General features: G+C 62.4%; 53 protein-coding genes, 2 pseudogenes and 1 other annotated feature (2 of these 56 cut by a window edge). Of the genes and pseudogenes, 23 read left to right on the forward strand and 32 right to left on the reverse strand.

Features of this window, described 5'->3' with window-relative positions; all coding sequences use genetic code 11:
- Positions 1-476: the 3' portion of a non-hydrolyzing UDP-N-acetylglucosamine 2-epimerase gene (wecB, locus tag ACX80T_RS14135; RefSeq protein WP_459304726.1), read on the forward strand. The gene continues 592 nt to the left of window position 1, outside the view; only the last 476 of its 1,068 coding nucleotides appear in the window; its start codon lies off the left edge, out of view; its stop codon occupies positions 474-476.
- A 13-nt stretch (positions 477-489) separates the two neighbouring features.
- Here the strand turns inward: wecB and ACX80T_RS14140 are convergent.
- Positions 490-732, reverse strand: a pseudogene (locus tag ACX80T_RS14140) (integrase core domain-containing protein); the annotation flags it as partial.
- Positions 733-757: 25 nt separating this feature from the next.
- The gene (locus ACX80T_RS14145; RefSeq protein WP_459304727.1) at positions 758-1,828 is read right to left on the reverse strand and encodes an IS110 family RNA-guided transposase; all 1,071 of its coding nucleotides are present in this window, start codon (positions 1,826-1,828) and stop codon (positions 758-760) included.
- A 336-nt stretch (positions 1,829-2,164) separates the two neighbouring features.
- On the opposite strand from ACX80T_RS14145, the gene ACX80T_RS14150 reads away from it, so the two are divergent.
- A complete protein-coding gene (locus ACX80T_RS14150) occupies positions 2,165-3,199 on the forward strand; it encodes an IS110 family RNA-guided transposase (protein WP_459304728.1) in 1,035 nt (344 codons plus the stop codon).
- A gap of 133 nt (positions 3,200-3,332) precedes the next feature.
- On the opposite strand, the gene ACX80T_RS14155 is transcribed toward ACX80T_RS14150, so the two are convergent.
- Complete coding sequence (locus tag ACX80T_RS14155; protein WP_459304729.1) at positions 3,333-3,785, reverse strand: DDE-type integrase/transposase/recombinase; 453 nt, start codon at positions 3,783-3,785, stop codon at positions 3,333-3,335.
- Between the two features lie 149 nt (positions 3,786-3,934).
- Positions 3,935-4,069: a sequence feature (AL1L pseudoknot), on the reverse strand.
- Complete coding sequence (locus ACX80T_RS14160) at positions 4,024-4,338, reverse strand: transposase (protein ID WP_459304730.1); 315 nt, start codon at positions 4,336-4,338, stop codon at positions 4,024-4,026. It overlaps the preceding feature by 46 nt.
- A gap of 607 nt (positions 4,339-4,945) precedes the next feature.
- Between ACX80T_RS14160 and ACX80T_RS14165 the strand changes: the two genes are divergently transcribed.
- Complete coding sequence (locus ACX80T_RS14165; RefSeq protein WP_459304731.1) at positions 4,946-6,859, forward strand: heparinase II/III family protein; 1,914 nt, start codon at positions 4,946-4,948, stop codon at positions 6,857-6,859.
- A gap of 29 nt (positions 6,860-6,888) precedes the next feature.
- Here ACX80T_RS14165 and ACX80T_RS14170 read toward each other — a convergent pair whose 3' ends face one another.
- The 12 genes from ACX80T_RS14170 to ACX80T_RS14225 all read right to left on the reverse strand — a co-directional run bounded on the left by ACX80T_RS14170 (position 6,889) and on the right by ACX80T_RS14225 (position 24,020).
- The gene (locus tag ACX80T_RS14170) at positions 6,889-8,466 is read right to left on the reverse strand and encodes a hypothetical protein (protein WP_459304732.1); all 1,578 of its coding nucleotides are present in this window, start codon (positions 8,464-8,466) and stop codon (positions 6,889-6,891) included.
- Between the two features lie 65 nt (positions 8,467-8,531).
- The gene (locus tag ACX80T_RS14175) at positions 8,532-12,923 is read right to left on the reverse strand and encodes a glycosyltransferase (protein WP_459304733.1); all 4,392 of its coding nucleotides are present in this window, start codon (positions 12,921-12,923) and stop codon (positions 8,532-8,534) included.
- Between the two features lie 33 nt (positions 12,924-12,956).
- Entirely contained in the window at positions 12,957-14,207 is a 1,251-nt protein-coding gene (gene wecC, locus ACX80T_RS14180; protein WP_459304734.1) for a UDP-N-acetyl-D-mannosamine dehydrogenase, read from the reverse strand.
- 9 nt (positions 14,208-14,216) lie between these two features.
- On the reverse strand, positions 14,217-15,956 hold the full coding sequence (locus tag ACX80T_RS14185; protein WP_459304735.1) for a glycosyltransferase family protein: 1,740 nt from the start codon (positions 15,954-15,956) through the stop codon (positions 14,217-14,219).
- A 170-nt stretch (positions 15,957-16,126) separates the two neighbouring features.
- Positions 16,127-17,020 carry an ABC transporter ATP-binding protein gene (locus ACX80T_RS14190; protein WP_459304736.1) on the reverse strand — a complete coding sequence of 298 codons (894 nt, stop codon included), beginning with the start codon at positions 17,018-17,020 and terminating at the stop codon, positions 16,127-16,129.
- Entirely contained in the window at positions 17,004-17,885 is an 882-nt protein-coding gene (locus ACX80T_RS14195) for an ABC transporter permease (protein WP_459304737.1), read from the reverse strand. Before ACX80T_RS14195 ends, ACX80T_RS14190 begins: the two co-directional genes overlap by 17 nt.
- Positions 17,886-17,890: 5 nt before the next feature.
- On the reverse strand, positions 17,891-19,597 hold the full coding sequence (locus tag ACX80T_RS14200) for a glycosyltransferase family 4 protein (RefSeq protein ID WP_459304738.1): 1,707 nt from the start codon (positions 19,595-19,597) through the stop codon (positions 17,891-17,893).
- A gap of 32 nt (positions 19,598-19,629) precedes the next feature.
- Entirely contained in the window at positions 19,630-20,829 is a 1,200-nt protein-coding gene (locus tag ACX80T_RS14205; protein ID WP_459304739.1) for a glycosyltransferase family 4 protein, read from the reverse strand.
- Positions 20,811-20,978, reverse strand: a complete 168-nt coding sequence (locus ACX80T_RS14210; RefSeq protein WP_459304740.1) for a hypothetical protein — start codon at positions 20,976-20,978, stop codon at positions 20,811-20,813. Before ACX80T_RS14210 ends, ACX80T_RS14205 begins: the two co-directional genes overlap by 19 nt.
- A gap of 56 nt (positions 20,979-21,034) precedes the next feature.
- The gene (locus tag ACX80T_RS14215; protein WP_459304741.1) at positions 21,035-22,159 is read right to left on the reverse strand and encodes an S-layer homology domain-containing protein; all 1,125 of its coding nucleotides are present in this window, start codon (positions 22,157-22,159) and stop codon (positions 21,035-21,037) included.
- 116 nt (positions 22,160-22,275) lie between these two features.
- Entirely contained in the window at positions 22,276-22,974 is a 699-nt protein-coding gene (locus tag ACX80T_RS14220; protein WP_459304742.1) for a hypothetical protein, read from the reverse strand.
- Between the two features lie 11 nt (positions 22,975-22,985).
- Positions 22,986-24,020 carry an LCP family protein gene (locus ACX80T_RS14225; RefSeq protein WP_459304743.1) on the reverse strand — a complete coding sequence of 345 codons (1,035 nt, stop codon included), beginning with the start codon at positions 24,018-24,020 and terminating at the stop codon, positions 22,986-22,988.
- 116 nt (positions 24,021-24,136) lie between these two features.
- Between ACX80T_RS14225 and ACX80T_RS14230 the strand changes: the two genes are divergently transcribed.
- Both ACX80T_RS14230 and ACX80T_RS14235 read left to right on the forward strand, forming a co-directional pair.
- Positions 24,137-24,613 (forward strand): DUF3515 family protein, encoded by a 477-nt coding sequence (locus tag ACX80T_RS14230; protein ID WP_459304744.1) that lies wholly within the window; start codon positions 24,137-24,139, stop codon positions 24,611-24,613.
- The gene (locus ACX80T_RS14235) at positions 24,613-25,536 is read left to right on the forward strand and encodes an aldose 1-epimerase family protein (RefSeq protein WP_459304791.1); all 924 of its coding nucleotides are present in this window, start codon (positions 24,613-24,615) and stop codon (positions 25,534-25,536) included. Before ACX80T_RS14230 ends, ACX80T_RS14235 begins: the two co-directional genes overlap by 1 nt.
- Positions 25,537-25,585: 49 nt before the next feature.
- Here the strand turns inward: ACX80T_RS14235 and ACX80T_RS14240 are convergent, their stop codons facing one another.
- The gene (locus tag ACX80T_RS14240; protein ID WP_459304745.1) at positions 25,586-26,311 is read right to left on the reverse strand and encodes a CDP-alcohol phosphatidyltransferase family protein; all 726 of its coding nucleotides are present in this window, start codon (positions 26,309-26,311) and stop codon (positions 25,586-25,588) included.
- A 17-nt stretch (positions 26,312-26,328) separates the two neighbouring features.
- Positions 26,329-26,763 (reverse strand): SRPBCC family protein, encoded by a 435-nt coding sequence (locus ACX80T_RS14245; RefSeq protein WP_116779066.1) that lies wholly within the window; start codon positions 26,761-26,763, stop codon positions 26,329-26,331.
- A gap of 72 nt (positions 26,764-26,835) precedes the next feature.
- On the opposite strand from ACX80T_RS14245, the gene ACX80T_RS14250 reads away from it, so the two are divergent.
- The 5 genes and pseudogenes from ACX80T_RS14250 to ACX80T_RS14270 form a co-directional block, all read left to right on the forward strand.
- Complete coding sequence (locus ACX80T_RS14250; protein ID WP_459304746.1) at positions 26,836-27,843, forward strand: zinc-dependent alcohol dehydrogenase; 1,008 nt, start codon at positions 26,836-26,838, stop codon at positions 27,841-27,843.
- A gap of 50 nt (positions 27,844-27,893) precedes the next feature.
- A complete protein-coding gene (locus ACX80T_RS14255; RefSeq protein ID WP_116779068.1) occupies positions 27,894-28,292 on the forward strand; it encodes a 6-pyruvoyl trahydropterin synthase family protein in 399 nt (132 codons plus the stop codon).
- A gap of 7 nt (positions 28,293-28,299) precedes the next feature.
- Positions 28,300-29,352, forward strand: a complete 1,053-nt coding sequence (locus ACX80T_RS14260; protein ID WP_459304747.1) for a glycosyltransferase family 4 protein — start codon at positions 28,300-28,302, stop codon at positions 29,350-29,352.
- The gene (locus tag ACX80T_RS14265; RefSeq protein WP_459304749.1) at positions 29,349-30,221 is read left to right on the forward strand and encodes a hypothetical protein; all 873 of its coding nucleotides are present in this window, start codon (positions 29,349-29,351) and stop codon (positions 30,219-30,221) included. Before ACX80T_RS14260 ends, ACX80T_RS14265 begins: the two co-directional genes overlap by 4 nt.
- Positions 30,222-30,274: 53 nt before the next feature.
- Positions 30,275-30,769 (forward strand): annotated as a pseudogene (locus tag ACX80T_RS14270) (lysylphosphatidylglycerol synthase domain-containing protein); the annotation flags it as partial.
- Between the two features lie 312 nt (positions 30,770-31,081).
- Here ACX80T_RS14270 and ribA read toward each other — a convergent pair.
- The gene (gene ribA / locus ACX80T_RS14275; protein ID WP_459304750.1) at positions 31,082-32,494 is read right to left on the reverse strand and encodes a GTP cyclohydrolase II; all 1,413 of its coding nucleotides are present in this window, start codon (positions 32,492-32,494) and stop codon (positions 31,082-31,084) included.
- Positions 32,495-32,782: 288 nt separating this feature from the next.
- On the opposite strand from ribA, the gene ACX80T_RS14280 reads away from it, so the two are divergent.
- Positions 32,783-33,163, forward strand: a complete 381-nt coding sequence (locus ACX80T_RS14280; RefSeq protein ID WP_459304751.1) for a hypothetical protein — start codon at positions 32,783-32,785, stop codon at positions 33,161-33,163.
- On the opposite strand, the gene ACX80T_RS14285 is transcribed toward ACX80T_RS14280, so the two are convergent.
- On the reverse strand, positions 33,108-34,226 hold the full coding sequence (locus tag ACX80T_RS14285; RefSeq protein ID WP_459304752.1) for a winged helix DNA-binding domain-containing protein: 1,119 nt from the start codon (positions 34,224-34,226) through the stop codon (positions 33,108-33,110). The two genes, ACX80T_RS14280 and ACX80T_RS14285, sit on opposite strands and share 56 nt — an antisense overlap.
- Before the next feature lie 23 nt (positions 34,227-34,249).
- The gene (gene heR, locus ACX80T_RS14290; RefSeq protein WP_459304753.1) at positions 34,250-35,053 is read right to left on the reverse strand and encodes a heliorhodopsin HeR; all 804 of its coding nucleotides are present in this window, start codon (positions 35,051-35,053) and stop codon (positions 34,250-34,252) included.
- Positions 35,054-35,142: 89 nt separating this feature from the next.
- On the opposite strand from heR, the gene ACX80T_RS14295 reads away from it, so the two are divergent.
- The gene (locus ACX80T_RS14295; RefSeq protein ID WP_459304754.1) at positions 35,143-36,048 is read left to right on the forward strand and encodes a DMT family transporter; all 906 of its coding nucleotides are present in this window, start codon (positions 35,143-35,145) and stop codon (positions 36,046-36,048) included.
- 58 nt (positions 36,049-36,106) lie between these two features.
- On the opposite strand, the gene ACX80T_RS14300 is transcribed toward ACX80T_RS14295, so the two are convergent.
- Positions 36,107-36,676 carry a HutD/Ves family protein gene (locus tag ACX80T_RS14300; RefSeq protein ID WP_459304755.1) on the reverse strand — a complete coding sequence of 190 codons (570 nt, stop codon included), beginning with the start codon at positions 36,674-36,676 and terminating at the stop codon, positions 36,107-36,109.
- Positions 36,673-37,524 (reverse strand): MurR/RpiR family transcriptional regulator, encoded by an 852-nt coding sequence (locus ACX80T_RS14305; RefSeq protein ID WP_459304756.1) that lies wholly within the window; start codon positions 37,522-37,524, stop codon positions 36,673-36,675. Before ACX80T_RS14305 ends, ACX80T_RS14300 begins: the two co-directional genes overlap by 4 nt.
- Positions 37,525-37,635: 111 nt before the next feature.
- Here ACX80T_RS14305 and ACX80T_RS14310 point away from each other — a divergent pair, with 111 nt between their 5' ends.
- Together ACX80T_RS14310 and ACX80T_RS14315 are read left to right on the forward strand one after the other, a co-directional pair.
- On the forward strand, positions 37,636-37,920 hold the full coding sequence (locus ACX80T_RS14310) for a hypothetical protein (RefSeq protein ID WP_459304757.1): 285 nt from the start codon (positions 37,636-37,638) through the stop codon (positions 37,918-37,920).
- A gap of 5 nt (positions 37,921-37,925) precedes the next feature.
- Positions 37,926-39,461 (forward strand): aromatic amino acid lyase, encoded by a 1,536-nt coding sequence (locus ACX80T_RS14315; protein ID WP_019483006.1) that lies wholly within the window; start codon positions 37,926-37,928, stop codon positions 39,459-39,461.
- Here ACX80T_RS14315 and ACX80T_RS14320 read toward each other — a convergent pair.
- Complete coding sequence (locus tag ACX80T_RS14320; protein ID WP_019483007.1) at positions 39,406-40,425, reverse strand: LacI family DNA-binding transcriptional regulator; 1,020 nt, start codon at positions 40,423-40,425, stop codon at positions 39,406-39,408. The genes ACX80T_RS14315 and ACX80T_RS14320 overlap by 56 nt on opposite strands.
- A gap of 166 nt (positions 40,426-40,591) precedes the next feature.
- Between ACX80T_RS14320 and ACX80T_RS14325 the strand changes: the two genes are divergently transcribed.
- Positions 40,592-41,485 carry an amidohydrolase family protein gene (locus ACX80T_RS14325; RefSeq protein WP_019483008.1) on the forward strand — a complete coding sequence of 298 codons (894 nt, stop codon included), beginning with the start codon at positions 40,592-40,594 and terminating at the stop codon, positions 41,483-41,485.
- A complete protein-coding gene (locus ACX80T_RS14330; RefSeq protein ID WP_459304758.1) occupies positions 41,482-42,069 on the forward strand; it encodes a cysteine dioxygenase in 588 nt (195 codons plus the stop codon). Before ACX80T_RS14325 ends, ACX80T_RS14330 begins: the two co-directional genes overlap by 4 nt.
- A 19-nt stretch (positions 42,070-42,088) precedes the next feature.
- On the opposite strand, the gene ACX80T_RS14335 is transcribed toward ACX80T_RS14330, so the two are convergent.
- Complete coding sequence (locus ACX80T_RS14335; RefSeq protein ID WP_459304759.1) at positions 42,089-43,555, reverse strand: aromatic amino acid lyase; 1,467 nt, start codon at positions 43,553-43,555, stop codon at positions 42,089-42,091.
- A gap of 141 nt (positions 43,556-43,696) precedes the next feature.
- On the opposite strand from ACX80T_RS14335, the gene ACX80T_RS14340 reads away from it, so the two are divergent.
- The 5 genes from ACX80T_RS14340 to ACX80T_RS14360 all read left to right on the forward strand — a co-directional run bounded on the left by ACX80T_RS14340 (position 43,697) and on the right by ACX80T_RS14360 (position 48,197).
- Positions 43,697-44,758 carry an ABC transporter ATP-binding protein gene (locus ACX80T_RS14340; RefSeq protein WP_459304760.1) on the forward strand — a complete coding sequence of 354 codons (1,062 nt, stop codon included), beginning with the start codon at positions 43,697-43,699 and terminating at the stop codon, positions 44,756-44,758.
- Entirely contained in the window at positions 44,755-45,402 is a 648-nt protein-coding gene (locus ACX80T_RS14345) for an ABC transporter permease (protein WP_019483012.1), read from the forward strand. Before ACX80T_RS14340 ends, ACX80T_RS14345 begins: the two co-directional genes overlap by 4 nt.
- Positions 45,402-46,127 (forward strand): ABC transporter permease, encoded by a 726-nt coding sequence (locus tag ACX80T_RS14350; protein ID WP_459304762.1) that lies wholly within the window; start codon positions 45,402-45,404, stop codon positions 46,125-46,127. Before ACX80T_RS14345 ends, ACX80T_RS14350 begins: the two co-directional genes overlap by 1 nt.
- A 31-nt stretch (positions 46,128-46,158) precedes the next feature.
- The gene (locus ACX80T_RS14355; RefSeq protein WP_019483014.1) at positions 46,159-47,094 is read left to right on the forward strand and encodes an ABC transporter substrate-binding protein; all 936 of its coding nucleotides are present in this window, start codon (positions 46,159-46,161) and stop codon (positions 47,092-47,094) included.
- 86 nt (positions 47,095-47,180) lie between these two features.
- A complete protein-coding gene (locus ACX80T_RS14360; RefSeq protein ID WP_024476105.1) occupies positions 47,181-48,197 on the forward strand; it encodes a YeiH family protein in 1,017 nt (338 codons plus the stop codon).
- A gap of 146 nt (positions 48,198-48,343) precedes the next feature.
- Here ACX80T_RS14360 and ACX80T_RS14365 read toward each other — a convergent pair whose 3' ends face one another.
- The 6 genes from ACX80T_RS14365 to leuC all read right to left on the reverse strand — a co-directional run bounded on the left by ACX80T_RS14365 (position 48,344) and on the right by leuC (position 55,028).
- The gene (locus ACX80T_RS14365) at positions 48,344-49,507 is read right to left on the reverse strand and encodes a D-alanine--D-alanine ligase family protein (RefSeq protein WP_459304763.1); all 1,164 of its coding nucleotides are present in this window, start codon (positions 49,505-49,507) and stop codon (positions 48,344-48,346) included.
- Between the two features lie 2 nt (positions 49,508-49,509).
- Positions 49,510-50,535, reverse strand: coding sequence for an NAD(P)H-dependent glycerol-3-phosphate dehydrogenase (locus ACX80T_RS14370; RefSeq protein WP_459304764.1), 1,026 nt, complete (start codon positions 50,533-50,535; stop codon positions 49,510-49,512).
- Entirely contained in the window at positions 50,532-51,290 is a 759-nt protein-coding gene (locus tag ACX80T_RS14375) for a lysophospholipid acyltransferase family protein (RefSeq protein WP_019483018.1), read from the reverse strand. The genes ACX80T_RS14370 and ACX80T_RS14375 overlap by 4 nt, the downstream gene beginning before the upstream one ends.
- A gap of 17 nt (positions 51,291-51,307) precedes the next feature.
- Positions 51,308-52,735, reverse strand: coding sequence for a UDP-N-acetylglucosamine 1-carboxyvinyltransferase (gene murA, locus ACX80T_RS14380; protein ID WP_024476102.1), 1,428 nt, complete (start codon positions 52,733-52,735; stop codon positions 51,308-51,310).
- A 205-nt stretch (positions 52,736-52,940) separates the two neighbouring features.
- Positions 52,941-53,540, reverse strand: coding sequence for a 3-isopropylmalate dehydratase small subunit (gene leuD / locus ACX80T_RS14385; protein WP_024476101.1), 600 nt, complete (start codon positions 53,538-53,540; stop codon positions 52,941-52,943).
- Between the two features lie 9 nt (positions 53,541-53,549).
- Positions 53,550-55,028 (reverse strand): 3-isopropylmalate dehydratase large subunit, encoded by a 1,479-nt coding sequence (leuC, locus tag ACX80T_RS14390; RefSeq protein WP_459304765.1) that lies wholly within the window; start codon positions 55,026-55,028, stop codon positions 53,550-53,552.
- Between the two features lie 121 nt (positions 55,029-55,149).
- Here leuC and ACX80T_RS14395 point away from each other — a divergent pair, with 121 nt between their 5' ends.
- Positions 55,150-55,869 carry an IclR family transcriptional regulator gene (locus tag ACX80T_RS14395; protein WP_024476100.1) on the forward strand — a complete coding sequence of 240 codons (720 nt, stop codon included), beginning with the start codon at positions 55,150-55,152 and terminating at the stop codon, positions 55,867-55,869.
- A 70-nt stretch (positions 55,870-55,939) separates the two neighbouring features.
- The gene (locus ACX80T_RS14400) at positions 55,940-56,470 is read left to right on the forward strand and encodes a DUF1697 domain-containing protein (RefSeq protein WP_024476099.1); all 531 of its coding nucleotides are present in this window, start codon (positions 55,940-55,942) and stop codon (positions 56,468-56,470) included.
- A 27-nt stretch (positions 56,471-56,497) separates the two neighbouring features.
- Here the strand turns inward: ACX80T_RS14400 and ACX80T_RS14405 are convergent, their stop codons facing one another.
- On the reverse strand, positions 56,498-56,729 hold the 3' end of the coding sequence (locus ACX80T_RS14405; RefSeq protein ID WP_459304766.1) for a GTPase family protein. It continues 1,412 nt past the right edge of the window; the window shows 232 of its 1,644 coding nt (coding positions 1,413-1,644); its start codon lies off the right edge, out of view; the stop codon is at positions 56,498-56,500.

The following is a 56,729-nucleotide window of genomic DNA, read 5'->3' on the forward strand; positions in this document are numbered from 1 at the left end:
TAAGTGGTAACTGGGTCCTGCTAGTCACGACGCACCGCCGCGAAAACCAGGGTGAGGATATGCGTGGTGTTGGACGGGCGATTGCCAGGATCGCTGCGGCGGAACCGGACCTAACGATTGTCCTACCCGTGCGTAAGAACCCTGTAGTCAGGGAGGCAGTTTTACCTTCACTGGAGAACTTGCCCAATGTCCTTGTTACTGAGCCCCTTGCCTACGACGAGTTCACCCGGTTGCTTTCCCTTTGGCAAATGGTGCTCACCGATTCCGAAGGGGTTCAGGAGGAGGCTCCCGGCCTTGGCAAACCCGTTCTGGCGATGCGCGAGAACACCGAGCGACCCGAGGCAGTGGATGCGGGAACGGTGACCCTCATTGGAACCGATAAGGAGCGCATCGTCGCGGAGGTGTGTCGCCTGCTAAACGACAGCGACCACTTTGACTCGATGGCAAATTCCATAGACCCATACAGTGATGGTTGAACCGTGCCGGGTTTTAGGCCGTCTTCTTGCTGGTGGCCTCGTCGTCTGATGAGGCGTCTAAATTAGCGTAGTAGGTTTGCTCGAATTCGCCGGGCGGGACCTTGGCCAGGGTGCTGTGGAGCCTGCGGGTGTTGTACCAGTGGACCCAGTTCATGGTCGCCTTCTCCATATCCGCGAGCTGCTTGAGCGGGCCTGTCATGAAGGGGCTTCCTTTGCGGATGCATTCGTTCTTGCACAGCCCGATCGTGGATTCCGCTAGGGCGTTGAAGCTCCTATAGTTGTCAACTCCTGATTTCGCCGGTTGTCGGGTTCGGTTTGATGAGGTGGTAAACCTCGCGGATGACGTAGCGCTTGAGGCAGCGGATGATGTCGCGTTTACTCCGACCCTCTGCGATCCGGCGGGCGACATAGGCGATGGTCGGCTCGTGGAATCTCATTCTGACGATAACTGGTCGATAGATTGCGGCGTTGAGCTGGCGATGCCCCCCGTGGTTGATGCGATGCTTTCCGCTAGTCATTCCTGAACCCGTGGGGACGGGGTCAATTCCGGCGAGTTTAGCGGAGGCGGCTTCGGAGCGGATCCGTTCAGGGTTGTCTCCGGCGACGATGAGAATCTCGGCAGCGGTGTCGGCTCCAATGCCAAACTGCTCAAGGAGCTGCGGGGCGGTGCGACGGACGAGGGCGTCGATCAGGGCCTCGAGTTCTTTGGCTTCGGCGTCGAGGGCGAGCCAACGTCGCGCCAGGGTGCGGACCGAGTGGCGCAACGCGTCGTCGGGAGTATCCAGGTTTCGCGGGCGTGATGCTGCGAGGTGTCGGGCGAGCTTGGGACGCGACATTTTGTTCGTCTCGCGGCGCAGCTCGTCCGAGCCGTGGACCAGCATCGCTTTGATCATGATGATTGTTGAGGAACGGTTCACGACCGCGGAATCATGCACGACTTTCAGCTGTCGGATCATCTCGACGGCGCCGTCTGCCGTCTTCGGGATTGCTGTCGCGAATCCGGCAAGCACGCCCCTGGCGGCGTTTTCCGCATCGAGGGTGTCGGACTTGCCATTCTCGCGCCGCAACCGCCGGTCAGGGCGGCCGGCTTCGACGACCTTGATGTCGTGTCGGCGCAGGAACGAGGTCAGCGTGGCTCCGTAGGAGCCGGTGCCCTCGATCCCGAACGCGAGGACCCGGCCGAACCCTTCCGCCCACGCCAGTAGCTGCCGGAACCCGCCGGTGTCGGTCGGGATCGTTAGCGTCGCGAGGATGCCACCGATCGTGTCCATCACGGCGGCTACGTGGATGTGTTTGTGCGTGTCGACGCCGACCACAATGTGGCCCGATCGCGTCGAGATGAGATTTGTCATCGTGTCCTGTCCTTCTGCCCGTTAGCGTGGAATCACGCTGTCGCCGGCGGGTGGACAGGACTGTCACGGGGACGCTCGCAAAGTCTGCTCCAGGCGCTGATTTGTTCCATTGATGGTGGGATGCCGCAGGATCTGCAGTCTTGTAGCGTCCAGGGTGTTAGCCGGCACAGGTCCGCAAGCTCCTTGCCGCCCGCATAGGTTGGGTTGGCTCACTGATAGCGTGCCGCGCCGCTGATACCCGCCCGGGGCGTGGCTCGACAGAGGCATGCGAACACTTCAAGTCAGGGTGCCCGCCACGGGTGATCCATCACTTACATCGGCGTAAGGGGCCCGGACATGATCATCATCGGCATCGACCCGCACAAATCCTCCATCACCGCAGCAGCCATCGATCCTTCGGGGTGTGAGCTCGCGGTACGGCGTTTCGTCGTCAACGCAGGAACCGCCCGACAACTGCTGGCCTGGGCCGCGCAATGGCCCGAACGGACCTTCGCCATTGAAGGCGCCAATGGTTTAGGCCGTGGTACGGCTCAAGTCCTCGTAGCCCATGGCGAGGTCGTCGTGGATGTTCCCTCCACGCTGGCCATGAAAGTCAGGGTCGTCTCCACCGGCGGCGGACGTAAAAGCGACCCCGCGGACGCGTTCGCGGTCGCCCTCACGGGCCTGCGGCAGAACAATTTACGCGTCGTCGCAGCCGAGGACCAGACCACGATCCTGCGTCTGCTGGCCGAACGCCGCGAGGACCTGGGCCACGAACGCGCCCGACTGCTCAACCGGTTGCACCGGCTCCTGCGCGAACTCCTACCCGGCGGTGTCGAACCCGGCCTGAGCGCCGACAAGACCGGCGCGGCGCTGCGGACGATCCGGCCGGCAACAGCCACCGACGCAGTCCGACGCGAGCTCACCAAAGAGCTGCTCGCTGATCTTCGACGCATCGATTCCTCCATCAAAGGCAACGAAACGCAGACCCGTACCGCGTTGGACGCCTCCAAGACCTCCCTGCAGGAAATCCCCGGTATCGGCGTCATCCTGGCAGCGAAGCTCCTGGGCCATGTCGGTGACATCACCCGCTTCCCCAGCGCCTCACATTTCGCCAGCTACACGGGCACCGCGCCCCTGGAGGCCTCCAGCGGCAACCACAACCGGCACAGGCTCAATACCGGAGGCAACCGGCAACTCAACTCCGTGCTGCACACCATGGCCGTCTGCCAAAGCCGTGACCCCGGACCAGGCCGGGACTACTACCTGAAGAAAATCACTGAAGGTAAAACACCCCGAGAAGCCCGAAGAGCACTCAAACGGCGCCTCTCCAACGTCCTCTACCGGCAGATTCTGCACGACCACCGCCAAGCCGAAAAGAACGCCGCTTGACACACAGAGGCGCTATCAGGTCACGCCCGACAGGCGACAGCCCTTTCTGCAAGCGCAGCCGGACGGTCGACAGATCAACGCAAAGGCACCTCTCGGGCCGATCGTAAGCAAGGGTCAGACCGCGCCGGCCGGGTTACCGGATCAGTCTCGACCCGACAGAAATAAACTGACAGTCGTACGCGTCGCCGAGGCTGTCGACGGAAGCTGCCAGGCCTTCAAGTAGCAGTGCCTCCCCGAATCGGATCGAGGTGTATTGGGAGCCGGCGTCGCTGTGATGGACCATCCCCTCAGGGACCGGTGTCCCGGCTTGGTCCCGGCGCCAGAGGGCCATTTTCAAGGTAGTAAGCACCATGTCCGTGTCCTTGATCGTGGAGCCGTGCCACCCCACGATCGCCCGGGAGAAGACATCGATCGCGAAGGCCACATACGCAAAGCCGGACCATGTTCTGACGTAGGTGAAGTCGGTGACCCACACAGCGTTCGGCCGGGCCGCGGTGAAATCCCGGTTCAGCAGGCCCGGCGCCCGCTGGGAGTCCTTCGGAGCTGTCACGGCTTTGGGTTTCCGGCCCCGGACGAGGCCGTTCATGGCTTCATCCCGCATCAACCGGTCAACCGTGCACCTGGCCACGGCGTGGCCTCCGGTTTCTCGGCGGTGTCCTTCAAAGCGTTGACAATGGCACCGTCCGTGACGGTCCTGGCAGCCGGTGCCTTGGACTTCCAGGACCGGTAGGTCCGCGGGGCGACCTGCACTCCCTGCTCACGCAGGACCTTGCAGGCCGGCTCGACCCCGTAGCCATCAGCACGCAGCTCGTCGATGAATCCGGCTATTTGCGGCGGCGAGGGTCGAGCTCCCTCGCGAAGAAAATCGAGGCCCGCTTCAGGATCTCGTTGGCCTCCCGCAGCTCCCCGTTCTCCCGCTCCAGCTCCCTGATCCGGGCCTGCTCGGCACTCGTGACACCGGGGCGTACGTCAGCGTCGATCTGGGCCTGAAGCACGCACCGCCGCAGGGACTCCCTGCCGATGTTCAGTTTCTGGCCGATGGCCGAAAAGGCGGCAAAAACGGAGTCATACTCACCGAGATGGTCAAGGACCATCCGCACGGCACGCTCACGCTGATCCTGAGGGTATCGCTTGGGCATAATCGCTATCCTTCACAAAAAAGGAAGCGGCATCAAACCCGGTACGGTTCACCCCGACCTCTTCCTATCTGGACGGCTTTCCGGATTGTCTTCCAAACTAGGCAATTTGGAAGCTGCTAAAAGAGATTCCGGTAACTCAAACGACATCTGGATAGGTCAGAATGTCACTCTGAGCAAAGGGGCATTGCCCTCCACAATGACACTGGGATAACAGCCAGTAGCAATGTCAGTATTGCCTACTCGATTGTCAGGGAACTCTGTCCGTGTTCCGCAACAGCAATTTTAACGGCCAGTCGCTGCGTCTTTGGAAGCATCCGGGTGGGTGGCGATATCCTTCAGGAGATTCCTTTGACCTGGAAAAAACGAGTACCCAGAAGAATTTTCCTGAGTAGTTCAGCAAAGCTAAACCGACCCTAGTCCCTTCAAAGCGAAACCCCTCCGGGGTTTCAAGCTTTGGCAGCTATCTAGCCAACGTAAAGGGGTAAACCAACAACGACGGCTCGTGTGGAGCCCAGTACCTTCAGGTTGGTACAGTTGAGGGTCCAGCATCGGGACTTACTCGACCGAAAGACGCTCCTTCGATTTGGCACATGACACCGAGGAATAAATGCTTACCCACGACAACTTGCAATCCGTCCGTGCAGTCGTTGCTGGGCAACTGCCGGCCGCCAGCAATAGTGCAGCGAGAGATAGAGCCAATAGATTCCTCGATTCTAGGGTGATTGCTTCGGCGTCATTCAAGGAAATTCCCTTCAAAGACGGTGCAGTGTGGTCCACTTCCACCTCCCGAAGCCAGCAGCGCTACATACACGGACTGTTGTTCCTCGTGGACTGGTACAAAACGGTGCTGACAGACGAATCAACTCGATCGTCAGGGGTGGTCGCCGCGTGGGAAATAGTCGAGTCATGGTCGGTGAGCAACAAAGATAAAAGCGCATCGCCGTCTATGGCATACCACGATGAAACAACTGCCCAACGACTGATCAATCTTGTGTCGCTCAGCCCCTATATTGATGAACTTCTCCCAGTTCGTACTTCTGCGCTATCCGCTCTGATGGGCTCCACGGCGGATCTCCTGTCGACCGATGACTTCCATGCCACCGGTAATAACCATGGAATGTTCCAGGATCTCGCGCTACTCTACTGGGCCACGCTCCGCGCGGCGGATGACGACCCACGGGGTGCGGCGTACTTCGCCAAGGCCATGGCGCGGCTTAGGGCATATTTCGGGGATTGCTTCACAACGGAGGGGGTCCACGTGGAAAACACGCCGACCTACCACCTTATGGTCGCCCGGCAGGTTGACAACGTCCGCAAAATCGCAGAGGCCGCGGGGCACCCTGATGCCCTATATTACGGAGCCCTCCTCAAACACGCCGAAAAGTACGCTACGCACGCATTGATGCCGAACGCTACCTACCCACCCATCAGCGATACCCAACAGATCAACGTTGGGCAATCAGGGATGGACCGGGTCTTCACCGGATCGGAGTTCGCCTATGCGATCTCGCAGGGTGCCGATGGGGTCAAGCCTACTGATCGAACTCTGATCCTGCCTTCATCCGGTTACGCAATCTATAGGAGCCAATGGGGTGATCCAAAGGCGACTTTCGCTTTCTTTTCGGCCGCATATAACGCCGACTACCACAAACACTCCGATGATCTCAGTCTTTTCTTGAGTAGCGGCGGTATCGAGTTGCTTAGCGAATCCGGTCCATACAGTTACGATTATGCTAATCCTTTTTCTCGATACGCCTACTCCCAGTTCGCGCACAATAGCCTTGTGGTCGATGGACAAAGCCTTCCGCGTACAGATGGACATCGAGGCAAGGTGAGCCTTGACGTTCTGGAGCGGCGGATTGACGGCTTCAAGGTAATCGGGAAAAATGCCCGCCACAACGATGTCGTCCACGAGCGAGAGTTGGACATTAGCGAGGCGTCGGGAATCCCACGCTTCCTCCTCACCGACACGATATCCAGTAGTTCAGATCATGAATATCAGCTCCTATGGAATCTGGGCACTGAGGTGTCCGTCGTCCTTCACAGTCAGGGTTTCGAACTTTTCCATGGTGAAATTAAGGTGCTCGATCTTGTAGTGAGTGGGAATGTGGCCACCCGGCAGATCCTTCATGAGGGTCGCATGAAGCCCCGTCCCCTCGGGTGGCGTTTCCCGCGGTTCGGCGAAGCGGTTCCAGCGAAGGTGGTTGCGATCTCGTTCAAGGGCCGGAACGCGCAGATCAAGACGGATATCCGCCTTGCAGATTTTAGCTATAAGGAATACGAGATCTCGAGGGTGGAGAAGACCACAATCCAACTGTCTGTGAATGCACCGGAGAGAAGCCGCCTCGCCTACAAAGTGTTCCGAGGTGGCGAACTCGTAGCACAGGAGCACTACAGTGAAAAGACGTCGGTAAGGTTCAACCAGTTACAACCAGGACGCTACAGGGTACGAGTCTATGTTCGTCGTCCAGGCCACAAAACAGCCTCGCCCTTTACAACGCGTTGGATCACTATCGACTGATCAAGGTCTGAGATCACATGAGGCTGAGACTAGTTTTCAACGACTGAAGCCATAGAACTGTGGAGGTGGGTCACAATGGATTCGTTCTCGCGTACCGCCAGTATGCAAATGTTATTGTCCGCCGCCATTTTCGGGGTTGAACAATGAAAGAGAGCTGTCTGGTCGAGCATCCACGAGTCGCCAATAGCCAGCCGTCTCGCCAACGTTTGTCTCATTATTCCAGCCCACCGACGACCACCGGGGCTATTGCTGACGAAGGTACTGAACCCAAGCACAGCAAACCAAGGCACGAAGTAATCGAACTCGGCCCCTGTAGTGACAGTGACGTCATACGAGGTGAACCTTTCCAACGACTTGTCGGGCGCTGCAGAGAGATAGGAATCCGCGTCCTGGATCCATAGGTCTGATCCCAAAGAATCCAGGAAAAACTCTACGTGCATATAGCGCGCACATGCGAAGTAGGTTCTCTCATCGGGAACTCCGGTGGGGACCTTCTCCCGGCTCCATGACCATGAAGGCGCAGCATTCGTGCCGCCGCGGATTCGACATGCCAGGGTCAGCGCTTCCTCAAATTCTCCCAGAAATTCTTTCACCAACTCTTCGTCGTCCACCAAATGGAAGTGGTAGGCCAGGTGCTGGGCTGCCGCCATCTGGAACACTATTCTAACGACGTATTTCCTCAGGTACCTGACATCGGCCGACCAAAGAATAGTGATCGGGCGATCGCTCCTCGTGCTTAGATCCAGCTCCGGTTGTTGAGGGCTTACTGGCTGCGAATTTGATATGGCATAGGTTGCCGGACCATTCTTCATCAGTCCAATACTCCGATTAATCGATGGGGATTGAGCCCAAGCCGCCGACAAGTAGTGTATGGCGCCTTCCGTCAGCTGGAGGGCTACACAGGCAAATCCTCCTGCCAGCAACGCGGCAGGGAAGGTGGGGTACCGTTGGGCCATCTGTAGGTGGGATTGAAAAACGCGGTCCGCAGCTTCCCGATATTTCAGATTGGCCGGGGCTGGCAGGACCGATCCGGTATTGCGGGGAATGTGCTCGTTGTAAACCAGATTGAGTTCGGAATAGAACCTCAGCATGTAAAGCAGGTTCGAATAGTTGGAAGTCGAACTGAACCCGACACTAAATTCGTAAGCATCGACGAAGTGACTAATATTGCCGGCTTGTCCTGTTGACAGCTGCGCCGCGCGCGCGGCTCTCAGAATCCTGCTGTAGGCAGCGGTAAAAGACCGCAGTGATCCATCAAAATCGAGCCAATCGAGCAGCGCAACCCCTGCCACAAGGTCAGTGTTTACCTCGTCCTGGCTCTCTGCATCGACGAAAACCCGTAACCGGGAGGCTCTCAGAAGTGTGCGCACCTTAGCCTGCGCAACCCGCCTGATCCACTGCCCGTCGTGCATTACGTCGACCCGTAACCGCAAGGTATCGGTGGCGCTGGCATGCTTCGATAGATCAATCCGTAATTCGTGCTCCGGGGAACAATTCCCTGTCCAGATGACCTCGGCGGTCTTCGGATCCAACAGGAGGATACGCGCGACAGTGGCAAGTGGATATTTGGCCTGCATTATCGTCTTCGGACGAAAGGTGACAATCATGGTTCTATCGGAAAGTTCGGATGGTAGATGTGGTCGGGCAGGCCATGTCCTGGATTGATGGTCACTTAGGCTCGTCCGATAATGACTGCATGCAGGTCTCGCAGCACACTGTCTTGGGCGAAATTGGTCGAGGCAAATGAAACCGCGTCCTCTACGGCTAGCCGCCTGGATACTGGGGTGAGATTTGCTGAGCGGATCCTGTCAACCAGGGAATCGACATCGGCCCCGATCCAGGTGCTCGGGTAGATCTGGTCTGAGCCGGCCCACGCTAGGCTCACTGGCACCGCACCGGAAGCAGCCCCGTCTGCAATGGTCAGGTGGAACGACTCGAAGTCACTCACCGACAGGGCGATGCCGATCTTGCGGTACCAATCGGTCATGTCGTCGCCCTGCGAGTCGAAGGTCACCCCATCGGCGAGCAGGGGGTCTTGCGCTATTCTCTGGTATTCGCGCGTGTAGTAAGCCAGTTCTTCGGTTCGTCCTGCCATCCAGTGGAAATCTTCTGGCCGTTTCCCCTTGATGTAGAGGTGGTATCGCTGGTCCTCGGCCCTCAGCCGCCGCAACACATCAAGTGCAAGATCGAGCCGCTTCCGCTGCGGAACAATACCTACCATGCCAATATTCCATTTGGTATCGGGGTACTTATTCTGCCGAAGGCGTTCGTTGTCGACATAGTTGGGAATCACGACCGATTTCGAAACCGGCAGTTTGAAGTCCCGCTGCGCGACATCGGCAATGTGTCGGCCGACGAAGATGAACTGGTCTACCTTACCGACCTCCAGTTGGCCCAGGTACGGTGTATCCAATTCCTGAAGGTGCAGTCGGCAGACCAGCCGCTGGCCCGGGCGCTTGTTTCTCGCGTACCAGACGGCGTTTCCTAGAGTCCACTCGCAGAAGACGACGTCGGCGTTGGCGAGCTTGGCAAGGCTTTGAGCTTCATCATGCTGTGAGTGGCCCGTCCAGAGATCGGTCTCAACGTCATGGCCCTGTGACGTGAGGTAGCTGATGAGCCCTCCAGCAAATTTCAGGTCATGTCCTGCTACGAGGATTCGTTCCGACCGGAGCGGGGCGGGAATCAGCGCGGTGTGCCGCTGCTTTGCCACTGCACGATTGAGGACTAGTCTGGGGGCCCCCTGGTCGGGACTCAACGCTACGAGGTCAGGATTGCTCAAGGTTTCAGCTGTTTCGGTGTATGCGAGCCCCAACCCGACTTCGCCAGTCCTGGAGGAGTCGATCCGAGCTGACTGCCAGGACGAATAGGCCCGCGACGTCAGCAAGTCTTCGTAATAGGTCCGGTCGATGGGATGTGCGGGAAAGTCTCCCAGCAGAGTAATTCCCCGGGCGCGGAGGCTGTCGGCGTCGATCGGTTCGTCGGCCATCGGGAGCGAGCTTGTCTGGTTGGTGCGTGCACCCTGGTCTTGCCCCCGGCTCAGGATGACCAGCGCGGGACGAACGCTCTGGTCGTCCAGCAGTTTGAGAGACTCAGGAGTCGAACTGTTCAACCGAACAGCGTATTTCTCCAAGGGCGTTGCCCGCACCTGGAGACCCGCTGTACGCAGTACGTAGGTCAGGCGCTGGGATGCGGTGTGGCCACGGTAAACGTGTCGAGCTGAAAGCCACGCATCCCCGTTCCTGGCTTCTTCGTTCTCCATCCAGTAACCGATGAGTGCCTGCGCGTCCGACCTGTCGTAAACGATGGGGACGATACTGCCGAAAACGCGGTCAACGCCCTGTCCAGGTCCGCTAACCAGCGCACCTCCACAGGCGGCCACCTCGAAGACACGGCGAGAGAACATGGTGCCCGATTGTTCGACTGAGTTCACATTCACGTGCACGGGATGAGCTTTATAGGCCTCGACCATCTCCGGATACGCCAACCCGCCGCTGACATACGGGGCCAGATCGGGAGGAAACTTGTATGGACTGTCCTCGTTCAGATGCTGGCGATCATAAATGGTCAGTCCTGCCGGGAGCGCCGCAGCGAGCAGATTATGGAGCTGATCCGATCGTTTCTGATACCTCGCGCCATAGTAGGAGCCCGCGTAGGTGACTGTATGCGAGTAGTCCCTGGTACTGGGGAGCGGGTTGTGGAGCGTGGGCTGGGCGTAGAACGGCAACGACGCCACCGTCAGCAGATGCTCCCCCGCAGACTCCAGGTAGCGTCGGATGGATCCGTCGTCACTGGTGAAAACATGTTGAAAGTGCTTCGCGGTCTCCTGAAACCGGTTGAAATGAATGGGATCCTCTTTATTCCAGAATATGGTTGGAATTGAGTTGGTACGGCAATATTCAAGCAGCGCTCGAAGATCGGCGAAAGATTCGTCGTCGTAATATCCGACCTTTCCACGCCATGCGCCCTTGTTCCCGTCCCAGGCGGACTCGACGAACACAGCATCCAGACGGGTGTCGGCTAGCTGGTTTGCCCAGCTGTCGGGAAGCAGCTCGACAAGTGGGATATCGGGACGCAACCCGGCGGTGGTGAACTCGTCAGCGATGATCCCGATCGTCAACTCGGACAACGGGACACCCTTTGCAGGGGACGTCGATCCATCCGAAGCAGCGAAGGCTGTCTGCGCATCCTCGCCCACACGGCGCCAGGTTCGTTCCGCCACTGCCCATAAGCGTGCCCGGCGGCCCATGTCCCGGCGCAGATCCTTGCTGGTCACGAGATTTCCCAGTACTGCGGCAAGCTGGGTTGCATCACCTGCCGGGAACAGACTCGCTCGTTCCCCGTCTCGCCCTGCCAGATCCCGCAGCGGAGCCAGGTCGGAAAGTACCACGGCTTTCGCCGCCGCCATCGCCTCCAACGGCTTGATTGGTGACACCATTTCTGTGACTGGGAGCGGAAGCCGGGGGCACGGCATGATGTCGAACACGCTGATGAACGCCGGTACCTGGCTGGCTGGCACCCGGCCAGTAAATACCGACACCTTGGACAGGCCCAGATCCGCGGCTTTTGACTTCAAGGACGGGAGCGCTGCCCCATCACCGACCACCACCAGCCGGAAGTCAATCCCCTGCGTCATCATCTGCTGACATGCTTCGAGTAATGTCCCGAGTCCCTCATAATCGACCAGACTCCCGGCATACCCAATTACCGGGAGATCTCCATTAATGCCCAATCGCTGCCTCGTTGGAGCATGAGGCGGCATGTGGCTGAACTCGTCAGTATCCACGGCGTTCGGAAGTATTGAGATTTTCCCGAAGGGAACGCCCCGGGAGACAAGTTCATCCCGCACCTGTTCGGTGATGGCGAAGACAACGTCCGCCTCGACCGCAACCAATGTTTCCAAGCTTTTTGAGAAACGGAACCGATCCGATCCATCCCAGCCTGCCTTCGTTGAGGACTCGGTGATCTCCCAGAGTCCTCGAACCTCATAGCTGAAGGGCAATCCGAGCCGGCGTGCGGCGATCAGGGCAGGCAGGGCAGTCACGTGGTTTGAAGCAGCGTGGATGCGCTCAACGCGGTTGCGTGTGGCCACCTGGACGTAACTGTCCGCGGCCTGCTGGAGGTAATGATCGAGCGGACCCTGGGTCCAGGTTGGACCCTGGCTGAAGAAGTGGTCGATTCCATCAATGACTTGGGTATAGCTCGAGGTGGACTTGGGCGCCGTGTCAGTTTTGACGTCCCAGGGATAGCCGGGCCGAGCGGCGATGACGACATCGGCACCGGCCTGGGTCAAGCCTTTGACTAGGCCAGCAGTCCGAGTGGAGTAACCGTTGGAATTGTAGGGCGAGACGCTATGGGCGCAGTAGAGAATCCGCCCCCGTTCGGCCTGGTATCCGGGTGTGTCCTGCTTCGGGGGCAGCTGCGGACGGCGTTTGATTAGCCGGTCCAACCCCAGCACGGCGTCCACCAGTTGCTGTTCTTTGGGGGTGAGTTCAGTCAGTACGCCTGAATGGGTTTCAATCAGCGTTGCAGGCTCAGCGATGCTGCCGACCACAAAGTAAAGGTGAGCAATCAGATCATAGACACTCGCCTTAGAGGGATTCTCACGCACCCTCTTCCGAAGCTCGTCAGCACGCGCGACTGGTCCTTTGGGTTTCTGCGCTGGATCCGTTGAGGCATTTGGCTGTTTGTCCTGAGCGGCGAGAAATAGCGGGCCTTGAGATGTGCCTTTTGAAGCCTTGCGGGGCAGTAACCGAACAACAGTGTCCACCGGGCTGACGATGGCTGATCCTATTTTCAGGCGCTTCGACTGCCGAAGGGCGGTGAGCGTGGCCCTCAGTTTCATGTTTTCGTCGCGGAGGGACTTAGTTTCACGTTGCAACTTCAAATTGTCTAGCCGCGCGGACTTCAACTCCTGCTCAAGGGACTTGATAGAACTGGCATCACTACCGCGGCGCAGGATCAGTTCCTCGTGCTCGACGATGAACCAGTCGATGTCAGCCAGATATTCCGACCGTTTTGCCAAAGCACTGATGGGTTGAGAACGAAATTCATCTTCAAACTGCACGATATTCCTCCAGACAGGGTTCTGGCCGAACTGTCACCTCCAAATACCTCTTGTGTCCACTACCGCTTTGCCTTCAAGCGCGGATCGATCCAACTCTCTGAACTCGTCATGGTCGACAAGAAGGAGAACCACGTCTGCCTCGTTAATCGCGCGCTCAGTCTCCATCAGATGAACATTTGCGTGGAGGGAAAGCGCCTGGGGAAGCTGAGACACGTGTGGCTCTGCCACAAGAATGGTGTGTGCTGGAAGATCCGAGCTGAGCTGCTTGACGATGCCGACCGATGGAGACTCGCGCAGGTCATCAATGTTGGCCTTAAAAGCCAAGCCGAGCGCGACGACTTTGGCGTTGATGGAAGTATCCTTCAACGCCAGTTTGACCTGGTCAATTACCCAAGCGGGTTTCGCGTCATTCGTCTCACGGGCCTGCCGGATCAACTTGGAATCTTTGGGTGCGGCCGACACAATAAACCAAGGGTCGACCGCGATGCAGTGCCCACCTACTCCAGGACCAGGCTGAAGAATGTTTACCCGTGGGTGATGATTAGCTAACTCAATCAATTCCCACACATCGATCCCGATTTTGTCGCTGATAACCGAAAGTTCGTTAGCAAACGCTATGTTGACGTCACGGTAGGCGTTTTCGACCAGTTTGGCCATTTCGGCTGTTGCGGCGTCCGTCAGGTGGATGTCTCCCTGGCAAAACACGTTATACAACTGACGGGCCAGTTCAGTGGCTTCTTCGGTTATGCCTCCGACGATGCGGTCATTCGTCACTAGCTCAATCATGACCCTTCCGGGCAAGACACGCTCCGGGCAGTGGGCGACATGCAGGATCGGTTTCCCGTCGGAACCATCAAGGCTGAGGTCCGGCCTCAGGTCGAGAAGATAATCGGCAAGATGTTGAGTAGTACCCGGAGGAGAAGTGGATTCGAGAATTACCAGTTCACCGCCCCTCAGTTGCGGAGCAAGACTACGTGCTGCCGCCTCAATGTAGCTAAGATCGGCGGTCTTGTCGGGATTGAACGGTGTCGGAACCGCTAATATAAAGGCATCGGCGGCCGGTGTCACGGTGGTTGCCGTCAAACTCCCGACGCTGACCGCACCCGCTACATGGATATTGAGATCAGGCTCGACAAACGGTACTTCTCCGCGGTTGATGGCATCGACGTTGTCCTGTTTGATATCCACCCCCACGACCTGCAGGCCGTTAGTAGCGAGAATAGCCGCGGTAGGTAGACCGATGTAACCAAGTCCAATAACGGCAACTTTTCGAATATTATTCAATTGCTTCCCCTAAATTGATACGTGCTGGTCTGGCTTACCGAAAAACGAGAGATCTGCGGTGGCCAGTATTTCGTGATCGGATACCTGCCAAGTATGGCCGGACCCGTTGCGTTGCTGGTAAAAGTTGTATCTGTCTGATGAATAGATTGAACCTGACGCCTGCACGATTGCCTTGAGGAACGCGGTGTCCTCCCCACTACTGCGATGCTGGAAGGGGAAAGCCCGGAACTGATCAGCAGCGGCCATGAGGGTTGGGCCCATAACCATATTGGTGAAACGGTGCTCCTTATGGGCAAATCGGAGCACTGTCGCGTCATACCGTTCCAGATACATATAGTGGGCCTGCTTACCGACAACCTCGGCGCCTGAGTACTTCAATGCATGTAACTGATCCAGAAAATAGTTTGCCCCATAGAAATCATCGTCGTCCATTTTGGCCAAGACATCTCCTGAGGCAGCAGCAACACAGTCATTCAAGCACTCACCCAGGCTCTGGTTGGACGGCGCTGTCAGCAGAGTCAGTGCTCCGAGCGGGTAGAGACGTTGCAGATCGTGGAGTTGTGACACATCGAGGGTGAAGCCATGCGTCAAGAGAACGAGTTCAGCGCGCACCCCAAACTGAGAGTTCACCGTACGAAATACGTGATCGAGCTGTTGCGGACGAATAGTCGAGACGAGCACAGATAAAGACGGGAGCCGTACTGACCTCTCTTGTTCCGGCAGTGCACGAGCAATAATCTGCTCTGCCCGATGCGAATAGGTGTGCTCGTTCCAGATCCTTCGCTGCGCCCGGTGCACCTGCCGGTCACCGAATGACTGATGTTGAACCAACGAGGCCAAAGCTCCTCGCGCATCGGCTGAGGAGTCAACGATTGTGACCTCATCCGGTGGGAAAAACGTGGCAACAGCCGAGCTCCGAGTTGACACCACTGGAGTACCCGAAGCGGTAATCTCAAAGACGCGTCGCGCGCACATACTGGGAGAATCAACAACAGAGTTCACATTGAGAAACACTTTGTAGGCTTTGTAGGCTGTCAGCATCTGGTCGTACGGAAGGGATCCTACGACATGAGGCAGCAGATGCGGTGGGAACTGGTACTTCTCATCGGTTCCAGAGAGTCTCGAAAAGATCTCCAGCCCTGTAGCCATTGATCCCGACACGTCAGTGGCCGCCCCGAGCAGCAAGTCCATCTGTTCTCGTCGCTCTGGAAATTTGTGCGTGAAGTACATACCAGCAAACGCGATATCCCGCCTATGCCAGCCTCTTCGTGGACGGATGGGGTTGTGAAGGGCGGGCTGTGCCGCGAAGGTAAGCGTGGCCACACGCCCGTGACCCAAATCTTCCGCATAACGTTCGATCATATTCGCATCGCTAGTGAAGACATGGTCAAAGAGTTTCGCGGTTGGAAGGAAGTCTTCATAGTGCGGAGGATCTTCCTTATTCCAGAAAACCGTCGGAATGTGCTGGTCGCCAAACGCTCGAACCAAGTCCACAAAGGCCTTTGCTGGTCCTTTTGTGCCTGAAAGTTGATACTTCCAGGCGCCCGAGGTTCCGTGCCACGCCGATTCGACGAGAAGCAGATCGATCCGCTCCTCCGCAAGCACCTGCCGCCAGTTCTCAGGGGTGAGCGGGAATGTCGTCAATTCGAAAGAAAACGCCAAAGCCGAAAATTCGTCCAGAATGGTTGCGGTTCGGATGCTGCGTCTGGGTACGGCTCTTTTGGAAGGTTGCGCCGCGGCGAAGACCAATTGCTTCGCCTTTCGGTGTCCAACCCACGCACCTTCGGCTCCTTGCGCATTGTCAACAGTGAACACTCCGCGCGCAGCCCGTTCCCTGTTCCGCCAAGTCCTGACTGCTGAGACACCGCCATGCCGAAAGTGCCAAAGGAGGGCCCGCAAACGGTCAAGCGTAGACCTTGTCACCCGCGAACGCTCCTACGGCCAGTCTGCCGGTCAATAATTTGAGGTACAGGGAGTTGATGCATCAGGCGAAATTTTGTCTTGCGCGCGCTCGCCATATCGCCTTTCGTGAGCTGCTCAACGTGTGTTTTATACCATCGCGTTACGTAGGCCGGGTCACCATCGGTGACGACTTCACCATCATCGAGCCAAATAACGCGACTGCAGAGCTGTCGAATTGTGTCCAGGCTATGGCTTACGAGAAAGACGCACCCCGCGTTGGCCCGCAACTCCTCCATTTTGCGTTTTGTCCGACCCCTGAATTGGTCATCGCCCGTGTTAAGTGCCTCATCAATTAGGAGTATTTCTGTGTCGACAGCAGTTGAAATTGCAAACTGAAGGCGAGAGCCCATGCCGGAGGAATAGGTCTTCATGGGCAGGTGGATCGATCGTTCCAGACCAGAGATTTCTATAATCTCCTCATACTTTGACCTGATTTCTGCCCTTGACATCCCCATCGCGAGGCATCCCAACATGATGTTTTGTTCCCCTGAAAGGTCAGGGACGAGCGCTGCGCTGACCCCAAGCAAAGTCGGGCGAGATGAGGCGTAGATTGCTCCAGATGTCGGTGGGACACGCCCGTTGACAAGTTTCATCAACGTGCTCTTGCCCGATCCATTCCGCCCAATAATTCCAATAGATTCGCCTCGGTTAACTACTAGCGAAACATCTTTCAGTGCTTCGACTTTCACAGTCGGTTGTTTTCCAGTTAGGCGTCGGATGGAGCGCTGGACGAGGGGCACCCCACTTAGATCCTGTTTCTCGTCAGTCGGGACATCGTAGGTCATGCTGACGTTCGCCAACACCACCGATGGCAAATCTGGCAAGAACTCAAGTTCAGTCGTCGCGGCCATAACTCTCCTCTGCTCGCCAGAAAAATACGATTCCCACCGCAAGTATGCCGAATGCCCAAGCGGCCAGGATTGCCCAAGACTGCCAGGGAGATACCTGCGAATAGAGCACTGCGTCTCGTACGATGGTCAAAACTTGATAAAGCGGGTTCAATTCAATGATTCCCTTGACCGTTGGGTAGGGATCGAAAAGATTGATGGAAAACATCACGCAGGACGTATACAGCCAGATTCTCATTACAAATGAGATCACGTTCGAAACGTCGTAAACAGTGGCGACGATACGAGCCAAAATTAAGCCCAGACCAAAATTAAAGATTGCTTGCAAAAACACCACAGGAACAATGAGGATCCATAACAGCGTCACCTCTTCTCCTGGAGGTATAAGCAATATCAGAACCAACATTGTAATAATCACGGGTATTCCCGCAATAAGCTCCCTGACATTCACCGCCAGTAGCAAAGATGCCCTTGGGAATGCGAAGGCTTGGATCACTTTAGTATTCGCGGGTATGGCCCGAGCTCCCGTGGATATTGCCCGATTGCTCATTTGGAATAGAAACACACCGATTATGAGGTAGCCGATGAAATTTTCTATACCTCTCGAGGCGTCCAAAAGAACACCAAAAATTAGATAGAAGGTCAATCCGTTAAGCGCAGGGTTCAGAATCAACCAGACGCTGCCGAGGCGCTCCCGGCTATTGCCGGTCTGAACTCTCGCTCTTGCATCAAAGAATACAAAGTAACGGTAGTCCCACAGCGACACCAAATAGTCCAGAAAAGTTGGTTTCGCACCGACTCTAGTCAGCGTGCTTAAGTCCACCGAAACTGGGACTGTCTTGCGCCCGTGGGTTGTCTCAGAAGTCATTCTCTTCAGCTCCTCTCGGAGTAAGCATCTATTAGAGCGGATGAACTCTTCGCCCAAATCCGATCGGCCAATACCTCTCGCCGTCCTGCGACTCCCATTGCAGCTGGGTACGAGTCAGGGCGACCGCCGCCGCCGTCAAGGAGTTCCCTAATGCCGGATGCCAAAGAGGAGACATCACCAGCGGTCGTTAGAACCCCAGTGTCGGCCGAAACAATTTCGCGTAGCGCAGGCAGATCGCTGGCGACTACCGGCCTAGCGCAAGCCATCGCCTCGACAGGCTTGAGCGGAGTTACCGCCTGTGTCACTGCAAGATCCTTCCGCGGAACAACGAAGATATCGATTGCTTGGTGGTAAAGGCGTGCCTTGTCCCGCGGCACCCTGCCAGTGAAGACAACCAGATCGGAAATGCCGAGTTCCCTGGCCAGGGCCTTCAATGAGGGTAGGGCAACCCCATCCCCCACAATCAGACACCGCAGACCAGGGTAGGCCGGCACGAGAATCGCAAAGGCGCGCAACAGGTCATCAAGACCCTCATAATCGACGATGCTGCTCACTGTGCCGATACAGACGCCGGCCATAGGCAGCCCAAGAAGTTCGCGTGCATCGCCCGAGGCCATCGGCTCGTCGAGGTACTCATCACCCACGGCATTGGGGCACAGCAGAATGCTGCCGGGGTCCACTCCGTTGTCCACGATAACCTGCTTCATAACCTCGCCTAATGTCACCACCAGGCTGGCACTCTGCATAACCTGCGCTTCACTTTCAGTGAAAAGCTTATAGCGCTCGCTCTGCTTTACCGCATCCGACCGGCTCGACGCCCATGTGTCAGCGAGCTGGCCCCGCACCTCGTAGACCCAGGGAATCCCGAGAACCCGCGCGACTTCGCGGACCACCAACCCGTTTACAAAGTGAGTTGTGGTGTGTAACACCGCAGGTCGAACGTGTAATGCTAAGGCCAGCAGTTGCTCCGCCTGCTGCTGAAGCCTGGCATCAAAACCCTTCGCAAGTCGCCCAGGGAGCAACCGGTGGTACACAACTCCATCAATGAGATCGACGTCCGCGGCGAACAGTTTTCCCACCTGTACCGGATAGCCGACACGAGTGGCAGCATGAACGTGCCACCCGGCATCGTGCTGTGCCTTCAGGATTGAATGCGAACGTTGGGCGTAACCGCTACCGGTATGCGGCAGAGAGTTCGTAAGAACGTGCAGCACGGTGCGTGGAAGGGGGGCATACCCATTCACCGGGGTCAGCGTGGGCGTCCACCCCTCAAAAACCCTGCACTCAGAGGCAAGACGCTCCGCGGCGCTGAATCGGTCAGCAGCCTGAAGCGATTCAATCGCACCGCTCATGTCGCCGTCGTACCAGCGCCGTCGGGCAACTGTTCGACTAACATCCCGGGCACCGGAAACCTGCGCCAGAGTAATGAACTTGTCGGTCAACGCGGTGTATCCAGCCGCCAAAGCAACCTCAGCCAGCAACGCGGGCCGGGACGGCGGCTCACCTGCCTCAAGCGCGGCTTTCAGCACCTGCTCGGTGCGCGCCCTGTCCCCTTGGAGGTAGGACGTAATGGCCTGCACCAGAGGACCTCGCCCAACAACCGAGGCCACCCCCGCCCCGCGATCGACGACGCCGCTGGGCAGTATCCGCGAGACCTGTAGGAACAGCAGGAAGGGGTCATCACCCAGGTGCCGGAATACTGTGGCCCCCAACAATCGAGCATTGCGCAATATCGATAATGGCTTCACCGGTGAAGACCGCCGGCAACCTCAGCCAACAGGTCGATGTAGCTCTGCGCCAACGCCTCTACATCGGCGTTGTTCTCCACCCAGGCACGCCCGGCGCCGTTCACCTGAAGCAGCGATCGATCGGCCTGAAGGGATTTCCACATTTCAGCGAGTTCCACAGGCGAGGAGGTAACAACGTGGCCAGATTCCGCGTCTTCTAGAATTTTCCGCGCCTCGCCCAGCACAATGCCAGTGATGTGCCGGCCTAAAGACAGAACCTCATAGGTTTTGGAAGGAATGGTGGTCTCAAAGGACTTCCAGTCGTCCCTCAAAGACACAATGCAGCTATCGGACCGGTCATAAAACCCCATCACTTCAGGCCCATGGACCGGCTGATGAAATTCGACAGGTGCCTTCAACTCCTGTGCCAGATGCATCAGGTCGGCGCGCTGCACTCCGTTGCCCACCATGGTAAGACGCATTCGCTTACCGACAAGGGCGGCCGCCCTGATCGGTACATCCAGTCGTTGGCTTTCTCCATGGTTGCCGAGGTAAAGCACTTCAAGCCGGTCTGACTCCATCGGGCGTGGCGGAAGTTTGTCCAGAGTATGAAGATCGACCCCGTTGCTCACAGTTGCGACGTTCTTCAGGCCACGGTCACGCAGAGTGCGAGCGAATCCGTGGGTGACAGTCACCACCAGTTCAGCCCGGTCCTGGATGGCCATAATGATTCGCTCGACTACCCCTTTGGCGCTGCCCTGAACGAGCCGCGCATCCCGAGCGATGTCCGGCCAGGCATCCCGCATATCGACAACGAGCGGTCGTTTCAGGATCCGAGAGACAACATAGCCGGCCCCGAGGATAGGAAGGCTGGGCACAGTGACGACAACGACGTCGGGCCGCTTGGCCATCAATGCTGCTGGCACAGTGCAGGCCGCCGAAAACAAGTGGTTGCCTAACCGGCCCAGGCGAGTGTTGCGATGCCAAAGGAACGGAACCCTACGGATACGTTCTCCATATTCCCCCAAGGAACAGAGGAAGGGCCTTCCAGCCACGCTGCGGGGCAGCGTTCGTCGGCCGTGAGGCGCATGCGCCACGGGAGCAACTACATCGATATCCCATCCCGCGGCGCGGAAGGAACGAATGAACTGTGTCCACCTTCTCTGCGGCGGACTGTGCTCCGGGGCATAAGAATGCGTCAGCAATAAGATACGCAACGTACACCCCCAAAGTGTCTAGGTTGCTTCGTGTCAATCAGGATCAGGATCAGGATCAGGATCAGGATCAGGATCAGGATCAGGATCAGGATCAGGATCAGGATCAGGATCAGGATCAGGATCAGGATCAGGATCAGGATCAGGATCAAGTGTAGACCTCGGGCAACCATTCCCCTGTTCCGGTGTCATTTCGCATGATATGAGCCTAGGACTGCGTGTTAATCATTAGGGCATACCGCATCATAAAGGCGGCCATGGCGTCACGATTGATCGCGGCATAGGGCTTGAAGGTGCTCGTTCCGTCAGCCGAGGTCCACCCTCTGCTGATGCCAGTGGACGCCAGCCAGGAAATCTGTTTGAAGTAGACGTTGTCCGTTGGCACGTCTTCAAACGGCGCAGCCGCGGTGTCCTCAAGGGCACCCCGATCGGCAAACCGGTAGAGGAAGACAGCCATAGCGTCACGAGCCACCGGGCTCAGCGGCCGGAAGATCCGGGAACCATCATCTTGGGGCCAACCGGTGCTGATTTTTTCGGCAGCTAGCCAGGCGATCTCCTTGTAGTACACGTTGTCCGTTGGCACATCAGCGAACGGTGAAATTGCCGGTGGCGTGTACTCCGGGGATCCAGCCAGTCGATAGATGAACACTGCCATCGCGTCCCTCGCGATGGGTGTCACCGGTCGGAAGGTTGCTGTCCCGTCACGTCCAGTCCAGCCTGTGCTGATGCCAGTGGACGCTAACCACGAGATCTCCTCGGAGAACTGCAGCGTCGGCGGAACATCATTAAAAGACCGGGCAGGGAATGCGGTGGTGCTCGGCGCGACAACCGATGCGCCGGCTTCGACAGTCACTATCTGAGCCGAAGTTTTGAGGACCTTGCCGGGAACCCACTGAGACGCACCCGTAACCGACGACTCATCAGGTCGAGGATCATCAAGGTAGAGCCGGTAGGCACCAGGTTCAAGCGCTTCAAAGGTGTAAGTACCGTCAACCACCAGTTGCGACTCCACCGCAAGGGGCGTATCAGCGCAGGGGCCTTCGGTGGGAGGCGGCACGATAGGTTGCAGCTGCCCGGTGGACGGCGAGACACCAGGCTCCGAGTTCGTAACAGGAGCGGGAAGCGCATAAACACAGAGCTGATCGTCCGAACCCAAACCAAGCACCGTGCCAGTGACCTGACCGAAATCGTCAGTTGCAGAAACCGGGGAAACCCCCACACCCATCATCAGGCTTGAGACGACGAGGCCCGAGAAAACAGCGGTGGTCCGCCGATTGGCGCTTCGTTGAATCGATGACTGATTGCCTGGACGCGCCGATTCGGCACTGGTCATACTGTCTCCCCTACAGATACGAATGATCGATTCATCGTATGGGTGAGATCCCGGCTAAATGGGACGTAAGGGGCTATTAAGGCGAAGCGTAATCAAAACGTCACTCGCGAAACGGGCTATTTTCCCGGTTTTGGACCAGCGGTATTCCCGCCCCGAAGCTTCGCGTAATAGAGGACACCCAGGCCAACAAGACCAATGATTACCAGGCCCCTGGTGATCGGGCTGGAGCCAATTGAGGTCTCCTCAGACGCGGCGCTGGCATCGACAACGGCTGCCTCACTTGGGGAAGGCGAGGGCGACGGCGTTGCTGAGCGGGTCGGCGATGGTGTCGGTTCAGGGGACTCAGACTCTTCAGGCTCAGCCGACTCGGATTCCTCTGGTGACGGCGTCTCGTCCGGTTCCTCGGTCTCCTCATTCAGGTCCACCACAGCGCCGGTCTCCGCAATCCAACGGAAATCCGTATAGAAGAAGTTCGATCGATCGATGAGATTGCCGGTGCCCGGTTCGATCAGATAACCCGTGGGTGGATGGATCAGGTAACCAGTGGTTGGGTCGATCGTGAAGCCGGTGGCTGGATCAGTCGCCGGAGGCGGGGGTTCAGGCGCTGGCTCCGGTTCTGGCTCAGGCTCCGGTGCGGGGGCAGGCGCCGGTGCTGGAGGATTAGTTGTGGGCGCTGGTGCGGGCGGCGGGGCCGGCTCGGTCGTCGGCACCGGCAACGGCGGCTCTTCCGTGGCGTGGACCGCGCCCACACCCGCTCCAACAGTGAGCGAGGCCGCGGCTAGACCGGCGAGAGCACGGCGCATCAATAATCCCATGGGTCCTAATTCTACGATGCAGCGGTCTGGAGATAGTCACCCAGGGTGTCGTTGTCCAGCGCTTCGGCAATGTCCGCGATTGCGGCGTCGTCCTTCAGAATAATCGACTGGCCATCCGCGGAGGTGCCGATTCCCAGGTTCGGCAACGTGAAGAATTGCACATCGTCGCCACGAATATTCCGCAACGAGAGCGCCAATCCGCCGGCGGTCGAGGCGTCCAGACCCTCGTCAACACTCAGGTATGGGGATGCCTGAGCGACAATTTCGTTGATCTTGAGCGGATTGGTGAGTGTTTCCGCGGTCAGAAACTTGGACATGATCGCCTTAATGAACAACTGCTGGTTCTTCACCCGTTGGTAGTCGCCGTCAGTGAAGGCGTACCGCTCACGGACAAACTTCAACGCCGACTCGCCCCGCAGATTGATCTCGCCCTGGTCGAAGAATTCGCCGTCGGCACCGCGTGACTGGAACGCGATCTCATTATTGACCGTGACCCCGCCCAACGCGTTAGTTAGCCCGGTGAACCCCTCAAAATCGATGATGGCGACGTGGTCGATGGGCGCATCGAACATGCCCTCAAGCGTCTGCACCAGCAGCGGCACTCCCCCAAATGCTGTGGCCGCGTTGATCTTGTGCTCGCCATAGCCGGGAATGTCAGTCCAGGTATCGCGCATGATCGACATGACGTACACACCCTCACGGTTGGCGGGAATGTGCATCAGCATCATGGTGTCCGAGCGGCCTGCATTCGGCACGCCGGGCAGGTTTTCGGTTTCGCCGCTGCCGCCGTTCTCGTCACTGCCGAGCAGGAGGATATTGCGGGCCTCCTCTGCGACCGGAGACCGGGTGGGTCGGTCGGTGGTTTCGGGGAAGACCTCCTCGATGGTCTCGGTCTGTGTGTTGTACGTATTCGCGAGGTTGAATAAATACCCGCCGGCAACGAGGCCGGCCACCAGAACCAAGGCGAGCGCCGCGATGAGCACAATGCGTACCGGACGCTTCTTGCGAGCGCTCCGCTCGACGGGTTCTTCAAGATAGTTTGACACGACTGGTTTCCCCTGACATGAGACAGCTCCCCATCCTAACCATCAACCGTGGGAAGAAGCTGGGAGGCGCAACCAGAAGGATCGGCCGGCGGTGTCGTGACTACTAAACTGGCACCATGCGTGTCTCCCGCCTCTCAGCCCCGCTCGCCGTCGTCGCCCTTGGCCTGACGGCGTGTTCGCCGATCGTTGGTGTGGAGGCAGCCGCCGACGCCGCCAACCCCGAGTGCGCGTCGGTCATGGTGTCGCTGCCTGACCTCGTTGCCGAGAACGAGCTGCGCGAAACCAACAGCCAGGCGACCGCGGCGTGGGGCGACCCCTCGCAGGTGGTCCTCCGGTGCGGCGTCGCCGTTCCCGGCCCAACCACCGATGCCTGCGCGTCAGTGAACGGCGTCGACTGGATCATCCAGGAAGAGGAAGAGGTCTGGCGAGCCACCACCTACGGCCGCGACCCGGCGGTGGAAGTGCTGTTCGACCCGAACGAAGTGCCGTCGAGCACCATCCTGGTTGACCTGGGTACGGCCGTCTCATTGGTCGAGCAGGATTCCGAATGTCTCAGCGTCGACGACGAACTGGAACTACCCGAAGGCTCATGATGAATCACGCCGCCCCCACTCCCCTGTCCGGACGCCAGCTGCACCTGACCCACGGTGAGTACAGCGCCGTCGTCGCCAGTGTGGGAGCGTCGCTGCGTGAACTGCGGTTCGGCGGACGCGACCTGATCCGCTCCTACGACGCCGACGAGATCCGCCCCAATTACCGCGGCGCAATCCTGGCCCCGTGGCCCAACCGGGTGGTCGACGGTACCTACACGTTCGACGGCGCCACCCACCAGCTCAGCCTCACCGAACCCGAGCGTAGTCATGCCCTGCACGGGCTCCTCGCCTGGGAGGACTGGGAGACTGCCGACCAGAGCGACTCCTCCGTCCGGCTCCGCGCGACAGTGGTTCCGCAGGAGGGCTACCCATTCCGGCTTACCCTTGAGACCACGTATACGCTCGACGACGACGGGCTCACCACCACGGTAACCGCCACGAACACCGGGCCCGACGCCGCCCCCTACGGCGTGGCACCCCACCCCTATCTGGTGGCCGGCGGCGGACTGGTGGATGAATGGACCCTGACCATTCCCGCCGACACCGTCCTGGAAGTAACTGAGGACCGGCTCATCCCCACCACCCTGGCCGACGTGTCCGGCGACTTCGACTTCCGTACGCCGCGACGGGTCAACGACACGTTCCTCGACCATGCCTTCACCGGCGTCCAATACGACGACGGCGCCGCCACGGTTTCCGTGACCGGTCCGGATGGGCACGGCGCAGCGGTCTCGTTTGGTAGCGGCTGCCCGTGGGTGCAGGTCCATACCGCAGACCTGCCCAAGGATCCGGCCGGTAGCAGGCGGGGACTCGCCGTCGAACCGATGACCTGCCCGCCGGATGCGTTCAACTCGGGCACCGACCTGGTGGTGCTGCAGCCCGGTGCTGATCACACGGTGAGCTGGCGGATCCACTCGGTCTGAGGGGCTTTGCTTGCTGGTTCTGGCGTTGAGATGAGGGCTGGACCAGGGGTCAGTGGCGCGTGACGGACCGGGCAGCCGACCGCTCGAGGGCCACCACGTCCCGGCCAAAGGACACCCCCAGCAACAGCAGGGAAGCGGCCGCCACCGGGACCGCGAGCGCGATGGGAGTCACCGGGACCAAGATGATTGCCAGCACCACACCCTGGGTGGCGGCGACGACCCGCCGGAAGCTGCTGAACTCCAGTTCGCTTCTGAGCGCAGGGCGCACCCAGGACGCCGCGACATAGAGGTACCTCATCAGCCCAATCAGCAACGCCCACCAGCCGACGGTCAGTGCTACCGGTATCGACAGCACCAACAGCAGGATTGCGTCGGTTTCCATGTCCAGGCGAGCGCCAGCCTTGGTGGCTGTGCCGGTGCGCCGGGCCACGGCTCCATCTACGGCGTCCAGCAGCACAGCGGTCGCCGCCAACAGCACCAGCCACCAGGACCTGGTGGGCACAGTCCCCCACAACGACAGCACCACGATGGTTGCGCACCCGCCCGCGAGCACCGCGCGGAACAGCGTGACCCGGTCGGCCGGGCCGGAATAGGACGGCCGACGGCGCACCACGCTGAGCGCCGCTACGGTCACCAGCGTGAGCCCGGCAACAACCGCCGCGAGGTTGGTGACGTTGTGGGAATCGTTCAGGGCTAGCAGCGTGATGCCGACGCCGATGGAGCCCACGACAGCGCCTGACGCATCGAACAGGGCACGCCTGCTGACTTGAGCCACTGGCCTACCTGCCGGAACTAGACGAGCGAGTTCAATTTGTCGCGCAGCCCGTTCAGCGCCGGGTCGCGCAGCGTGTTGAAGGCCGGCTTCAGGAAAGGCTGGGCAATCCGCCGGAATCCGTTGAGCTGGAACTCGGCCGTGTATGTGACATCGCTGCCCGAACCGGAGGGGACGACGTCGATCGAGTCGAACGAGACCAGCGTCTTGTTTTCGCCGCGCAGCTTGATGTGACCCTCGCGCAGTTCGGTCACCTCATACCCGATGGACTGGCGCTTGCCGCGGAATTCAGCTTCTGCATGGTACCGGTGGCCCACGGCTACCGGGCCGATGGAGCGCTTCTCCACCACTGGCGTGCCCGGATCCCATTCGCTGGTGTTCTCGAACTCTTTCAGGAAGGCGAAAGCCCGTGCGGGTGAGAGGGGCGTGCTGATGGTTCCCTTGACAGTAATCATCTGCCCAGTCTACTGATGAGCTGTGCCAACAAGCTGGGGTGCGTCCGCCAGGCTGCAGGGCATAATCGAGTTATGTCTTGCACCTCCTCCGAGCACAGCCAGTCGTACTGGACCACCCGGCCCGGACACGGCGAACTCCGCACCGCTCCCCTGCCCAAACGGGAGACCGAGCAGGCACTGGTTCGTACCCTCTATTCCGGGATCAGCCGGGGCACCGAGACGCTGGTCCACGACGGCCGCATCCCTCCCGGGGTGGCAGCCCTCATGGAGGCCCCCTTCCAGGAGGGCACCTTCGGAGGCCCGGTGAAGTATGGCTACCTCTCGGTCGGCGTCGTCGAGGAAGGACCCGAGTCGCTGGTGGGCCAGCGGGTGTTCTGCCTCTACCCGCACCAGGACCGCTATGTGGTCCCGGTGTCCGCTCTGACGGTGATTCCCGACGACGTCCCCAGCGAGCGCGCCGTGCTGGCGGGCGCCGTCGAGACCGCGGTCAACGCCCTGTGGGATGCACGGCCCTGCATGGGCGACCGGATCGCCGTCGTCGGCGGTGGCATGATCGGCGCCGCACTCGCGACGCTGCTGCGCCGGTTCCCGCTGGGACGCCTCCAGCTGGTGGACCCGGATCCCTCCCGCGCCGCGCTCGCAGCGGAGCTGGGCGTGGACTGGGTGCATCCCGACGACGCGGCCGGCAACTGCGACATTGTGTTCCACTGCTCCTCCACAGCGGCCGGCCTGTCCCTGGGGCTGGGCCTGCTCGGCGACGAGGGTGAAGTGATCGAAATGTCCTGGTACGGCACCCGCTCCCCTGAGGTGCCGCTGGGAGCCGACTTCCACGCGCGTCGGCTGAGCATCAGAGCTAGCCAGGTGGGGACCATCGCCGCCCCGCGTCGCGCCCGCCGCACCCATCAGGATCGGCTCGCCACCGCCCTGGACGCGTTGAAGGACCCGGCGTTTGATGCGCTCCTCAGCGGCACCTCGCCGTTTGAGGACCTGCCGAACGTGATGCGGGACCTTTCCAGCGGCACTCTGGCCGCGCTGTGCCATGTGATTGCCTACCCTGGCGCCGACGAACCGGCCACCTAAGCCCTCCGCACCGCGCACTGTCCTCACCTCACCACGACCACAGGAGACCCATGTACCGTCTGACCGTCCGCGACCACGTGATGATCGCCCACAGCCTTCCCGACCCGTTCTTTGGCCCAGCCCAGGGACTGCACGGCGCCACACTGGTGGTGGAGGTGACCTGGCGGCGTCGGGAACTGACCCAACACGCCGTCGTGATCGACATCGGCGAGGCGACCGCGATGCTCGGCGAGGTGCTGGACGGGCTGCGGTACAAGAACCTTGACGAGCACCCTGACTTTGCCGGTGTCCTCTCCACCACCGAAGCCGTGGCCCGCTACATCGCCGACCAGCTGAGCACGCGCTTCGACACCGCGCCCTTCGCCGGGCTGGACGTGGTGCTCCGCGAACACCCCGATGCGTGGGCGGGCTACTCGGTGGAGTTCGACTCAGCCGACGTCCAGGGCTAACTCCGGTATGGAGTTGGGTCTGGTAATTCCAGGCGGCCTGCCCGGACCGAGTGGCGGCAGCATCTATAACGACCAGCTGGCCGCCGCGCTGGGTGAGGCCGGGCACCGCGTCACCATGACACCGATCCGTGGTGACTGGCCCAATGGTTCGCCGGCCGATCACCAGAAGCTCGCCGAGGCACTCGGGAAGACATCCGGCAAAACGGACGGCCCGGTGCTGGTCGACGGGCTGATGGCGTCGGCGGCCCCCGAGGCGATCCGGTCAGCGGTCGACGCCGGCGGTACCGTCTGGGTGCTGCTGCACCTGCCGCTCCCCGCTGAGACCGGTCTGACAGATCAGGAGATGAAGGCTTTCGCTGCCTCCGAGGAAGCGGCCCTCCGACACGCCTCCGGGGTGATCTGCACCAGCCAGTGGGCCCGGGACGACCTGATCCGGCGCTATGGGTTGGACCAGGTCCACGTGGTACCTCCCGGCACCGAACCGGCGGCGGTCGCGGCGGGCAGCGCCCCGCCGCACCTGGTGATGCTCGGATCGCTCACGCCCCGAAAAAACCATTCAATGGTGCTGTCGGCGCTCGCCGACCTTGCCGACCTGCCGTGGACCGCTTCCCTGGTGGGCGGTGCCAGCCCGCAGGGCAGCACCCACGTCGCCATGCTTCACGATCGGGCCGCCGCCTTCGAACCGGGTCGCATCACCATCCCGGGCGTACTCCAGGGGCCAGCGCTCGACGCCGAATGGGCACGGTCTGATCTGCTGCTGTTACCGTCGCTGGCGGAAACCTTTGGGATGGTGGTCACCGAGGGTCTGGCCCGCGGCATCCCCGGCGTGGTGGGACGGGGCACCGGGGCCGTCGAAGCCCTCACCGGTGGCACGGCAGGTCAGGTGCCGGGCGCCGTCGTCGACCCCCACGATCCGCAGGAACTGGCTGCGGTGCTGCGGGACTGGCTCACCGACTCGTCGCTGCGCCAGTCCTGGCGGGCCGCCGCGCTCAGCCGCCGCGATACACTGCCGACATGGGTCAACACAGCGACAACGCTCCTGGAAATCATTCACCCGTGACCGACGCCGACGCACCGCGCCCGATTGCCAGCGACTGGCTCTCCCTGCGCCGTCCCGCCGACGAAGCCGCCCGACAGGCAAGCCTTCCCCTCCTCAGGGAGTTACAGGCTTTCCTGGCCCCGGGCACGGCGCCCACCGATGCAGAGGTGAATGATGCTGACGACCAGGCGGTCCGGATCTTCGACCTCGGTGCTGGCACCGGAGCCAACCAGGCATGGCTGGCACCGCACCTCCACATGCCGCAGCACTGGACGCTCATCGACCATGACCCGGATCTGCTGGAACTCACAATGGGTGCACCCGCGATCGACGGCGTGATCGGCACCGAGGCAGTGGTAGCCGGCATCGAAGACCTGGGAGAAATCCTCGACGCCGATCCCCAAGCCTCCCGGCAGCGGTTTGTCACCTGCTCGGCCCTGCTGGATCTGCTGACGCCGGACCAGCTGGAGACCCTCTGCTCGGCACTGGTCGAATCCCAGACAGCAGCACTGTTCAGTCTGAGCGTCACCGGCACCATGACGATCGAGTCTGCGGATCCGCTGGATGCCGCCCTCAACGACGCGTTCAACCAGCACCAAAACCGTGGCGGCCGGGCCGGGGCACGGGGCGTTGACCTGACGGAGCAGTTCCTGACCAAGGCCGGCTTCACCGTCACCACCGTCGACACGCCGTGGGATCTGACCGGGGATCACTCGGAGCTGATCACACGGTTCCTGAACGACCGGGCGGACGCCGTCCTCGAGGAGGAACCAGGCCTCGCCGGGGACGTCAGCCAGTGGCTGGAACGGCGATCCGAGCAGGCCGCCGACGGCACGCTGCAGCTGACGATCGGCCACCGGGACCTGCTGGCCCTGCCACCCCGACCATGACGATTCAGCCGTGACGATTTCAACAGTGATACCCCGACCATGACTCCTGTGCCGTGAGACGCCGCAGCTGGCTCGCACTCCTCCAGGCCCTCTGCGCCGCTGCCCTGATCTACTACCTGGTAATGGTCTTCGGCACCGGACCCTTCACCGCCGGGCTGGGAGCTTTGACAGCCCCCTCGGTCGCCGCCGCGCTGGCCCTCGGCCTGATCGGGACGGCAGCCCAGGCCCAACGGTGGCGGCTGGTCTCCAGCGGATTCCAGATGCACCTCCCCCGCGGCGGCGCAATCGCCCAGTGCTACGAAGCATCATTCCTCAACGCCATCCTCCCCGGCGGCCTGGCGGGGGACGCCATCCGCACCGCCCGGCAACGGTCGGCTCACCGGTCCAGCTGGCTCAGCAGTATCGGCTCGGTGTTGGGTGAACGCCTCGCCGGCACGGTGGTTGTGCTCCTCGCTGCTGCTGCAGCGCTGCTCGCCGCTGACTGGCGGCTTGCCGGCGTCGTCGCCCTGGGTGCCGTGCTGGTAATGCTCGCCGCCCGACCATCACTGCGACGCCTGCCCAACCGGACCGTCGCCGCGGTGTGGGCGCTCTCGGTGCTCGGCTGGGCCTCGTTTGCGGCCCTGTTCGCCGTCTCGGCCGCGCTGACCGCACCCAACCTGGCAGTGGCCGACGTCGTCGGGCTGGCTGCGATCAGCCTGGCCGGAATGTCCATTCCCCTGAGCCTGGGTGGTTGGGGTCCGCGGGAGGGTGTCACAGCGCTGGCGTTCATGATGTTTGGCTATTCGGGCGCGCTGGGGATTGAGGTGTCGGTGGGCTACGGACTGCTGGCCCTGGTGTCGGTGCTACCGGGCGCCGCGCTGCTACTGGTGCTGGATGTCCGCGGGTTCCTTGGCGACCGGGGCGGGAACGGCAGCCGAAAAGTCGAACTCCGTGCAGATGTCCCTGCCAAACTCGAAACGCCGCACCGGAGCGGAGAGGGCGTCTGACAAGGCGTCGCTGCCGGTGAACCGGATGCCCGGGACGCCGTCGCCGACCAGGATCGGTGCACAGGTCAGGTACAGCCGGTCGAGCGCACTGGCTTCCAGGAAGCGTGACACGGTGTGCCCGCCGCCTTCCACCAGGACCCTCGGGAATCCGCGGTCCGCCAGCAGGTCGAGCAGACGACGTGGTTCAAAGTCCTCGGCGGCCAGGCGTCGGACGATCACATGTTCGGCGAGGCCGATCGGGATACCCGCCTCGAGGCCGACCAGCCACAGGGTGGGTGCTGCGCCGTCGGTCAGGACGGCGGATGCGTGCGGGATGCGGCCGCTCGGATCGAGGACGACCCGGACGGGATTGGGTCCCTCGACCGCCCGGACCGTGAGAAGGCAGTCATCGGCGGTGACCGTTGAGGCACCGATGACGACAGCATCCACGAGGGCCCGCAGCCGGTGCAGGTGCTCCCGGTCTTCAGTGCCCGTGACGAAACGGGCGTCGCCGGTGCGCGACGCGATGAATCCGTCCAGGCTCTGGCCCAGCTGACCGATCACAAGTCGGCCGTCGGGACGGGTTGCCTGGACCAGCGGTCCGTACCGGGTGAGCAGTTCAGCTGCCAGGCCGTGCACTGACCCCTGTGGGACTGTTCCTTCGGTGAGGTGACGCCAGACATCCTGGACCGGTTCGCCGTCGTGCCTCATCCTGGCGCGCTTGGTGGCGATATAGCCAGCGTTCTCGGGGCGTTGGGCGATGTTGAGCCCGCTGCGTGCCATGACGGTGATCCCGCCGCTCTCGAGTGCCTCCTGCTTGGCCGGATTGGAGGAGAGCAGGCGGATGCGTGTGACGCCGAGGTCGAGGAGAATTTCGGTGCTCTGCTGATAGTCGCGCGAGTCCACCGGGAGGCCCAGCGAGGTGTTGGCGTCAACGGTGTCGGCGCCCTGGTCCTGCAGGGCGTAGGCGCGGAGTTTCTCAAGCAGGCCGATCCCCCTGCCCTCGTGGCCCCGGACATAGATCACGACGCCGGTGCCTTCTTCGCTGATGCGCTGAAGCGAGGCATCGAGTTGTTCACCGCAGTCGCAGCGATAGGAGCCGAGCGCGTCGCCGGTGAGGCACTCGGAATGCACCCGGACCAACGGGACGGACCCCGCAATGTCGCCCTGCACCAACGCGACATGCTCGTTATTCTCGGAATCGCGATATCCGACCATCCGGAATACGCCGTGACGGGTTGGTAACACCGTCTCGACAACACGTTCTACCTGTGAGGCGCCCCAGCCGGGAGCCGAATTGATCGACATAAATCCACAATAGGCGACTTGGCGGACCTGTCATCCCTAGACGCAACATCCACCGGTGAGCCCATCCCCAGATTCAGCACAAACGGGCCCAGATCGGTTACAGTCATATAAAGAAAGCATGCTGACTATTGAAGGGTCCTGCCGGACTCGCTATGGTCGGAGGCAGGAACCGGCTGGGCATTCGGGACGTTGACCCCAATAGCTAAGCCATCCGGCAACAACTGATCATGCCGGTGATGTACGACGGTCAGCCCGCTGGGGTGCTGACTCAACTCGACGTAAGGCAGCATGGAATCGAAACGGCCATCACCGGACACTGGACGCCGCCTGGCACGGTCCTACGCAGCACAGGCAGGCAGCCTGGCGATCCGCGCTGACGCCCCCGAATTTCCGACGGCTTCGCGGATTCAGCGTGGCCGGAACGAGACCCCCGAAAGGCGACTTTCCGGTCTGGAGGCGTTGCGCAATCCGCTGGTGCAGGCAGTCATGGACGCCCGCGAGTTGTGCGAACGAACCGCAGAGGCTCCGCTCGACCCTGTGGCTTCGAGTGCGGTTGGCAGCGCACCCGTCATCGGAACCCCAACCTTTGGACAGTTGCTGCTCTGCGCGGCGGTCAAGGATCTTGAAGAACTCGACGACCGGCTGTACCAGGCACGCCTGCGCAGCTGAAGCTCTGGTAGGAGTGTTCCGCTCTGAGGAGGGCGCGCTCCTCCTGTGCCGTCAGCGGCTCGAACGGGTCGACGAGGAGGGCGCCGGACCGGTCCGCGGACCTGCGCCAGGTGCCGGTGACCCGGCCGTTCACCACCACGGTTGGCTTAAATACCCCATTGCCGCCCGGGACGATGGCCTGCGCGTACTCAGGCCGGAGCACCGGTGTGCGGTCCTGATAGCCGATCACGTACTCGTCGAAGGCCGGCAGCAGGACCAGTCCCGGAGCGGGAGGTGGGTCCCCTGAACGGTCCGCAGCCATCCAATAGGTGGTGTCATCATAGGTCAGCTCTGTCAGCTGGTCGCGGGCCAGCGCCAACCCGATCTTCGCGTCGGCAACGGTCAACTTGGACCACCAGACAAAGTCCCGCAGTGTTGCTGGACCGTGTCCGGTGAAGTACCCGAGAACAAACCGGCCCAGCGCTTCGTCACGCTCCGGCTGGCCCGTATCCGGCACCCATTCATCGAGGAGCACCAGCGCCTGCTGGGTGCCGGCAGGCGGCCCCCAGCAGAGTGTGCCGGTCTGCGCGAGATACCAGATCAGGTGGTAGCCGCGTTGGTTGGCCGTATCGATGCCTGCCTCATTGAGCGCGGCGAGGAACTCGTTGCGGACCAATTGCCCGCCGCCCGCCAGCACCGTCATGGCCACATTGCGCGCGTTCTCAAACGTCGTTTGGTCAAGCCCCAGCGCCCGATGCCGGGTGGCCGCGCCAGCGAGCAGCCGGTGGGTGGTGAGCCCGAGTATCCAGCGAAGATCGGTCGGCAACACAAAATGCAGGGTCCCGCGCATTGGCCACGACCGCACAATGTCACCGCGTTGGAGCGCCGAGAAGGCGTCATCACGGGTTGAGCCCGGCGACCGCAGACCAATGGCCCACAGTGCCTGGTTAAAGTCCTGCGCCTGCATCGCCACCAGACGCTCGACGACGTCCCGGACAGCCGGCTTGGCGTCGTCGTCGTCGCGGATCAACTGGGCGGCCAGGCGGTACTGCAGCAGCCGCTTCCGGTCCACCACGTTGCTCATCGCGCCCAGGGTCGGTCAGCCGGTCAGCCGGTCAGCGCCGGGATGATGGCGCCCGAGAATACTTGCCAGGCGAGAGCGGTCTTGGCAATGAGGCTGAGCGTGATGTACACCCGTTCGCCGAAGAGGTAGTCGCGCCACGGCCCCACCTGGCGGTACTGGAGCCACTGGTTGATCGCGAACGTGTTGAAGAAAAGGAACAGCGAGATGATGATGCCGTAGACGAAAGCGGGCGGCTCAACCGTGCTGGTAGACCCGGGAGACAGGAAATAGATCAGGATGGCGATCCACGGCACCAACCCGACCAGGGACCCGAGGGTGAAAGGCAGGAAATTGCCGCTGCCGGGCTCCTCGTATTTTTCCTGCAGGGCTCCAAACCCGATCATCGCCGCATTGGCGGCGAACAGGGAAATGAGTGCGGCGACGTCGGAGATCCCCGTCGTTTGGGCAATCAGCCAGATCATCACCGACGAGCTGAGCGCGTACTCGACCCAGCGAAAGTAGTTGCGGTTTGCCCTCAGCCCGGCCCCGTAGCGCGGGAAGAACACCGGCGATGCGACGGCAAAATGGAACAGCGCGGACAGCGCCAGGAACAGGACCACTCCGGCACCAACATTCACTGCGAAGAGATCCACCCGCTCAGGCGGTAGCGGGAAACCGGGCGGGCCCGCCAGATAATCGGCGGTCACACCGAAGGTGACCTGGGTATCCAGCATGGCAAGGATGATCCCAAAGACGATGGCCTGCACAAGGTGCAGGGCCCCAGCCACAAGGTTGTACGGGCGAAGACGACGAATGCTGTCGTCCGGTGTGCGGGTTGCGCGCGCCATGGGGATCTCCTCAACCAGTGGACGTTCACCGTCTGTGGTGATCACGGTAACACTTACAGATTTCCAGTGGGGATGAATAGCCTTGGGGAATGCGCACTGCCTCCGATCTTGGACTGGTCTTCCGGTTCGGCTTCCTCGCCATCGCCTGGGGGTGCAGCTTCCTCTTCATCAAGATTGCCCTCGAAGGTTTGTCCCCCAGCCAAGTCGTGCTGGGGCGTCTGGTGCTCGGGGCGCTTACCCTCGGGGTCGTGGTGCTGGTGGGTCGGCATCGGCTGCCGCGCGACCTCACCGTGTGGTTACACCTCGTCATGGTGTCCTTATTTCTCTGCGTAATTCCGTTCAGCCTGTTCGCCCTGGCGGAGACCCAGATTTCGTCCGGCCTGGCAAGCATCTTCAACGCCACCACGCCGCTCCTGACCGCCCTGATTGCGTTCGCCGCCCTTCCCAGAGAGCGGCTCGATGCTTTCTCCACCGCCGGGATCCTGCTGGGATTCGCCGGTGTGGCAGTTGTGGTGGGCATCTGGAACGTCGACGCGCGCGACGGCCAACTGGTGGGATCGCTCCTCTGCCTCGGTGCCACCACCTGTTATGGCATTGCGTTTGTGTGGCTGCGCCGATTCATCAGTCCACTGGGCCTCCCCGCTGCGCCGGTGGCATTTCTGCAGGTGGGGCTGGGCGCCGTCGTCGTGCTCCTTGCCGCGCCGTTCATTTCACTGACCCCCATCACCTTGACCTCACGGGTGATGATTTCGATGCTGGCGCTTGGCGCGTTGAGCACCGGGCTGGCGTATTTATGGAACACGCAAGTCGTGGCCGGTTGGGGCGCTACGGCGGCGTCGTCGGTCACGTACCTCACCCCGGTGGTTGGCGTGATTGCCGGAACCTTGGTGCTCGGTGAATCCCCGTCATGGAACCAGCCAGTGGGCGGGTTTATCATCATTGCCGGGGTCGCCCTGAGCAGACAACGCGAGCTGCGGGCCGCGCTGCGGCGCTGAGTGGGGTGGTTTTAGGCTGTTCCGTAGTGACGGCGGGCTCACTCCGTCGCCAGCGGGTTCAGTGGGGTGAGATCGAAGCGAGGGCTACCTGGGCGTAGCCGGTGACATCGGCACCTCCGTCCCCCATCAGCACTGCATCATGCGGCTGCAGGAGCCGGCCCTCGAATCTGAGCCGACCCGACAACAGGACGACGACGGTGTGACCCGCCGCGGTGCCCACAAGATCGTCTCCGATCATCTCCCCATACCGCAGATCCCCGGAGAACGCCTCACGCCGGATCATCAGGTTTAAGTCAAGGGTCGGACCGGTAACGTCCACCGCCGCGACGTCGTTTTCACCCCTGAAATGGTGCACGTCGTACTGGCGAAGGGTGACCGGATTTCCGTTGTCGACCAGCGCCAATCCCTGGGGCGACAACGCCATCAGCGACCGGCTCACCCCGGGAAATGAAGAAAAGCCGCCATCCCGGTCAACGGTGGCGATACTGAGCCGCCAATCAAAGGCGGAGCTGCCCGCGGTTGGGGCAGCGCCGTCGTCGGGCATCACCACCACCTCGGCTGTGTAGCCGCCGCCGTTCTTCCATGTCACCTGCTGGCGCGCTGACGCGGGCAGGAGGAGGGCGCTCATTGCTGGGTGTGGGCCCAGCGCTCGACCAGCTCCTCGTGGGCCGTGAGCAATTCCTGGGTGCGGAGCGGATTACGGGCGGCGAGGGCGTCCAGCAGCGAGCTGGAGAGGACGACGGCGGCCGCGTGGGAGTCGAAGACGAGGTCGGTGCCGACCGGCGCGACCAGGAGGACATCGACGTCGTCGGCAAACGGTACGAGCGGGCTGTCGACGATCGCGACCGTGGCCATGCCGAGCGACCGGGCCTGCGCCAACGCCCGTACCGTCGCCGCGGGATACCGGGGCATCACGAACGCCAGCACCGCGGTGGCGCCGTTCCGGTGCAGCTGCAGGATCGCGTCATCCATCGACGCCGCGTCCGACAGGACATGGACATCCGGTAACACCCGGCGGGCGAAATAGCCGAGGTACTCTGCGAGCGCCGCCGAGACCCGCAGACCGATGATTCCGAGCGGCTGGGAGCCCGCCAGAAGGTCGACGGCGCGCTGCATCTGCTCGCTGGCGACCGTGCGTTCCAGGGCGCCGATGTTCTGCTGCTCGAATTCGAGGATGGTGGGCCGCTCCACCCCCTCGCCGTTCAGCGCAGCGGACTTGCCGCGCACGATGTCGCGAATGGCGCTGCGGAATTCGGGATATCCGGGGTAGCCGAGGGCGGTGGCCAGCCGGGTGACGGTGGGCTGGCTGACTCCTGCCGCCTCGGCCACGTCGATGGTCGAGGCGAACGCCACATCCGGCAGGGAGGCAAGCATGTACTGGATCACACGCCTCTGGGTAGGTGAGACCCGATGCTGATGGGCCAGGTTCACCAGCCAGTCATGAGCGCGGTCAGCCGATGATTGGTCGCTCAGCACGGTCGGCCCCCGGTTTCGGTAACGTCTTTGTTTGGTGATCCCGCTCACTATGAATAGCATGATACACAGTCGAATCATGTGCATGAAACAATTCAATCTGGGGAGGTTTGGATGTCGTTGCAGGCTCAGCGCGAAATCTGGTTGAGGTTCCTCCCCGACCCGGATATCGATTCGCTGCAGCAGACGCGCCCAGAGATCACCGGCCGCCTCTCCCCCGAAACGCTGTCCGCGCAGCTCGGCGACATTGTCAGCGGGAAGAAGACCGGCCGCGAATCCGACGACGAGCGGATCCTGTTCTGGCACCGCGGCCTGTCCATCCTCGACGTCGCCGTGGCGCACCTGATCCTCACCAAGGCGGAGCACGCCGATACCGGAACCATGCTGAGGTACCGGTAACCATCATGCATCTCCCGCATACCAACGCCGCCCACTTCCCGGTGCTGCGGCTCGCCAACCCCGAAGAGCTCGACGCCGTAGCCATCGCCGAAGTTGCCGCTGGCAGGCCCCTCCGACTCGAGCAACAACTGCTGGACCGGGTCTCACTGCGCCGACGGGAGGTGCTTGAGCTGCTGACCGACGGCGATCCTGTCTACGGGGTCAACACCGGAATGGGCGCAGCCAGCGAGGTGCGCCTCGACCACATCGCCCAGTCCCGGCACCAAAACAACCTCATGCTTGGCCGCGCCGTCGGGTCGTCACCCTGGCTGACTGACCCGGAAACCCGAGCTGTCCTGGCAGTGCGGCTCCGCACCTTCCTCGCCGGGGACGCCGGGGTATCGGAGCACCTTTGCGTCCGGCTGGTCGAACTCCTGACCGCAGACATGCTCCCTGCCATCCCCCGCACCCGGATCGGCGCTGCCGGTGAGATCATTCCCCTCGCCCACCTGGGTGGGGCGCTCACCGGATCGGGGGAATTCCTGGTAAACGGTGCGGCCGTTGACGCCGTCGACGTGCTGTCGGCCGCCGGAATGAAGCCGTACTCGTTGGGGACCAAGGAAGGTGTGGCGTTGATTCAGGGGATACCCGTCACCACTGCCCTCGCCATCCTTCGAGCGAACGACGCCCGGCTGCTCGCCGCGCAGGCTGTAGCCCTCACCGCCGCCGAGGTCTGCCTGGTCGGGGCCAGCCGCGACCCCTTCGACCCGGCGCTGGCCCGCGCCGACGTCGAGCTCGGCACCGTACTGGCCGCTATCCGTCAGCTCACCGGCGTCGACCCGCACCCCCGTACCCTGCAATCGCCGCTCTCCTTCAGGGTGCTCGGGGCGGCGGTGGCTCAACTGCTGCGGTCCATCGCCGCGGTGGAGGCGTCTGTTGAGCGGGCGTTGAACGGTGTCACCGATTCGCCGGCCTATCTGGACGGGCGGTTCATCGGGACGGCCGGGTTCGACGGGTTTGATCTTGCCGCGGCACTGGACGGGCTGAGGCTGTCAATGATTCACGTCGCCGAGACGTCTGCGGCGCGTGTGCACCGCCTCCTGGACGAGAAGTTCACCGGACTTCCGCGGCAGCTCTCCGGGCAGCCCGGCCTGCACGCAGGAATGGTGGTTGTGCACAAACGGACGGTCGGCGTCGTCCACGAACTGGTGGCGGCCGCCCGGCCCTCGAGCCTGGGGGCCATCGAAACGTCCTTCGGCCAGGAGGATGTCCAAAGTTTCTCGTCCGAGGCGGCGGAGGCATGCTGCCACGCTGCCACCGGGCTGCGCGACGTGCTTGCCTGTGAATTGCTGACCGTCATCCAGGGGGTGAGACTGTCCGAACGTCCGTTGGCCGCCGTCGACCCCCGCCTAAGAACTTTGGTGGGGGACGCCTCGGAGCTGCTGCCCGCCGGCACCGACGACCGTGCGTTCGGCAAGGACATCACCGTGCTGAACGATCTGTTGGCTAGCGGCTGGGGGCGTTGGGTCGCGACGGACGGGTTGTCGATGCCCGGGCGATAAAGACCGGCCTGAACATCATCTGGCCGCCGGCAGTTCCGGTGCCCTCGGGCGAGGTCAGGGCGCCGACTGCGGCGTCGACAATAGCTTGCTCGTCCCAGCCGAAGGTGGTTAATTCGGGGCTGACCAGCGACGCTAGCTCGCTGTCATCGAAGCCGAGAATCGACAGGTCGCCCGGCACCGACAGGCCGAGGTCCCGGGCGGCGCGGTAGGCGCCGAAAGCGATCGAATCGCCGAGGCAGAACAGGGCGGTGGGCCGGTGGTCCCCCACCAGCAGCTGGGCAGCGGCCTGCGCGGCGCCGTGGACCGACGACGGCGACGACGACACGGTGACCGTCAGGCCCATCGAATCCCCGAGACTTTGCGCCAGCAGTTCGGCGGGCCGGCCCGGAGTGGACGGCAGGGTGGGTGCGAGCAGGCCGACTGAGCGATGCCCCAGATCGGCGAGGTGCTGCAGCGCGGTGCCCACGCCGTATTCGTTGTCGAAGAGGACACTTTCCGATTCAGGGCGGGCCGTGAGCGCGTCCCCGATCGATACGATGCGGGTTTGGCTGGGGACATCGGCCCAGTAGCTCGCCGACGGATCCACCGGCAGCGCGATCACCCCGTCGACGCGCTGCGCCGCCAGGGAGCGGAGCACTTCCTCTTCGCGCTGGGGCGAGCCGTCGACGTCGGCAATGATTGACGACAGCTCCTGCGCCCTGAGGGCCTCGGACAGCATCACGGCCAGCCCCTGACGCCACAGGTCGCGGAGTGATCCGACGATGGCGACGTTGCCGCTGCGCCCGCTCGCGAGAGCCCGGGCAATGGGATCGGCCGAATAGCCGAACTCCTCGGCAATGGCACGCACCCGCGCCTGCGTGGCCTCAGAGCCCCGCAAGCCACGCAGCGCATAGGACGTCGCGGCCTTCGACAATCCGGCGGCGTCGGCGATGTCCTGGAGTGTTTTGCGTTGGGCCCCGGTCATCAGACCAGCATACGTGCGACCCGGCCCGCGGTGCCCCGGGCGTTCTCCCCGGGGTTCGGTTGACAAAGGCTCGTGTGAACCGGTTCAATGAATGATGTGAACCGGTTCACTTCTTCAGTGTGCTGAGCAATTCACACCTCATTCGATCATTCCGCGAAAGGGCATCATGCGCACCGATTGCCACCAGCACCTGTGGCCGACTGCGTTCGTCGATGCACTCCGCAACCGCACCCAGACCCCCCGACTGAACGGCTGGGAGCTGCTCATCGACGGCGAGGCACCCTACGCCGTCGACCCCCTCGCCCATGACACCGACGTCCGCCGGACCCGCGAAACCCGGGAGGGGAAGGACCAGGTGCTGCTGTCGCTCTCAAGCCCCCTGGGCATCGAGCACCTACCCTTCGACGAAGCACGTGAGCTGATCGATATCTGGCACAGGTCGGCACTCGAATTGGGCGACCCGTTCCTGGTCTGGGCTGCGACGCCGGTGAGCGAGTTCGACCTCGACGGCCTGGCCCAGATTCTGGATCATGACCGGGTGGTGGGGCTGCAGCTGCCCGCCACCGCGCTGGCCGACCCTGACGCAATCCGCCGGATGCGGCCGGTCCTCGACGTGGTGCAGGCGGCCGACAAGCCGCTCCTGATCCATCCCGGGCCGGCCCCGGTCACCGCCGGAACCCCGTCCTGGTGGCCAGCCCTGGTGCCGTATGTTGCCCAGTTGCACGCCTCCTGGCTGGCCTGGCACGCGGTGGGCCGCGCCCAGCACCCCACACTCCGGGTCGCCTTCGTGGCCCTGGCCGGGCTCGCGCCACTGCACCACGAACGTCTCGCTGCGCGCGGCGGCACGTTTGGCGCCGTCGACCCGCTGGTCTATTACGAAACTTCCTCCTACGACACCCGGGCGATTGATGCGACCATCCGGGTGGTCGGCGTCGACCCGATCATTCACGGCTCCGACCGGCCCTACGCCGAGCCACGCGACCCGGGCCTCGGGCATGCCTTCACCCACGCGCTTTTTTCCGCCAACCCTCAGCATCTCCTGAAAGGAACTCCACGATGACCACTGCACCTCCCCAGGGCCTCGCCCTCACTGAATCAGACGTTCCTGCCCTGCCCGGGCGCACCCTCAGCCAGAAGGAACTGCAGGACTGGGTCACCACCCTCGCTGCCCGCCCCGAGCTGTGGGAACACCACATCAACCACGAGGGCGGCGAACGCCACTATGCCTCCGTGTACCGGGACTCCAACATCGACGTCTGGCTGCTGTGCTGGAATACCCAGGACGACACCGGCTGGCACGATCACGACATCTCCTCCGGCGCCGTCGTCGTCACCCAGGGAGCCGTCACTGAAGCCAACCCGCGGATGAATGGCGAACCCGTCCGGCGCGTTGTGGAGGCCGGCAGGTCCTTCTCCTTCGGGCCTGACCACGTGCACCGGATGGGCGGGTCCGTGGACGGGTCCGTCTCCATCCACGCCTACTCCCCGCCGCTGTGGCGGATGGGGCAGTACGCGATCGGCCGCAACGGGGTGATCCGCCGCATGTCGGTGAGCTACGCCGATGAGCTGCGGCCCATGGACGACGAAAGCGTCATTGAGAAGTACAAGCAGCTCCAGTCAGTCACCGACGAACTGGGGCGCTAGGGTTCGATCGCTTCCTGCCCTAGAACCCGGCGAGGCCCGGCAGTAGCGCCTGCGCTGCGGCCAGGTCCTCCCCCAGCGGCCGGTCCTCCTGGCTCGGGTCCAGCCCTGCCGCAAGATAGTCAAACGCGGCCCGCGCCGGAGCGGTCCCGAGCCGCTGGGGTGCCATCCGCAGCGCCCTGACCGCAGCAACTGCTTCGAGCGCGACGACGACGGGAGCCTCCGCAGCGAACTGGCGCAGCAGGCGAGCGCCCTGCGTGGCGAAACCGGCGTGCTCCTCAAGGCCCAGCGAGACGTTGATCCCCGGCCCGTTCACCGGCGTCGCCGCGGTACGCAGGATCGACAGCACATCCTGGGCGACGTACTCGGCAATCATGAGGCCAGAACTTCCCCGGGGACCCGTCGAGAGGAAAGACGGGAGACTGCTCAGCTCCGGTCGGAACAGGTGGGACAGCCTGGCCGCGGACAGTGAAATCACCGGGTAGACAGCCGTTCGGGTGCTGTCCAGCGCCGCCGCCAGCATGGCCAGATGGAATTGGCCGTGATGGAACAGGCCGTCGGTGGTCAGCAGCGGGTTCTCCGCCGCACCGTTCAGCTCGGTTTCCAGGATGGAGCGCAACCGCTGGAGGGCATCGAGCGCCGGGGCGTGCACCTGGGGCAACGCCCTGAGGGCGAAAGGATCCTGCAGCCTGGCCGGCGCGGCCGGCGTATCGGGCCCGGTCAGGCGCCGCATCGCCGCCGCCACCGCCACCTGGTGCGGGTGCACCCTCGCCCGGTGAACCGCCTCGGCATACGGTTCGTCTGAGCCCTCCAGCGCCAGCATGGTCAGCGACGCCACCACCAGCGCACTCTTCATCAGCTGCTCCATGGCAACGGCACCCTGCGTCGCTGTGGCGAGGGTCAGTGCGCTGGAGCTCATGAACGGCAGCGAATCGGTGTCCTCGAACTGCACCGGGGCGATTCCCCCCAGCCGCCACGGCCGGTCCCCACTCAGGGTCAGTGCCAGCTCAGCCATGGCCGCCAGATCCCCGGTGCCGAGGCCGCCCAGACTGTGAATGGTGGCGACCGATCCATTGTCGAGGGCTTGCAGCAACCCCTTCACGACACCGGGACTGATACCGGACCCGCCGGCGAGGAACTGGTTGAGCCGGATTGCCATGGCAGCACGAACCGTGGTCTCCGCATCGACCCGACCAGCCCCCGCACAGTGGCTCAGCAACAGGCGCCGCGCATGAGCTGCCCGCCGCTCAGACGGCGACCGGCCCGGCTCCACATTCAGGGCGCGATTTGCGCCGACGCCGGTATTGGCGCCATATACCCGCCCCGATTCGCGGGCCTGAACCAATTGTTCTTGGGACCGCTGCAGGCCGTCGATAATGCCGTCGGGAACCTTTACCCGGGAGGAACCAGTTGAAATAGTAATAAGATCGTCAAGTGTCAGCGAGGCGCCGTCCAGCACCACCCGGTCGATGTTGTCCTCGGAAGTCATGGGTGAACCGTCGTCCTTTATCTATCGATATGTAAGTCTTCTCACATATCGGGGTGACTGTCTATTCATTCGCTGAAACTATGAATCAACTTATTCACTGCCTGCTACTGAGGCTGGTGCCAAGGAAACTGGAGAGCCACCGTGATTACGTTCGACAAGGTAAGCAAGACTTTTCCGGATGGCACCCTCGCCGTCGACAACCTGAACTTTGAATTGCCCACCGGCAAGATCACCGTCTTCGTTGGCCCCTCCGGCTGTGGCAAAACCACCTCACTGCGCATGATCAACCGCATGATCGAGCCGACCGGCGGCCGCATCCTGATCGATGGTCAGGACGTCACCCAGCAGGACGCGGCCCTGCTGCGTCGGTCCATCGGGTACGTCATCCAGCATGCGGGTCTCTTCCCGCACCGCACAGTGATCGAAAATGTCATGACCGTGCCCAATCTGATCGGCACCGACAAGAAGAAGTCGCGGGCCACTGCCATGGAACTGCTGCTTCGGGTGGGGCTCACCGAGAGTATGGCCAACAAATACCCGGTACAGCTCTCGGGCGGTCAGGAACAGCGCGTGGGAGTTGCTCGCGCCCTTGCCGCCGATCCCCCCGTGATGCTGATGGACGAACCCTTCAGCGCCGTCGACCCCATTGTCCGTGCCGGCCTGCAGACCGAATTCCTGCGGCTGCAGGGCGAGCTGGGCAAAACGATTGCGTTCGTGACGCACGACATCGACGAGGCCATCAAGCTCGGTGACATGGTCGCCGTCTTCAGGGAAGGCGGGCATCTTGCCCAGTACGCCGCCCCGCAGGAGCTGCTGGAAAACCCGGCCAACGACTTCGTGGCCGATTTCGTGGGCCGGGACCGCGGCTTCCGCAGCCTGTCCTTCGACTCCTCCGAGGTGCTCGAGCTGGACCCCGTGGATTCGGTACGGGTGGGCAATGAAGTGCTGGTCCTCGACGACGCCGGGCGCCCCCTTGGCTGGGCCGGCCCGGGAATCGCCGACGAAAACTCGCCCCTCTCGGTCGCTGGCACCTTCACCGCCGAGGATTCCCTGCGGGTGGTGACCGACCTGGCGATCAGCTCTCCCGTCGGCATCGCGGTCCGGGTCAACGCATCGGGTGTGGCCGACGGCGTCATCCGGCATCCGAGCCTGGTCCGCCAACTGGATGAACGACGTCGGCTGCGCGCGGGGACCACCGCATGATCGACTACATTTCAGGCAACCGGGAGATCATCTGGACCGCCTTCCAGGAGCACCTGTATCTGGCGTTGATCCCCGTCATCCTGGCGGTCTTCATCTCGCTGCCGCTGGGGTATCTGGCGGTCCGCTACAAGAAGCTCTACTACCCGCTGGTCAACATCAGCAGCATTCTCTACGCAATCCCTTCGCTGGCCCTGTTTCTCCTGTTGCCACCGATTATCGGTACCGGCGTCCTGTCCCCCCTGAACATCATCATCGCGCTCACCGTCTACAGCGTTGCGCTCATGGTCAGGGTGGTGGCCGACGGCCTGAACTCGGTTGATCCGGCCATCACCCAGGCCGCCACCGCCATGGGTTACCGCCGGGTCAAGCGCCTCCTACGGGTGGAACTGCCGATCGCCCTGCCGGTCATGCTGGCCGGACTCCGGGTTGCGACGGTTGCGAACGTGAGCATCGTCAGCGTTGGTGCGCTCATCGGCGTCGGCGGGCTGGGTGCCCTGTTCCTCCGCGGGCTGCAGCTCGATTACCTGGCACCGATCTGGGTGGGAATCATCCTGTCAGTGCTGCTGGCGGCCACCTGCGACATCATCATTGTGCTGGTTCAACGACGATTCACGCCCTGGGTGCGTGCGGGAGGACGAGCCTGATGGACTACCTCGAATATCTGCTGGATCCCGAGCACTGGGATCTCGCCATGAACGGGAACATCCCGTCACTCGTCGTCGAACACCTCTATTACACGGTCCTGACGCTCGTCATTGCCGCACTGATCGCCATCCCGGTGGGGCTGTACATCGGCCACACGGGCAGGTTCTCGTTTGTGGCGATCAACGCGGGGAACGCCGGCCGGTCACTGCCGACCCTGGGCCTGATCATCCTGCTGGTGACGGTGATCGGCTTCGGGCTGCTGCCGGTGGTAATTGCCCTGGTGATCCTCGCCATCCCGCCCATCCTCACATCAACCTACGCGGGCCTCCGGGCGATCAACCCCGCGTCGGTGGACGCCGCGAAGGGGATGGGCATGCGGCCCATCCAGATCCTGTTCCGGGTCGAAATTCCGATGGCGTTGCCGCTGATCCTCAGCGGTCTGCGCAGCGCCACCCTGCAGGTAGTCTCGACCGCCACCGTCGCCTCCTATGTTGGCCTCGGCGGATTGGGCAGGCTACTGGTTGACGGTCTGGCACTGAATCAGTACGACCGGGTGATTGCCGGCGCCGTCGTCGTCGCCCTGTTGGCCATCATCCTGGACCTGATCGCTTCCGGTCTGCAGCGGCTGATGGTATCCCCCGGCGTATCCGGGCGCGCACTGACCCGATCCTCCAACGAACCCGTGACCACCCCCGCGGAGACGTCACCAGCGCCTGCGGGATAAGCTTGTAAAACCTGACCGAAAGGCACGACCCATGATTAAGAAACGCTCAACCAAACTGATGAGTAGCGTTGCGCTCTTCGGAGCAGCGGCCCTCGCTCTGTCCGCTTGTGGCGGCGATCCGCTTGAGTCCGACGCCGGCGGAGAGTCAGTTGACGCAGAGACCATCGCAATTGGCTCAGCAAACTTCCCCGAAAGCGAACTCCTCGCCGAGATGTACGCGCAGGTGCTGGAAGCCGAAGGCATCGAGGTGGAGCGCAGCTTCAACATCGGTGCACGCGACCTGTATCTGGCGGCGCTCGAGGACGGGTCCATCGACCTGCTCCCCGAGTACAACGGTGCACTGTACTCATCCCTCGTGGAGGGTGGCGCCCCCGAGGGTGTGACCAGCCCCGAAGAAGTGTACGACGCCATGGTTGAGGTGCTGCCCGAGGGCATCATCGCACTGGAACAGTCCGAGGCCGAGGACAAGGACACCCTTGCGGTTCTCCCGGAGACCGCCGAGGAGCTCGGCCTGGAAACGATGGACGATCTGACCGACATTGCTGGTGAGCTCACGCTCGCAGCCGGTCCCGAATTTGTCGAGCGCTACCAGGGGCTGATCGGCCTTGAAGAGGTTTACGGCATCGTGTTCGCCGAGTTCCGTCCCCTGGACGCCGGTGGACCGCTGACCCGCGAAGCACTTTTGAGCGGCGAAATTGATGTAGCCAACATCTTCAGCACCGACTCGACGATTGAGACCGAGTCTCTGGTGGTCCTGGAGGACACCCAGAACCTGTTCCTGTCCCAGAACATCGTGCCGATCGTGCGCGAGGCCAAGGTGACCGATGCGGTAACTGAATCGCTCAACGCGGTGTCGGCTGCCCTCACCACCGAGAACCTTACCGAGTACCTCGCACGGGTTCAGGTCGACAAGGAGTCCAGCGCGACTGTCGCCACGGCCTTCCTTGAAGAGTACGACCTGCTGTAGGTAGCGATTGCCCATCCCGGCTTCGGCCGGGATGGGCCTTGCTCTTCCTGTCAGCCCTTTCACCCGAGCGCCCTGAAAGTAAACCAGTGACCACACAGCGCTCGGCCGCCACCGCGGCAGTCATCAACCTGCTCCCCGGAGTATTGGTTATGGCCGCCGCCGTCGCCCTCTCCCTCTTCATTGCCAGCCTCCAGGGCTTCATCGGCGCCCTGGTGGTTGCCCTCGCCCTCGGCCTGCTGGTCCGCAACACCGGGCTGTTCCACCCGCGGATCCGGCCCGGCATTCAACGGGCCACCAAACGGTTTCTGCGGCTCGGCGTCGTCGTTCTGGGTCTGCAACTCTCCCTTCCCGAGATCCTGAGCCTCGGGTTCCCCGTTCTCGCCCTGATCATTGCGTCGGTGTTTATCAGCTTCCTGTTCACGCGGTACATCGGTGAACGGCTGGGACTCAGCCGGGCCGCGTCGACCCTGATGGCGGCCGGGTTCTCCATTTGTGGCGCGTCTGCGATCGCTGGCATGCAGAGCATTGTGAACGCCGACGACGACGAAGTGGCCAGCGCCATCGCCATGGTCACCCTGTATGGGTCGGCCGTGATCCTGGGGCTGCCACTCATCAGCAACCTGCTGGGGCTCTCCCCTGAAACGTTTGGTATCTGGTCCGGGCTCGCCGTCCACGAGGTGGCCCAGGTGGTGGCGACCGCCAGCACTGCGGGGGCTGTGGCGCTCGCCGTCGCGACCGTGGTGAAACTTGGCCGGGTGGTGCTGCTGGCTCCCGTCGCTGCGTTTGTCTCCATCGGTATCCGGCGGGCCGAGGGCGCCCAGCCGTCAGTTCCGGGGCGGGTGGCACCGATCGTGCCGTTGTTCGTGGTCGGATTCCTGGCCCTGGTGCTCCTGCGCTCCACCGGGGTGGTCCCCGAGCCCGTTCTGGACGCCGCCTCCCTGACGGCCACCCTGCTGCTGGCCGCCGCGATGTTTGGCCTCGGCACCGGGATCGACATCCCACACCTGGCACGCACCGGCGGGAAAAACCTTGCGCTGGGCGGCATCTCGACCGTGTTCCTTGGCGGCATCACCCTCGCCGGCGCAGTACTCGTCACCGCCTAGGTTCTGGTCTGGTCTGTTCCTGGGTCCCACCTCGGCCTTCGTGAGGAACCTGAACATCGGAGGCCAAGATTCCCTCACCGATGTCTAGGTTGACCTGACCTGTCCGGGTTGCTCACCATATCGACGGCGGCGCGAGCTGCACTGACCTAGCGGAGGCCCGTCTTGCGACTCAGGGCCAACTCGATCAGCTCGTCGATCAGCTCCGTATAGGTGAGACCGGACTTGGCCCACATCTGCGGATACATGCTGATCGGCGTGAAGCCCGGCATGGTGTTGATCTCGTTGATGATCAGACCGCCGGACGGGGTGTAGAAGAAGTCGACCCGGGACAAACCCTCTGCACCGACGGCGTCGAAGGCTGCGGCGGCAAGCGCCCGGACCTGCTCGCTGGCGGCTGGCGGCAGGTCGGCCGGGCAGCTCAGTTCGGCGGCGGCGCCGTCGACGTATTTGGCTTCGAAGTCGTACCAGTCGTGCTCCCCCGGCTGGACAGCGATTTCCCCGGGCAGCGACGTCCGCGGTTCGTTGGTGCCGCGACCCTGCAGCACAGCAACCTCGATTTCCCGACCGATGATGCCCGCCTCCACGAGCACCTTGGGATCGAACTCCCGGGCAGCCTCGATGGCGGCGGCAAGATCAGATTCCGAAGCGACCCGCGTGATCCCCATCGAGGATCCGGCGCGGGCAGGCTTGACGAAGGAGGGGAACCCCAGGGCCGCCGCTCGCCCGAGGCACCCGTCGCGGTCGTTGGCCCACTGGCGGTCAGTGATGACCTCATAGGGTCCCACCGTCAGGCCGGCGGCGGCGAAAACCACCTTCATGTAGTGCTTGTCCATGCCCACAGCAGAGGCCAGCACACCGGCGCCCACATAGCGGATGTCGGCCATTTCGAGCAGGCCCTGCAGCGTGCCGTCCTCACCGAATGGGCCGTGCAGCAGGGGCACGACGACGTCGATCCCGCCGAGGCTGCGCGGCATCTGTTCGGCGGCGGTCACCATCAGCTCAGTGGATGCAAGGTTCTGGCCAGCCCCTGACGCTGCCAGGACCAGGGACTCGTCAGAGGTGGGGACCTCGGGAAGCGTTGCTGAACGAAGGGACCACTGGGACGGGTCACCCGACACCTGAACCCACTGGCCGTTCTTGGCGATCCCTACCGGAATGATCTCGTACTTGTCCCGGTCGATCGCGTCGAGCACGCCGGCCGCGGTGATGCAGCTGACCGCGTGTTCACTGGATCGCCCACCGAAGAGGACGAGCACCCGCGGCCGTCGCGTCGGATCAAGACGGGCGGTTTCAGGGGGAACAACAGTCACAGTCAGCCTTCGGATTTCAGTTCGCGGGACAGTAGACGCGCCCCCAGGTCATGGACGGAGACGGTGCCCTGAAGTACCGCCACCACGTTCTCGGTGATGGGCATATCGACTCCCAGTTGGCCCGCAAGATCAAGGACGGCCTGAGCCGATTTGATGCCCTCGGCCGTCTGGTTCATCTTCCCGGTGACCTCGTCGAGGGTCAGTCCGTGGCCCAGCAACCGGCCAGCAGTGTGGTTACGGGACAACGGCGAGGAGCAGGTGGCGATCAGGTCGCCCATCCCGGCGAGGCCGGCCATCGTCTCAGCTTCCCCACCCAGAGCCACAGCGAGCCTGGTGGTTTCCGCGAGTCCACGGGTAATCACTGAAGCCTTGGTGTTATCGCCCATCTGCTTGCCTTCGCAGATTCCGACGGCGAGGGCAATCACGTTCTTGACGATCCCGCCGATCTCCACGCCAACCACATCGGGGTTGGTGTAGGGCCTGAAGTATCTGGCGGTGCAGGCAGCGGCAATCCACGCGGCCACTTGCTCATCCGGACAAGCCACCACCGATGCGGTGGGTTCCTGACGCGCGATTTCCAGCGCCAGGTTAGGCCCCGAAACGACGGCAATGCGCTCAGCTGGCATCTCCAGTTCGGCAGCAATGACCTGGCTCATGCGGGCATCGGAGCCCACCTCGAGTCCCTTCATCAGCGAGACCACCACCGCGTCGTCACGCAGGAGGTGTTTCCACGCCTGGAGCTGGGGCCTCAGCGACTGGGCGGGAACGGCGACGGCGACCAGTTCAGCGCCGTCGAGCACCTCGGCAATGTCGGTGGAACAGGTGATGTTCTCGGGCAGCACCGTGTCGGCAAGATACCTGCTGTTGCGCCGGGTCGTGTTGATCTCCTCGGCCACGTCCTCGCGGCGGGCCCACAGACGCACCTGCGTACCGTGTGGGGCACCGGCGTCGGCCAGGATCTTCGCGAAGGTGGTCCCCCAACTGCCGGCGCCCAGGACGGCGACGACGGCTGGCGGTGTCCGGGTCACGAGTTCTCCTCAGGCTTGCTCTCGAAATTCCTGCCGGTGCTTTTTTGGTGTTTGTCCGCCGGGTTCCAGCGTTCGGTGGGCGGTGCTTCCTGACGCAATTCGGCGACCAGCGCGGTCAGCGCGTCGAGAATCCGCTCGGTTCCGGTGTCCAGCACCGTCTTGGTGATGGGCTTGCCCATCAGGTCGGAGAAGTCGACCGGGTCGCCGACCACCACCCGGGAGGTCTTCCGGGGAAAGAGGTAGAAGCGTTTGGCGTACCGGGGAAACACCTCGTGGGCTCCCCAGTGGGCAAGCGGGACGATCGGAGCGCCGGTCTGCAATGCGAGCCGCGCGGCGCCGGTCCGGCCCTTCATGGGCCACATGTCGGGATCCCTCGTCAGGGTGCCCTCCGGGTACACCACAATTCCACCGCCGGAGCTGATTGCTTCACGCGCTGCCTCAAGCGATCTGTTGGCGCCGGCAGTGGTCCGATCCACCGGCACCTGCCCGGTAGCACGGAGGATCCAGCCCATGACCGGCACCTTGAACAGCGACGCCTTGGCAAGGAAATGCGGTGTCACCTTCTGATTGAACAGAAAATGTCCGATCACCACCGGGTCAATCTCGGTGATGTGGTTGGGGCACACAATGAACCCGGTGTCCCGCGGCAGTTTCTCCGCACCCGACCACTCCTTCGACATCAACGTGTTCATGATGGGACGCACGGTGACGGAGAGCACGGCGAACGTGGCGCGGGACCTTCTGGATTCAGTCATAAACGAGTGCCGCGAGCCTAGCGGCCGCCCTCCACCGATGCCACAGCAGCGTCGGTCACAGCGGCGTCGGTCACAGGAGCGTCGGTCGCAGCAGCTTCCGATTCAGCAGTATCTGATTCAGCAGTATCTGAGGAGATATCGAAATCGGCTCCCAGGCCTTCAAGCTTGTCCTGAAAACGTTCGTAGCCGCGGTTGATCAGCTCGATGCCGGTCACCCGTGACGTGCCCTTCGCCGCGAGGGCGGCGATGAGGTGGCTGAAGCCCCCGCGCAGGTCGGGGATATCAATGTCCGCGCCATGCAACTGCGCCGGACCGGAAATGACCGCCGAGTGGAGGAAGTTCCGCTGCCCAAACCGGCACGGGACGCTACCCAGGCATTCGCGGTGTACCTGGATGTTGGCACCCATCCGGATCAGCGCATCGGTGAAGCCGAAACGGTTCTCGTAGACGGTCTCGTGAACAATCGACACGCCCTCCGCCTGGGTGAGGGCGACGACGAGCGGCTGCTGCCAGTCGGTCATGAACCCGGGGTGCACATCGGTTTCCAGGACCAGCGGGGACAGCTTTCCGCCGGGATGGTAAAAACGGATGCCGTCGTCGTCGACGTCGAACGCTCCACCGATCTTTCGGTAGGTATTCAGAAAGGCGGTCAGATCGAGCTGACGCGCACCCTCAACATAGATGTCACCCTGGGTGACCAGCGCTGCTGATGCCCAGGATGCGGTTTCGTTGCGGTCGGAAATGGCCTTGTGGTTGAAGCCACTCAGCTCGCTGACGCCCTCGATGCGAATGGTGCGGTCAGTCTGCACCGTGATGATCGCGCCCATTTTCTGGAGGACAGCGATCAGGTCCATGATTTCGGGTTCGACGGCGGCACCCTTGAGTTCGGTGATGCCCTCGGCCCGGGTAGCGGTCAGCAGTACCTGCTCGGTGGCACCGACGCTCGGGTACGGCAGTTCGAGCTTCGCGCCGTGCAGACCCTTGGGCGCCGAAATGGAGATGCCACCGGGACGCTTGTCCACGACGGCGCCGAAGTTGCGCAGCACCTGCATGTGGTAGTCGATCGGGCGGTCGCCGATTTTGCAGCCGCCCAGGTCGGGGATGAAGGCTTCCCCGATGCTGTGCATCAGGGGGCCGCAGAAGAGGATGGGGATGCGTGAGTCGCCGGCGTGGGCGTCGATGTCCTTGGACTGGGCCATCTTCGCGCCCTTGGGGTCCATGCTCAGGTCACCGGTGACGGGGTCCTTGGTGACCTCAACGCCGTGGAGCTTCAAAAGGCTGGTGACAACCTCGACGTCCTTGATCTCAGGGACATTCCGCAGGACCGAGGGAGCATTACCCAGCAGGGTCGCCACCATCGCTTTGGGCACCAGGTTTTTGGCTCCACGAACGGAGACCTTGCCGGTCAGAGGGACTCCACCACGAATGGTCAGCACGCTTCCCATGAACACCTATTTTCTTCGATTTGCACACAACAGAGATTGCCCCCAAAGCAGCAATTGCCTCCCGCTAAGCATAGGAGCATGTCTAGGAAGACTGAAATAGACTCCCCGGGGCTACTGTCGAAAACTATCGATCTGCCCCATTCATTCCCCGCCGTTCCGCAGGAAAGCACCGCCGCCGATGACCTTGCTCACCGTCGGGCGTGGCTCAGGTGCGCACGGGGAGGGTCTTGGGCTTCCACGCCGGGCGGGAGGCCTCATATTTGGTGATGGTTTCCTCGTGGGTCAACGTCAGACCGATGTCGTCGAGGCCCTCCAGCAACCGCCAGCGGGTGTAATCATCGATCTGGAACGGAGCCGTCACGCTGCCGCAGCTGACGGTGCGTTCCTCCAGGTTGACGGTGACCTCGGTGCCGGGATGATTCTCGAGGACCTTCCAGATCAACTCAATGTCATCCTGGGCCAGCTGCGCCGCGACCAGACCCTGTTTGCCAGAGTTGCCGCGGAAAATGTCGGCGAACCGGGACGCCAGCACGGCCTTGAACCCGTAGTCCTTCAGCGCCCAGACCGCGTGTTCACGAGAGGAGCCGGTACCGAAATCCGGCCCCGCGACAAGGACCGAACCGGCGCTGAACGGAGCCTGGTTGAGGATGAAGTTCGGGTCCTTCCGCCACTCGGCGAACAGGGCGTCCTCGAACCCGGTCCTCGTGATGCGCTTCAGGTACACCGCCGGGATGATCTGGTCGGTGTCGATATTGCTCTGGCGCAGCGGCACGCCGATTCCGGTGTGGGTGATGATCTTTTCCATGGGAAGCTCCTAGGCGGCGTTCGCGGCTGAGGCAACGACGTCGTCGTGCTGGCCTGTTGTGGCGGGCGGCAATGGCTCGAGATCGGACGGCGAGCTGAGGGTGCCGCGGACCGCGGTGGCGGCGGCGACTACCGGGGACACCAAGTGGGTGCGGCCACCCTTGCCCTGCCGGCCCTCGAAGTTGCGGTTCGACGTCGATGCGCACCGCTCCCCCGGCGCCAGCTGGTCCGGGTTCATGCCCAGACACATTGAGCAGCCAGCGAAACGCCATTCCGCGCCGAAGTCCTTGAACACCTGGTCCAGGCCCTCGGCCTCGGCATCGAGGCGAACCCGGGCCGACCCGGGAACCACCATCATGCGGATGTTCGGGTCCTTGACCCGGCCGCGGATGATGTCGGCGGCAATCCGCAGGTCCTCGATCCGGCTGTTGGTGCAGGAGCCAAGGAACACGGTGTCCACCCTGATGTCCTTCATGGGGGTGCCGGCGTCCAGTGCCATGTACTCGAGGGCACGTTCGCAGGCCGCCTTGTCGTTCTCGTCGGCGAAATCGTCAGGGGACGGCACGGCCTGCGACAGTGAGACGCCCTGGCCGGGGTTGGTACCCCAGGTGACGAAGGGCTCCAGCTCATCGGCGTCGAGGAACACTTCGGCATCGAACACGGCGTCGTCGTCGGTACGCAGCGTCCTCCAGTTCTCGACGGCGGCATCCCAGTCCTCGCCCTGCGGTGCGTGGGGCTTGTCTTTCAGGTACTCAAAGGTGGTGTCGTCCGGGGCGACCATGCCGGCACGTGCGCCTGCCTCGATGGACATGTTGCAGATGGTCATCCGCGCTTCCATGGACAGCGCACGGATGGCAGAGCCACGGTATTCGAGCACATAGCCCTGCCCGCCGCCGGTGCCGATCTTGGCGATGACCGCAAGGATGATGTCCTTGGAGGTCACACCGGGCTTCAGGGTGCCCTCGACCGTGATGGCCATGGTCTTGAACGGCTTGAGCGACAGGGTCTGGGTGGCCATCACGTGCTCCACCTCTGAGGTGCCGATGCCGAGCGCCAGGGCACCAAACGCCCCGTGGGTGGAGGTGTGCGAATCGCCGCAGACCACCGTCAGGCCCGGCTGGGTGAGGCCCAGCTGCGGGCCGATGATGTGGACGATGCCCTGTTCGGCGTCGCCCAGTGAATGCAGGCGCACCCCAAACTCTTTGCAGTTCGCGCGGAGGGTGTCGATCTGGGTACGGCTGGTGAGGTCAGCGATCGGCTTGTCGATGTCCCAGGTGGGGGTGTTGTGATCCTCGGTGGCAATGGTGAGGTCCGGCCGGCGCAGCGGGCGACCCGCCAACCGCAGCCCCTCGAAGGCCTGCGGAGAGGTGACTTCATGGACCAGGTGGAGATCGATATAGAGCAGGTCCGGCTGGGATTCGGCACCCTGCACCTCGCCCTTGCGCACAACGTGTGCGTCCCAGACCTTCTCTGCGAGCGTGTTGCCCATGACCGGTTTCCCTTCGGAGCTCTTCTACTGACGTCTCGGACGGATGCATCCCAAAAAAGTTACATCCCAGACAGTTGCCCAGACAGTTGCATCTCAAATGCTGAGACGGCAATATCATCCTATGGACAATATTAGCGGTGTAGGTGTGATAGACAAAGCGGCGACCGTGCTCGACGCCCTCGAAGCGGGTCCCACCACCCTGGCGCAGCTCGTGGCGGCAACCGGGCTGGCCCGTCCCACTGTGCATCGCCTGGCCCAGGCCCTGGTTCATCACCGGCTGGTCAGCCGCGACATTCAGGGCCGCTTTGTGCTCGGCAGCCGCCTGGTTGAACTGGCTGCCGCTGCCGGTGAGGACCGGCTGATTGCATCGGCGTCCCCCGTCCTGCTGCACCTGCGGGACGCGACCGGTGAGAGCGCGCAGCTGTTCCGTCGGCAGGGCGAGTGGCGTGTTTGCGTGGCGTCGGCAGAACGCCCGATCGGTCTCCGCGACACCATCCCGGTGGGCACCCAGCTCTCCATGAAAGCTGGCTCCGCGGCCCAATGCCTGCTGGCCTGGGAAGACCACGACCGCCTCCTCAAAGGATTACAGGAAGCCCGGTTCACCCCGACGGTACTGGCCGGAGTACGACGTCGGGGCTGGGCCCAGAGCCTCGGCGAACGGGAGGCGGGGGTTGCCTCGGTTTCGGCGCCGGTCAGGGGACCATCGGGACGGGTGATCGCGGCGGTGTCCATCTCGGGACCAATGGAGCGGCTGACCCGTCAGCCCGGACGCATCCACGCTCAAGTGGTCCTCAACGCTGCCCAGCAGCTCACCCACGCCGTCGGCAAAACCGCCGACTGATCGCCTCGAAGCCCGCACCTCGATAGGGTGTGGCTATGGCTGTTGGTGTGGCATGACTGAGGGTGTGGCTATGACTGAATATGCAATCTTCCTCCGTGGGGTCAACGTCGGCGGAATTATCCTCAAAATGGCTGACCTGCGCGCCGCCGTCGAGACACTCAACGTCAGCAGGGTGACAACACTCCTGGCGTCAGGCAACGTCACCTGTACCACCGATCTGGCAGCTGATGAGCTCAAGGAGTCGGTTGAGAGGCTGCTGCGCGTTACCTTCGGGTATGACGCATGGGTGGTGATCATCGAGGCCGGCAGGCTGCGCGAGTTGGTGGAGGCCTGTCCTTTTCCCGCCGACGACCCCGCTAACCACATCTATCTCACCCTGTGCTCGGATCCGACTGCGCTCGCCGATCTCGTGGAAGCGAGCGCAGGACTTGAGCCGGGCCTGACAGTGCTGGGTCCCGAGGCCGCCGCCTGGTGGGCGCCGCGTGGTGGAACCCTTGAGTCTCCACTGAGCAAGCTGACCGCCAAGCCGCGGTTTAAGAACTCGACCACCACCCGGAATCTAAGGACCCTGCAGAAGGTACTTGCGGCCTTCAACGCTTAGCCCGGTCAGGTTTAGCCGGGTCCAGTCCTAGCCCCGGCCGCGAGCTGCTGTGACAGCCTTCCGGAACCCGTTGTACCTGGTGATCTCGGCCTCGACCGGAGCCACCACGTCCCGCGCGGCGACCTGGGCCACCGCGGCGTGGAGCCGCCGTCGTGCGCGGCGTCCCCGCGAACCAGCCGACACCTTGGCTGCAACAGCAGAGAGCAACGACACCGCGATTCCCAGTACCGCTCCCCCGATCGCCAGCAGCGTGGGCAGC

Source organism: Arthrobacter sp. Sr33 (genome assembly GCF_054511195.1).

What these genes read in the sequence shown, in the direction of transcription:
- ACX80T_RS14190 (WP_459304736.1), bottom strand. Translation starts at nt 17,020, where the DNA reads ATGGCCGCGACGACTGAACTTGAGTTCTTGCCAGATTTGCCATCGGTG.
- leuC (WP_459304765.1), bottom strand. Translation starts at nt 55,028, where the DNA reads ATGGGCAACACGCTCGCAGAGAAGGTCTGGGACGCACACGTTGTGCGC.
- ACX80T_RS14145 (WP_459304727.1), bottom strand. Translation starts at nt 1,828, where the DNA reads ATGACAAATCTCATCTCGACGCGATCGGGCCACATTGTGGTCGGCGTC.
- ACX80T_RS14400 (WP_024476099.1), top strand. Translation starts at nt 55,940, where the DNA reads ATGACTGAATATGCAATCTTCCTCCGTGGGGTCAACGTCGGCGGAATT.
- ACX80T_RS14350 (WP_459304762.1), top strand. Translation starts at nt 45,402, where the DNA reads ATGGACTACCTCGAATATCTGCTGGATCCCGAGCACTGGGATCTCGCC.
- ACX80T_RS14230 (WP_459304744.1), top strand. Translation starts at nt 24,137, where the DNA reads ATGCGTGTCTCCCGCCTCTCAGCCCCGCTCGCCGTCGTCGCCCTTGGC.
- ACX80T_RS14220 (WP_459304742.1), bottom strand. Translation starts at nt 22,974, where the DNA reads ATGGGATTATTGATGCGCCGTGCTCTCGCCGGTCTAGCCGCGGCCTCG.
- ACX80T_RS14280 (WP_459304751.1), top strand. Translation starts at nt 32,783, where the DNA reads ATGGAATCGAAACGGCCATCACCGGACACTGGACGCCGCCTGGCACGG.
- ACX80T_RS14260 (WP_459304747.1), top strand. Translation starts at nt 28,300, where the DNA reads ATGGAGTTGGGTCTGGTAATTCCAGGCGGCCTGCCCGGACCGAGTGGC.
- ACX80T_RS14195 (WP_459304737.1), bottom strand. Translation starts at nt 17,885, where the DNA reads ATGACTTCTGAGACAACCCACGGGCGCAAGACAGTCCCAGTTTCGGTG.
- ACX80T_RS14395 (WP_024476100.1), top strand. Translation starts at nt 55,150, where the DNA reads ATGGACAATATTAGCGGTGTAGGTGTGATAGACAAAGCGGCGACCGTG.
- ACX80T_RS14165 (WP_459304731.1), top strand. Translation starts at nt 4,946, where the DNA reads ATGCTTACCCACGACAACTTGCAATCCGTCCGTGCAGTCGTTGCTGGG.
- ACX80T_RS14255 (WP_116779068.1), top strand. Translation starts at nt 27,894, where the DNA reads ATGTACCGTCTGACCGTCCGCGACCACGTGATGATCGCCCACAGCCTT.
- ACX80T_RS14285 (WP_459304752.1), bottom strand. Translation starts at nt 34,226, where the DNA reads ATGAGCAACGTGGTGGACCGGAAGCGGCTGCTGCAGTACCGCCTGGCC.
- ACX80T_RS14345 (WP_019483012.1), top strand. Translation starts at nt 44,755, where the DNA reads ATGATCGACTACATTTCAGGCAACCGGGAGATCATCTGGACCGCCTTC.
- murA (WP_024476102.1), bottom strand. Translation starts at nt 52,735, where the DNA reads ATGGGAAGCGTGCTGACCATTCGTGGTGGAGTCCCTCTGACCGGCAAG.
- ribA (WP_459304750.1), bottom strand. Translation starts at nt 32,494, where the DNA reads ATGTCGATCAATTCGGCTCCCGGCTGGGGCGCCTCACAGGTAGAACGT.
- ACX80T_RS14315 (WP_019483006.1), top strand. Translation starts at nt 37,926, where the DNA reads ATGCATCTCCCGCATACCAACGCCGCCCACTTCCCGGTGCTGCGGCTC.
- ACX80T_RS14250 (WP_459304746.1), top strand. Translation starts at nt 26,836, where the DNA reads ATGTCTTGCACCTCCTCCGAGCACAGCCAGTCGTACTGGACCACCCGG.
- heR (WP_459304753.1), bottom strand. Translation starts at nt 35,053, where the DNA reads ATGGCGCGCGCAACCCGCACACCGGACGACAGCATTCGTCGTCTTCGC.
- ACX80T_RS14160 (WP_459304730.1), bottom strand. Translation starts at nt 4,338, where the DNA reads ATGCCCAAGCGATACCCTCAGGATCAGCGTGAGCGTGCCGTGCGGATG.
- ACX80T_RS14330 (WP_459304758.1), top strand. Translation starts at nt 41,482, where the DNA reads ATGACCACTGCACCTCCCCAGGGCCTCGCCCTCACTGAATCAGACGTT.
- ACX80T_RS14300 (WP_459304755.1), bottom strand. Translation starts at nt 36,676, where the DNA reads ATGAGCGCCCTCCTCCTGCCCGCGTCAGCGCGCCAGCAGGTGACATGG.
- ACX80T_RS14215 (WP_459304741.1), bottom strand. Translation starts at nt 22,159, where the DNA reads ATGACCAGTGCCGAATCGGCGCGTCCAGGCAATCAGTCATCGATTCAA.
- ACX80T_RS14245 (WP_116779066.1), bottom strand. Translation starts at nt 26,763, where the DNA reads ATGATTACTGTCAAGGGAACCATCAGCACGCCCCTCTCACCCGCACGG.
- ACX80T_RS14325 (WP_019483008.1), top strand. Translation starts at nt 40,592, where the DNA reads ATGCGCACCGATTGCCACCAGCACCTGTGGCCGACTGCGTTCGTCGAT.
- ACX80T_RS14320 (WP_019483007.1), bottom strand. Translation starts at nt 40,425, where the DNA reads ATGACCGGGGCCCAACGCAAAACACTCCAGGACATCGCCGACGCCGCC.
- ACX80T_RS14295 (WP_459304754.1), top strand. Translation starts at nt 35,143, where the DNA reads ATGCGCACTGCCTCCGATCTTGGACTGGTCTTCCGGTTCGGCTTCCTC.
- ACX80T_RS14375 (WP_019483018.1), bottom strand. Translation starts at nt 51,290, where the DNA reads ATGACTGAATCCAGAAGGTCCCGCGCCACGTTCGCCGTGCTCTCCGTC.
- ACX80T_RS14235 (WP_459304791.1), top strand. Translation starts at nt 24,613, where the DNA reads ATGAATCACGCCGCCCCCACTCCCCTGTCCGGACGCCAGCTGCACCTG.
- ACX80T_RS14335 (WP_459304759.1), bottom strand. Translation starts at nt 43,555, where the DNA reads ATGACTTCCGAGGACAACATCGACCGGGTGGTGCTGGACGGCGCCTCG.
- ACX80T_RS14150 (WP_459304728.1), top strand. Translation starts at nt 2,165, where the DNA reads ATGATCATCATCGGCATCGACCCGCACAAATCCTCCATCACCGCAGCA.
- ACX80T_RS14170 (WP_459304732.1), bottom strand. Translation starts at nt 8,466, where the DNA reads ATGATTGTCACCTTTCGTCCGAAGACGATAATGCAGGCCAAATATCCA.
- ACX80T_RS14155 (WP_459304729.1), bottom strand. Translation starts at nt 3,785, where the DNA reads ATGAACGGCCTCGTCCGGGGCCGGAAACCCAAAGCCGTGACAGCTCCG.
- leuD (WP_024476101.1), bottom strand. Translation starts at nt 53,540, where the DNA reads ATGGAAAAGATCATCACCCACACCGGAATCGGCGTGCCGCTGCGCCAG.
- ACX80T_RS14355 (WP_019483014.1), top strand. Translation starts at nt 46,159, where the DNA reads ATGATTAAGAAACGCTCAACCAAACTGATGAGTAGCGTTGCGCTCTTC.
- ACX80T_RS14310 (WP_459304757.1), top strand. Translation starts at nt 37,636, where the DNA reads ATGTCGTTGCAGGCTCAGCGCGAAATCTGGTTGAGGTTCCTCCCCGAC.